52 protein-coding genes (1 of these 52 running past the window's edge) are annotated in these 57,671 nt (G+C 44.1%); 25 read left to right on the forward strand and 27 right to left on the reverse strand.

What is annotated here, in order from left to right; all coding sequences use genetic code 11:
* Nucleotides 1-12: 12 nt before the first annotated feature.
* Nucleotides 13-195: a MerR family transcriptional regulator gene (locus J8L84_RS18090; RefSeq protein WP_013786295.1), complete on the reverse strand. Its 183-nt coding sequence runs from the start codon at nt 193-195 to the stop codon at nt 13-15.
* A 321-nt stretch (nt 196-516) separates the two neighbouring features.
* On the opposite strand from J8L84_RS18090, the gene J8L84_RS18095 reads away from it, so the two are divergent.
* Nucleotides 517-1,119, forward strand: a complete 603-nt coding sequence (locus J8L84_RS18095; RefSeq protein ID WP_211071920.1) for a YhgN family NAAT transporter — start codon at nt 517-519, stop codon at nt 1,117-1,119.
* Nucleotides 1,119-1,700 (forward strand): YjaG family protein, encoded by a 582-nt coding sequence (locus tag J8L84_RS18100; protein ID WP_211071921.1) that lies wholly within the window; start codon nt 1,119-1,121, stop codon nt 1,698-1,700. Before J8L84_RS18095 ends, J8L84_RS18100 begins: the two co-directional genes overlap by 1 nt.
* Before the next feature lie 49 nt (nt 1,701-1,749).
* Here J8L84_RS18100 and rsmD read toward each other — a convergent pair whose 3' ends face one another.
* Complete coding sequence (gene rsmD, locus J8L84_RS18105; RefSeq protein ID WP_211071922.1) at nt 1,750-2,406, reverse strand: 16S rRNA (guanine(966)-N(2))-methyltransferase RsmD; 657 nt, start codon at nt 2,404-2,406, stop codon at nt 1,750-1,752.
* 66 nt (nt 2,407-2,472) lie between these two features.
* Between rsmD and ftsY the strand changes: the two genes are divergently transcribed.
* The 3 genes from ftsY to ftsX are packed head-to-tail and all read left to right on the forward strand — an operon-like array spanning nt 2,473 to nt 5,814.
* Nucleotides 2,473-4,101, forward strand: a complete 1,629-nt coding sequence (ftsY, locus tag J8L84_RS18110) for a signal recognition particle-docking protein FtsY (protein WP_211071923.1) — start codon at nt 2,473-2,475, stop codon at nt 4,099-4,101.
* 46 nt (nt 4,102-4,147) lie between these two features.
* Nucleotides 4,148-4,837, forward strand: coding sequence for a cell division ATP-binding protein FtsE (gene ftsE, locus J8L84_RS18115; protein ID WP_013786290.1), 690 nt, complete (start codon nt 4,148-4,150; stop codon nt 4,835-4,837).
* Nucleotides 4,834-5,814 carry a permease-like cell division protein FtsX gene (gene ftsX, locus J8L84_RS18120; RefSeq protein ID WP_211071924.1) on the forward strand — a complete coding sequence of 327 codons (981 nt, stop codon included), beginning with the start codon at nt 4,834-4,836 and terminating at the stop codon, nt 5,812-5,814. The genes ftsE and ftsX overlap by 4 nt, the downstream gene beginning before the upstream one ends.
* Before the next feature lie 30 nt (nt 5,815-5,844).
* On the opposite strand, the gene J8L84_RS18125 is transcribed toward ftsX, so the two are convergent.
* Entirely contained in the window at nt 5,845-7,086 is a 1,242-nt protein-coding gene (locus J8L84_RS18125; protein ID WP_211071925.1) for an EAL domain-containing protein, read from the reverse strand.
* Between the two features lie 139 nt (nt 7,087-7,225).
* Complete coding sequence (locus tag J8L84_RS18130; protein ID WP_211071926.1) at nt 7,226-8,455, reverse strand: EAL domain-containing protein; 1,230 nt, start codon at nt 8,453-8,455, stop codon at nt 7,226-7,228.
* A 599-nt stretch (nt 8,456-9,054) separates the two neighbouring features.
* On the opposite strand from J8L84_RS18130, the gene rpoH reads away from it, so the two are divergent.
* Nucleotides 9,055-9,909 (forward strand): RNA polymerase sigma factor RpoH, encoded by an 855-nt coding sequence (rpoH, locus tag J8L84_RS18135; RefSeq protein WP_013786286.1) that lies wholly within the window; start codon nt 9,055-9,057, stop codon nt 9,907-9,909.
* Between the two features lie 115 nt (nt 9,910-10,024).
* Here rpoH and J8L84_RS18140 read toward each other — a convergent pair whose 3' ends face one another.
* The 3 genes from J8L84_RS18140 to pip all read right to left on the reverse strand — a co-directional run bounded on the left by J8L84_RS18140 (nt 10,025) and on the right by pip (nt 12,428).
* Nucleotides 10,025-10,933, reverse strand: a complete 909-nt coding sequence (locus tag J8L84_RS18140) for a bifunctional GNAT family N-acetyltransferase/hotdog fold thioesterase (RefSeq protein WP_057795737.1) — start codon at nt 10,931-10,933, stop codon at nt 10,025-10,027.
* Nucleotides 10,934-11,016: 83 nt separating this feature from the next.
* Nucleotides 11,017-11,454 (reverse strand): D-aminoacyl-tRNA deacylase, encoded by a 438-nt coding sequence (gene dtd, locus J8L84_RS18145; protein ID WP_211071927.1) that lies wholly within the window; start codon nt 11,452-11,454, stop codon nt 11,017-11,019.
* Entirely contained in the window at nt 11,454-12,428 is a 975-nt protein-coding gene (gene pip / locus J8L84_RS18150) for a prolyl aminopeptidase (protein ID WP_211071928.1), read from the reverse strand. Before pip ends, dtd begins: the two co-directional genes overlap by 1 nt.
* Before the next feature lie 98 nt (nt 12,429-12,526).
* On the opposite strand from pip, the gene J8L84_RS18155 reads away from it, so the two are divergent.
* Together J8L84_RS18155 and J8L84_RS18160 are read left to right on the forward strand one after the other, a co-directional pair.
* Nucleotides 12,527-12,769, forward strand: coding sequence for a hypothetical protein (locus tag J8L84_RS18155; protein ID WP_013786282.1), 243 nt, complete (start codon nt 12,527-12,529; stop codon nt 12,767-12,769).
* Entirely contained in the window at nt 12,766-13,404 is a 639-nt protein-coding gene (locus J8L84_RS18160; RefSeq protein ID WP_211071929.1) for a DUF2959 domain-containing protein, read from the forward strand. Before J8L84_RS18155 ends, J8L84_RS18160 begins: the two co-directional genes overlap by 4 nt.
* A gap of 81 nt (nt 13,405-13,485) precedes the next feature.
* On the opposite strand, the gene J8L84_RS18165 is transcribed toward J8L84_RS18160, so the two are convergent.
* The gene (locus tag J8L84_RS18165; RefSeq protein ID WP_211071930.1) at nt 13,486-14,370 is read right to left on the reverse strand and encodes a virulence factor BrkB family protein; all 885 of its coding nucleotides are present in this window, start codon (nt 14,368-14,370) and stop codon (nt 13,486-13,488) included.
* A 159-nt stretch (nt 14,371-14,529) separates the two neighbouring features.
* Nucleotides 14,530-15,414, reverse strand: a complete 885-nt coding sequence (metF, locus tag J8L84_RS18170; protein ID WP_013786279.1) for a methylenetetrahydrofolate reductase — start codon at nt 15,412-15,414, stop codon at nt 14,530-14,532.
* 151 nt (nt 15,415-15,565) lie between these two features.
* Between metF and metJ the strand changes: the two genes are divergently transcribed.
* A complete protein-coding gene (gene metJ, locus J8L84_RS18175; protein WP_013786278.1) occupies nt 15,566-15,892 on the forward strand; it encodes a met regulon transcriptional regulator MetJ in 327 nt (108 codons plus the stop codon).
* Between the two features lie 79 nt (nt 15,893-15,971).
* On the opposite strand, the gene J8L84_RS18180 is transcribed toward metJ, so the two are convergent.
* The gene (locus J8L84_RS18180; RefSeq protein WP_057795745.1) at nt 15,972-17,213 is read right to left on the reverse strand and encodes a malic enzyme-like NAD(P)-binding protein; all 1,242 of its coding nucleotides are present in this window, start codon (nt 17,211-17,213) and stop codon (nt 15,972-15,974) included.
* Nucleotides 17,214-17,595: 382 nt separating this feature from the next.
* On the opposite strand from J8L84_RS18180, the gene J8L84_RS18185 reads away from it, so the two are divergent.
* Entirely contained in the window at nt 17,596-17,910 is a 315-nt protein-coding gene (locus tag J8L84_RS18185) for a hypothetical protein (protein ID WP_211071931.1), read from the forward strand.
* 210 nt (nt 17,911-18,120) lie between these two features.
* On the opposite strand, the gene rpmE is transcribed toward J8L84_RS18185, so the two are convergent.
* Nucleotides 18,121-18,333: a 50S ribosomal protein L31 gene (rpmE, locus tag J8L84_RS18190; protein WP_013786275.1), complete on the reverse strand. Its 213-nt coding sequence runs from the start codon at nt 18,331-18,333 to the stop codon at nt 18,121-18,123.
* Between the two features lie 311 nt (nt 18,334-18,644).
* Here rpmE and priA point away from each other — a divergent pair, with 311 nt between their 5' ends.
* The 4 genes from priA to hslU all read left to right on the forward strand — a co-directional run bounded on the left by priA (nt 18,645) and on the right by hslU (nt 23,735).
* Complete coding sequence (priA, locus tag J8L84_RS18195) at nt 18,645-20,849, forward strand: primosomal protein N' (RefSeq protein WP_211071972.1); 2,205 nt, start codon at nt 18,645-18,647, stop codon at nt 20,847-20,849.
* Nucleotides 20,850-20,978: 129 nt separating this feature from the next.
* Entirely contained in the window at nt 20,979-21,548 is a 570-nt protein-coding gene (locus J8L84_RS18200; protein WP_211071932.1) for an SPOR domain-containing protein, read from the forward strand.
* Nucleotides 21,549-21,802: 254 nt separating this feature from the next.
* Nucleotides 21,803-22,327 carry an ATP-dependent protease subunit HslV gene (gene hslV, locus J8L84_RS18205; RefSeq protein WP_013786271.1) on the forward strand — a complete coding sequence of 175 codons (525 nt, stop codon included), beginning with the start codon at nt 21,803-21,805 and terminating at the stop codon, nt 22,325-22,327.
* Between the two features lie 79 nt (nt 22,328-22,406).
* On the forward strand, nt 22,407-23,735 hold the full coding sequence (hslU, locus tag J8L84_RS18210; RefSeq protein WP_211071933.1) for an HslU--HslV peptidase ATPase subunit: 1,329 nt from the start codon (nt 22,407-22,409) through the stop codon (nt 23,733-23,735).
* Nucleotides 23,736-23,790: 55 nt separating this feature from the next.
* On the opposite strand, the gene J8L84_RS18215 is transcribed toward hslU, so the two are convergent.
* The 5 genes from J8L84_RS18215 to J8L84_RS18235 are packed head-to-tail and all read right to left on the reverse strand — an operon-like array spanning nt 23,791 to nt 28,823.
* Nucleotides 23,791-24,708, reverse strand: coding sequence for a hypothetical protein (locus tag J8L84_RS18215; protein WP_211071934.1), 918 nt, complete (start codon nt 24,706-24,708; stop codon nt 23,791-23,793).
* Between the two features lie 52 nt (nt 24,709-24,760).
* On the reverse strand, nt 24,761-24,985 hold the full coding sequence (locus J8L84_RS18220) for a hypothetical protein (protein WP_211071935.1): 225 nt from the start codon (nt 24,983-24,985) through the stop codon (nt 24,761-24,763).
* 48 nt (nt 24,986-25,033) lie between these two features.
* Entirely contained in the window at nt 25,034-25,345 is a 312-nt protein-coding gene (locus J8L84_RS18225; protein ID WP_057795759.1) for a helix-turn-helix transcriptional regulator, read from the reverse strand.
* Nucleotides 25,345-27,570, reverse strand: a complete 2,226-nt coding sequence (locus J8L84_RS18230) for a peptidase domain-containing ABC transporter (protein WP_211071936.1) — start codon at nt 27,568-27,570, stop codon at nt 25,345-25,347. The genes J8L84_RS18225 and J8L84_RS18230 overlap by 1 nt, the downstream gene beginning before the upstream one ends.
* 2 nt (nt 27,571-27,572) lie before the next feature.
* Nucleotides 27,573-28,823 carry an HlyD family efflux transporter periplasmic adaptor subunit gene (locus tag J8L84_RS18235; protein WP_247670872.1) on the reverse strand — a complete coding sequence of 417 codons (1,251 nt, stop codon included), beginning with the start codon at nt 28,821-28,823 and terminating at the stop codon, nt 27,573-27,575.
* A 382-nt stretch (nt 28,824-29,205) separates the two neighbouring features.
* Here J8L84_RS18235 and J8L84_RS18240 point away from each other — a divergent pair, with 382 nt between their 5' ends.
* Entirely contained in the window at nt 29,206-30,750 is a 1,545-nt protein-coding gene (locus J8L84_RS18240; protein WP_211071937.1) for a hydroxymethylglutaryl-CoA reductase, read from the forward strand.
* A gap of 695 nt (nt 30,751-31,445) precedes the next feature.
* Here the strand turns inward: J8L84_RS18240 and J8L84_RS18245 are convergent.
* Entirely contained in the window at nt 31,446-34,781 is a 3,336-nt protein-coding gene (locus tag J8L84_RS18245) for an amidohydrolase family protein (protein ID WP_211071938.1), read from the reverse strand.
* 272 nt (nt 34,782-35,053) lie between these two features.
* On the opposite strand from J8L84_RS18245, the gene J8L84_RS18250 reads away from it, so the two are divergent.
* A complete protein-coding gene (locus tag J8L84_RS18250) occupies nt 35,054-37,270 on the forward strand; it encodes a molybdopterin oxidoreductase family protein (protein ID WP_211071939.1) in 2,217 nt (738 codons plus the stop codon).
* Nucleotides 37,271-37,377: 107 nt separating this feature from the next.
* Here J8L84_RS18250 and gorA read toward each other — a convergent pair whose 3' ends face one another.
* From gorA to J8L84_RS18275, 5 genes are all read right to left on the reverse strand, one after another.
* Nucleotides 37,378-38,727 (reverse strand): glutathione-disulfide reductase, encoded by a 1,350-nt coding sequence (gene gorA, locus J8L84_RS18255; protein WP_211071940.1) that lies wholly within the window; start codon nt 38,725-38,727, stop codon nt 37,378-37,380.
* 214 nt (nt 38,728-38,941) lie between these two features.
* Nucleotides 38,942-40,270 (reverse strand): response regulator, encoded by a 1,329-nt coding sequence (locus tag J8L84_RS18260; RefSeq protein ID WP_211071941.1) that lies wholly within the window; start codon nt 40,268-40,270, stop codon nt 38,942-38,944.
* Nucleotides 40,267-41,967, reverse strand: a complete 1,701-nt coding sequence (locus J8L84_RS18265; protein ID WP_211071942.1) for an ATP-binding protein — start codon at nt 41,965-41,967, stop codon at nt 40,267-40,269. The genes J8L84_RS18260 and J8L84_RS18265 overlap by 4 nt, the downstream gene beginning before the upstream one ends.
* On the reverse strand, nt 41,964-42,803 hold the full coding sequence (locus tag J8L84_RS18270; RefSeq protein ID WP_247670873.1) for a phosphate/phosphite/phosphonate ABC transporter substrate-binding protein: 840 nt from the start codon (nt 42,801-42,803) through the stop codon (nt 41,964-41,966). Before J8L84_RS18270 ends, J8L84_RS18265 begins: the two co-directional genes overlap by 4 nt.
* A gap of 96 nt (nt 42,804-42,899) precedes the next feature.
* Nucleotides 42,900-43,460, reverse strand: a complete 561-nt coding sequence (locus tag J8L84_RS18275; protein WP_211071943.1) for a response regulator — start codon at nt 43,458-43,460, stop codon at nt 42,900-42,902.
* Between the two features lie 319 nt (nt 43,461-43,779).
* Here J8L84_RS18275 and prlC point away from each other — a divergent pair, with 319 nt between their 5' ends.
* The 7 genes from prlC (at nt 43,780) to J8L84_RS18310 (ending at nt 51,068) form a co-directional block, all read left to right on the forward strand.
* The gene (gene prlC, locus J8L84_RS18280) at nt 43,780-45,816 is read left to right on the forward strand and encodes an oligopeptidase A (RefSeq protein WP_211071944.1); all 2,037 of its coding nucleotides are present in this window, start codon (nt 43,780-43,782) and stop codon (nt 45,814-45,816) included.
* Between the two features lie 31 nt (nt 45,817-45,847).
* Nucleotides 45,848-46,540 (forward strand): DNA-3-methyladenine glycosylase I, encoded by a 693-nt coding sequence (locus tag J8L84_RS18285; RefSeq protein WP_211071945.1) that lies wholly within the window; start codon nt 45,848-45,850, stop codon nt 46,538-46,540.
* 74 nt (nt 46,541-46,614) lie between these two features.
* Nucleotides 46,615-47,400: a bifunctional demethylmenaquinone methyltransferase/2-methoxy-6-polyprenyl-1,4-benzoquinol methylase UbiE gene (gene ubiE / locus J8L84_RS18290; protein WP_013786255.1), complete on the forward strand. Its 786-nt coding sequence runs from the start codon at nt 46,615-46,617 to the stop codon at nt 47,398-47,400.
* Nucleotides 47,400-48,035, forward strand: a complete 636-nt coding sequence (locus J8L84_RS18295) for an SCP2 sterol-binding domain-containing protein (RefSeq protein WP_211071946.1) — start codon at nt 47,400-47,402, stop codon at nt 48,033-48,035. Before ubiE ends, J8L84_RS18295 begins: the two co-directional genes overlap by 1 nt.
* Before the next feature lie 9 nt (nt 48,036-48,044).
* Nucleotides 48,045-49,673 carry a ubiquinone biosynthesis regulatory protein kinase UbiB gene (gene ubiB / locus J8L84_RS18300; protein ID WP_211071947.1) on the forward strand — a complete coding sequence of 543 codons (1,629 nt, stop codon included), beginning with the start codon at nt 48,045-48,047 and terminating at the stop codon, nt 49,671-49,673.
* A 281-nt stretch (nt 49,674-49,954) separates the two neighbouring features.
* Complete coding sequence (locus J8L84_RS18305) at nt 49,955-50,164, forward strand: cold-shock protein (RefSeq protein WP_013786252.1); 210 nt, start codon at nt 49,955-49,957, stop codon at nt 50,162-50,164.
* A gap of 136 nt (nt 50,165-50,300) precedes the next feature.
* The gene (locus J8L84_RS18310) at nt 50,301-51,068 is read left to right on the forward strand and encodes a hypothetical protein (protein ID WP_211071948.1); all 768 of its coding nucleotides are present in this window, start codon (nt 50,301-50,303) and stop codon (nt 51,066-51,068) included.
* A 92-nt stretch (nt 51,069-51,160) separates the two neighbouring features.
* Here the strand turns inward: J8L84_RS18310 and cysK are convergent, their stop codons facing one another.
* On the reverse strand, nt 51,161-52,117 hold the full coding sequence (cysK, locus tag J8L84_RS18315; RefSeq protein ID WP_211071949.1) for a cysteine synthase A: 957 nt from the start codon (nt 52,115-52,117) through the stop codon (nt 51,161-51,163).
* A 108-nt stretch (nt 52,118-52,225) separates the two neighbouring features.
* On the opposite strand from cysK, the gene J8L84_RS18320 reads away from it, so the two are divergent.
* Together J8L84_RS18320 and J8L84_RS18325 are read left to right on the forward strand one after the other, a co-directional pair.
* Entirely contained in the window at nt 52,226-52,711 is a 486-nt protein-coding gene (locus J8L84_RS18320; RefSeq protein WP_211071950.1) for an Lrp/AsnC family transcriptional regulator, read from the forward strand.
* A gap of 175 nt (nt 52,712-52,886) precedes the next feature.
* Nucleotides 52,887-54,482, forward strand: coding sequence for a methyl-accepting chemotaxis protein (locus J8L84_RS18325; RefSeq protein WP_211071951.1), 1,596 nt, complete (start codon nt 52,887-52,889; stop codon nt 54,480-54,482).
* A gap of 33 nt (nt 54,483-54,515) precedes the next feature.
* Here the strand turns inward: J8L84_RS18325 and J8L84_RS18330 are convergent, their stop codons facing one another.
* The 4 genes from J8L84_RS18330 to J8L84_RS18345 form a co-directional block, all read right to left on the reverse strand.
* Complete coding sequence (locus tag J8L84_RS18330; protein WP_167347530.1) at nt 54,516-54,680, reverse strand: hypothetical protein; 165 nt, start codon at nt 54,678-54,680, stop codon at nt 54,516-54,518.
* A 294-nt stretch (nt 54,681-54,974) separates the two neighbouring features.
* Nucleotides 54,975-55,985 carry a cytochrome d ubiquinol oxidase subunit II gene (locus tag J8L84_RS18335; RefSeq protein WP_057795788.1) on the reverse strand — a complete coding sequence of 337 codons (1,011 nt, stop codon included), beginning with the start codon at nt 55,983-55,985 and terminating at the stop codon, nt 54,975-54,977.
* 9 nt (nt 55,986-55,994) lie between these two features.
* Entirely contained in the window at nt 55,995-57,356 is a 1,362-nt protein-coding gene (locus J8L84_RS18340) for a cytochrome ubiquinol oxidase subunit I (protein WP_211071952.1), read from the reverse strand.
* A gap of 11 nt (nt 57,357-57,367) precedes the next feature.
* A protein-coding gene (locus J8L84_RS18345) for a GbsR/MarR family transcriptional regulator (RefSeq protein ID WP_013786244.1) crosses the window boundary here: on the reverse strand, nt 57,368-57,671 show its 3' portion. The gene runs 254 nt beyond the window's last position; 304 of the gene's 558 nt are visible here — the last part of the coding sequence; its start codon lies off the right edge, out of view — the gene reads right to left on this strand; its stop codon occupies nt 57,368-57,370.

Below are 57,671 nucleotides of genomic sequence, written 5' to 3' on the forward strand. Positions count from 1 at the left end.
GTTTGCGGGTAATTAAATACCGCCTAAGCGCTCAGCAAGCACTTTGTAACGCTCTACATCTGCGCTATCAAACAAGGCATTACCGTCAGTGTCTTTTTCTTTTGCCACCAATAAACTTTCTCTTTCCAAGCGTTCTACTCTCACTTCCTGAACACCTAAATAGGCCGCTACTTCTTTTACAGTCATCAAACTCATTCTGCTGGTTCCCAACGTTATTTTGTTTTTAAATTTACTCTCGTTGTAAGCGCAGCTACCGCTGTAATAGCTCGGTGCGCTCAATTATTGAGGTACATATTATTAATAAAATGACTCAATACAGAAATATGAGAATAGCTTAATTTTACAGCTTTGCACTAGATGTATTTTTGTCCGTAACAGTTTCAAAGCGTTATAGTTAATATTTAAGCCTAAAATTGACAAATTACGAATGCTTTTTTGTACAATGCAGAAAATGATATTATAAAAATTATTCTTGCTGTCGGTTATCACCAGCAAGCTATTGGAGAATAAGAAAAAATGGATACTTGGTCAGCAGCCGTCATGTTATTCTTGATCATGGATCCTCTTGGCAATTTGCCTGTGTTCATGTCGGTTTTAAAGTCGATAGAACCCCGAAGACGGCAAATGATTCTTATCAGAGAGTTGCTGTTTGCATTAGGAATTTTGTTTTTATTCCTATTTAGTGGTCAGTCGGTGTTAAATTTCCTCAATGTTGAACAAGAAACGGTCAGCATTGCTGGGGGTATTATCTTATTTTTGATTGCGCTTAAAATGATTTTTCCGTCAGCAGGTAACCCTAGTGGGCTCGCCGTTGGCGAAGAGCCATTTTTGGTGCCGCTGGCTATACCAATGATTGCAGGGCCCTCAACATTAGCGGCGCTCATTCTTCTGGCAAACCAAAACCCAGATCGTATGTCTGACTGGGCACTCGCGCTTGGCGCCTCATGGTTGATAAGTGCAGTAATTTTGATGTTTTCAAATGTGTTTCATAAGCTATTAGGTGAACGTGGCCTTATTGCTATGGAACGACTTATGGGGATGATCCTCGTCATGATAGCCATTCAAATGCTTCTTGATGGTGCTACTCAATACTTTATGCATGCCACCGGAGCTAATTAATGGCAAAGCAAAAACTTAATACATTTGGGCGTGTGCGCGCGCTTGAAGGATTCAAAGCGGTTGCCTTTAGTGCAGCTTTGCTTGAGCGAATGATCCCTAACTACGAGCTGTTCTGTGAAGTTACCGAATTTGGTGACAAAGAAGGTATTCGTAACTGTCTCAATCTTGTATGGGAGTCGGTAAAAGCACCTAAAAGTAAGTTCAATCTTGCAGTACAGCTTGAAAAAGTGGAAGTGGCGACGCCCGATACTAGCGACTTTGATACCTACGGTGTGTATCCTGCTATTGATGCCGCAATTGGGTTGGCCGCTGTGCTTAATCTTATTGCAGGCGACGACCCACAAGGCGCGGTGGTTGTTAGCAAGCTTTCTCAAGGTAGCGTAGAAGCTTACTTGTTAGAAAGTGGCGAAGCCGATGATGAAACCGTAAAAGAGCACCCACTAATGGTATTTGAAGTAGCAGTGCAAGAAGCGTTGCTTGACTGTGTTGAAGCTGGAAAGTCTCCTGCTAGCACGGCTGATGCGCTAAAAGCGATTGCGCTAGAAGAAGGTATTTCGAATATCGGTCTCGATTTGGCTTAGTGTTCTCGTAGTGAGGGCTTAACGCATTTTTCGAGTGACACGGGGTTTACTACACAGCCTTTATCAAATAATAGCAAAGCGCCGATGTGCGCTTTTCTTTTATAATTTGCCAGTGCTCCGGCAGGGAAATAGGCGCTAGGTTCGCTTCGTGCTCTACGTATAACACACCGTCATTTGACAATAAGTTATTAGTGGCAATAGCCGATAACGTTGGTGCTACTAACCCTTTGTTAAAAGGCGGATCGACAAACATAATATCGAAGCTTTTACCTGAAAAGGTAGGGAGTATTGCTAAGGCATCGCCCTGATGGACGCTAGCAGTTTGTGCATTATTAGCCGTCAACAACGCCAAATTCTTTTTCAACTGTGCACTTGCCGATTTATCTAATTCAATAAAATCACAAGAAAGGGCATAGCGTGACAGCGCTTCTAGTCCCAAGCCCCCAGAGCCTGCAAATACATCTAAGCACTTTGCTTCATTCAAATAAGGCATAAGCCAATTGAATAAGGTTTCTTTATTTCGGTCGGTGGTGGGCCGTAAACCTTCTGCGTCGAGAACCGGTAACTTTCTTCCCCGCCATTGACCGCTGATAATGCGAATATGTCCGCCTTTCGCTTTTGCGTGGGTAGAATGAGATTTTTTTGCAGTTGAAGATGCCCTGAGTGGGCGAGAAACTCGCTTCATAGTCGCTGACAATGGTATCATGGGGTTATTCAATATTCGGCAAGTGTAGCCGAAATTGCCCAGTATTTATAAGGATTTGTCTTAACAATGTCGAAACTTTTTGGCTGGTTCGGTAAGAACAAAAAAGCAAATAAGCAAAAAGCACAGGAAAACCAAGATCAAAAGTCAGTTGATCAAAGCGCAGTTTTACCTGATGAATCACAAACTTCAGACGCCGAGCAGCCACATAGCACTGCCGAGCCAGTGGTCAATGACACTGCCGGTAGCGAGTTATCGGGAACTGCCCAGAGCGAGCAAGCTGAAACTGCCCAGAGCGAGCAAGCAGAAACTGCCAATAGCGTGCTACCAGAAACAGCCCAGAGCGTTTCAACAGACACATCTGAGAGCGATTCAGCAGAAAGCGCATCACCAGTGGCAGACGAGCCGGTGCCAGTATCTTTCGAGAAAGCAGACGCTACGCCAGTAAGTGTGGTACCAGATAAGTTAGATACAGTTGAAATAGCCGATGAAGCAAATTCGCCAGCGTCAGTAACTGACAATGAAAATGCCGAAGAGTCGCTTGAAGCGCCAGTTCAAGCTCTTGAATCAAAAAAAGAAAGTGAAGCGCCTACTGTTGAACTTCCTACTCAAGCGGCTAGCGTTTTAGAAGCAGAAGCAGAAGCAGAAGCAGAAGCAGAAGCAGAAGCAGAAGCAGAAGCAGAAGCAGAAGCAGAAGCAGCCGAAGTCGTCAGCGAGCCTGTAGTTGAGACAGCGCCAGCCCCGAAAGAGAAAAAATCACTATTCTCGCGCCTTAAAGAAAGCTTGTCTCGCACTAAAGCAAACTTAGGTAGCGGCCTAGTTAGCCTTTTCAAAGGCAAGGCTATTGATGATGAATTATACGAAGATTTAGAAACCCAATTATTGGTTGCTGATGTGGGAATGGATACCACGCAAAAAATCATTACCCACTTAACGGATAGTGCAAGCCGTAAAGATCTTAAAGACGCAGAGGCCTTGCTAGATATTTTGAAACAGCAAATGGCGGGCATGCTCTCAAAGGTTAATGAACCACTGAGCGATGCCATTAACGCTCACAATAGCGAAGAAGGTCCCTTCGTTATTCTCATGGTTGGCGTAAATGGGGTAGGTAAAACTACCACCATCGGTAAATTGGCTAAACAGTTTCAACAGCAAGGCAAAAAAGTGATGCTGGCAGCGGGTGATACCTTTAGGGCTGCTGCTGTAGAGCAATTGCAGGTATGGGGTGAGCGAAACAGCATTCCGGTTATTGCACAGCATACGGGTGCGGACAGTGCGTCAGTACTTTACGATGCGCTAGAAGCAGCAAAATCCCGTAAAACAGATATTCTTATCGCCGATACCGCAGGTCGTTTGCAGAATAAAGACAACTTGATGGAAGAGCTTAAGAAAGTGGTTCGCGTGATGAAAAAGCTGAACCCTAACGCCCCTCACGAAGTCATGCTTACCCTCGATGCGGGTACAGGGCAAAATGCTATTAGCCAAGCGAAGTTATTCAATCAGGCGGTTGGCTTAACCGGTATTACCCTTACTAAACTAGACGGTACCGCAAAAGGTGGTGTTATCTTCTCAATTGCCGATAAATTTGGTATACCTATCAGATATATAGGGGTTGGTGAAGGCATTGATGACTTACGCCAGTTCGACGGCCAAGAATTTATTGATGCGCTATTCAGTGAAATTGATAGCGGCGAGTAGACAGCATTAATAGCTAATGACGAGAATAGGGTAGTAGGGAACATGCATGATAAAGTTTGAGCAAGTAAGCAAAACCTACCCCGGCGGACAACGGGCGCTGAGTAAAGTCGACTTTCACATTGCCCCTGGAGAAATGGCTTTTCTTACTGGCCACTCTGGCGCTGGTAAAAGTACGCTGCTTAAACTTATCAGTATTATGGAACGCCCCACGGTAGGTCGTGTATTGATTAACGGTCATGATCTTAATGCTATTAGCCGAAGAGATATTGCCTACATCCGTCGTGATATAGGCATGATTTTTCAAAGCCATCAATTGTTGATGGACAAGTCGGTTTTCGACAACGTGGCATTACCGCTTGTGATAGAAGGGTACACTCACAAGGAAATTGGCAAACGTGTCGATGCTGCACTAGAAATGGTAGGGCTACGAGATAAAAGCCGTAATTTACCCATTATGTTATCAGGCGGCGAACAACAGCGGGTTGGTATAGCCCGCGCTGTAGTGAATAAGCCTCCCTTACTTCTTGCCGATGAGCCTACCGGAAACCTCGACCCTAAGCTTTCTATGGAAATTATTCGCTTGTTTGAAGATTTCAACCAAGCCGGTGTATCTGTGTTCATCGCTACCCATGATTTAGGGCTAATTGCTCGAATGAAATATCGCACACTGACGTTGAAAGACGGCCAGATGATTACCGACGGGCTAACCGATGACTTAAATGGGAACTGGCAATGAGTATTCTATTTAAAGGTAGAAGCCAAGGCGCGTCGTCTAGGAAAGTAGGGTTTGTGCAATCTATTGTGATGTTCTTCGTAAGCCATGTTAGGCAAGCCCTTTCAAGCTTAGGTGAATTATGGCGCCAGCCTGCTGCTTCACTGATGACCATTGGCGTGTTGGGCTTAAGTATTACCCTTCCTAGCACGCTTTATATTATGGTTAAAAATACCGAGAAAATTACCGCTGGGTGGGAACAAGCCTCAGAGATATCCTTGTTTCTGAAACCGAATATTTCAGCCGCTAATTCGCAGCAATTGGTTGCTAGGTTAAATACATGGGAAGAAATTGATTCTGTGGTGTTTATACCTGCAGATGATGCGTTAAAAGAGTTTCAGCATTTATCAGGGTTAGGCGATGCGATTGCGTATTTGCAAAGTAACCCGCTACCCGATGTTGTGTTAGTGACACCCATAGATAAGCATGCCACGCCGAATGCCGCTAAAACGCTACTTGATAAGCTAAAGCAGCAGCGTGAGGTTGATATAGGTAAGTTAGATATAGAATGGTTAGAGCGCTTGTATGCAGTTATTGATATTGCCAGCGACCTTGTCACCTTTATTGGTATTTTATTGTTCTTCGCTGTGGTGCTGATTATTGGCAACACTATTCGACTGAACATTCTTAATAAGCACGATGAAATAGTCGTAATGAAGCTAGTAGGGGCAACCGATGCCTTTATTCACCGTCCATTTCTATATACCGGTTTTTGGTACGGCTTACTAGGCGGGCTAATGGCATGGTTTGCCGTCATCATTATTCTATGGTGGATGGATAGCAGTATTGAGACCTTTGCCGCCATGTATCAAAAAGACTTTAATATCACAGGCCTGACAGGTACAGCGTTATTAACGATGCTGGGGCTATCTATTACATTAGGGTTGCTGGGCTCGCTTATTTCAGTGCAACGCCATGTAAGACAAATTGAACCAAAATAAGCGTTATCTTACTGACTAGCTTTGATAGGCCTAGCTTTGAACGGGAGCGCGTGGGAAGTGCGTAGAAATAGCGCTTCTCACACCGTTACCCCACACAATCGCTTGGTTATAAAGGATATGAAGCTGCTTTTGGTCAATATCTAATACTTTTGCCTGTTTAATCACGTTCATCCACAGCGCACCTTCAAAAGCGCGAACTAGGCTCATGTAACTGTTGAATTCAGGCGTCTTTCCTAAGATAGCGTCATTTAAGTCTTCTGATAGCGGGAGTTGTTTAAGCACATCTTCTATGGACTGATCTAATAACGCATCTAATAACGAAAACAACCCTACTAAAAAGCCGATAGGTGGGTTCGCTTTTAAGCCACGCTTGGCCGACAACAAATCGAAAAACTTGGCCCTAACCAAAGACATATGAATAATCTCTAACGGCTTATCATCACCTAAATTAGTAAGGCTAAGTAGCGCGATAAATTTCTTTACCTCTACTTCACCCATATAATTAAGGGCGTGTTTCAGTGAGGTTATTTTGTGGCGCTTATTAATCAATGGGTTATTGATAAATTTAAGCAATAGGTAGCTTAGTGCGGCATCACGCTCAACAATTTGGCTAACTCTATCAATATCAAAACTATCGTTTGAACACTCGCCAATAAGGTCGACAATATTCATTTTCGACGCAGGCAATTGACGCAGTATGCGTGCTTCTGGCTGGGCAAAGAAATAGCCTTGGAACAAATCAAACCCAAGGTCCACACTGGTCGCAAATTGATCTTGTGTATCTACTTGTTCGGCTACGAGTTTAACGTTGGCATCTAGGTATCTTGGAATATTCTTCTCTATGTTTTCGAAACGAATTTGCGAGAGATCTACTTTTACGATATCAACAAGGGGCAGAATTTCATGCTTAGCACTAAGCATCATAGGATCGTCAATAGCAATACGAAAGCCAAGGCGCTTTATGTGCTGGCAAGCTTCTAACAAGCCCGTTTGAGCAAAAGGGTTATCAGCCAATTCAACCACAACCGACTCTGGGTTCAGTGTGGTAGGGAAGCGAGAAATAATGGTTTCAGATGAAAAGTTAATAAAAGAGGTCTTTTCACCGCTAATATCATCTAGCCCTAGTGGATGAAAGTGTTCAGAAATATATTGCGCTTTTTCAGGAGAATGCTCGGGGTACGCGCCAGCCTTGCCATCTCGAAACAAAAGTTCGTAAGCAAATACATCCTTTGTTTTATCCAAAATCGGTTGGCGAGCGATAAACGCGAACATACAAGTTCCCTACTGGCACGTTGAACAATCATCAACGAATATTACTGTAATTTACACCACCATAACATGCATTTACGAAAATCGCGTTAATTTGCGCATTACATTTTGCAAGTCATATTAATGAACGTACATTCTTGAATTACTTTTTCTCTACCTGCGCTGAAACATGTACGTGGTGGGCCCATTTCATCGCTTCATTATAGTAACCATGAAGCAGAGTTTGCTGAATTTTGTATTTACCGGAAAATTTCTTAATACCTGCCCAGTTCGCCCTTTCAAAATACTTCGCCAAGGTAAGACAGTCTTTCAACACGCCAGGCTCGCCACAAAGCGCATCTTTTACATTATCGCTAATAGGTACCTTGCTAACCAATTCGTCGATATGTTGTTCCATCATGGCATCAAGCATAGACAAAAGGCCGGTTAAAAAGCCGGTAAGTGGATTTTCTCGTTCTTTAAAAGAGATAAACACAAGCTCACAAAATTTTGCCCGCACAAGAGCCATCTGCATCAATTCTTGAGGCTGGCCGTCATTCAGATTAGCCAAAGCAAGCAACGCGATAAACTTCTTAACTTCAACTTCGCCCATAAAGTTAAGCGCATGCTTGAGGGATGTAATTTTATTTCGCTTATTAATAAGCGGATTATTGATGAAGCGTAATAGCAAATAGGTGAGGGAAGGATCGCGCTCAATAATGCGATTCACTTCATCAAAATTTAGCTTGGGTTGGCTACTTAATGTGAGTAGCTCCATCATGGTAAGCGCGCTGGGGCCTAATTTACGATGACGAACAATTTCTGGTTTAGCTAGGAAGTAACCTTGAAAATAGTCGAAGCCCATTTCCTTAAACTTGTGAAACTCTTCGTAGGTTTCAATTTTTTCGGCCACAAGTTCGATGTTGTGCGATTTGAAGCGTTTAACTAATGAAGGAATAGTGTCGTGAGCAATTTCAGTAATGTCTATTTTAACGATACTGGTAAAAGGAACGAAAGCGTCCCACTTCTCTTCCATATCATAATCATCAAGTGCAATGGGGTAACCTAACCCTCGAATATGTTTGCACGCGGCAATAAGTGCATCATCTACCTCAACGGTTTCTACAATTTCAATAACCACTTTGCTAGCATCTAACGAGGTAGGGAATCGGTACATCAAGGTATCGCGGTGGAAATTAATGAATGCTTTTTTATCACCTGTTATTTCTTCAATACCTAAGCTTAAATGCGTAGACGTTAAAATTTTTGAGGTGGCCTCATCGGGCGGAATATCTGGAAAGCAATTGTCTTCCCCTATTCGAAAAAGTAATTCGTAAGCGTAAACGTTCCTATTTACGTCGAATATGGGTTGTCTTGCTACGTATGCGAACATCGAGTGCCTCTTTGCTCTCGCCGCGTAAAAACGCGATTGAAGTCGTTAAAATGAAAATTTTATTATTATTTTATCATTTAATTTTTTTATTATAGTGCCGAGCGCTTTTAAGGCATAAATTTTATATCTTATTGTAAGTAAAAAAGCGATGCTAGCAATCGAAAAATTGTAATAGTCTGCGTATTTAAGAGCGGCTAAAATAGCTGTCTTGATACATGGCAATAATACGACCGAATTTAAGTTTGATATAACCTTTTGAAAGATGAATGGCATGTTTTATATACATTTTGAATGTATAATAGGCATATATCGTGAATATCTGCTTCGATAAGCTGTTTCCTCTGGAGTAGCACTTATTTTTCTTCGAAGCTTTCGGTGATATTTATTGAGCGTTGTAGCGTAATCATAAATTCGTTTTACAATGCTTAAGTGATTTGGAAAGAGATAGACACTAATTGAACTGTTTTTTGCAATTGTGGTCTTGATCTTTAGAAGATGGGTACTACATACCAATAACTGGTTTAGTTTCTCATCGCAATTAAGTCTCGCGCGGCTGATGTTACTTTGCTAATATCAAGTTGCAAAGAATGAGGTGAATAATGAGCAATAAATTGCAATCCCTAGCACTATCAGTTCCTCACAGCGGTAGCATTGAAGGCTACGTACAAGCTGTAAGTCGTATTGATATGCTAACTGCAGAAGAAGAGCGCGCATTAGCGGTGCGTCTTCGTGAAGATGAAGATTTAGAAGCAGCACGTAAGCTGGTTATGTCTCATCTACGCTTTGTTGTGCATATTGCAAAATCTTATTCTGGATATGGTTTGCCACAAGCTGATCTTATCCAAGAAGGTAATATTGGTTTAATGAAAGCGGTTAAGCGTTTCGACCCAACAGTGGGCGTTCGTTTGGTTTCTTTTGCCGTACATTGGATCAAAGCTGAAATTCATGAGTTCGTACTTAAGAACTGGCGTATTGTTAAAGTTGCTACTACAAAAGCGCAACGTAAATTGTTCTTCAACTTACGTAAAGCGAAAAAGCGTCTTGGTTGGTTTACCCACGAAGAAGTGCAAACGGTAGCCAGCGAGCTGGGTGTGAGTACGAAAGAAGTGCTTCAAATGGAAGCGCGAATGAGCAGCCAAGATCAAGCATTCGATCTTTCTGCTGACGAAGACGAAACGGGCAACTTTGCACCGGTTCAATTTCTTGAAGATAAATCAACTGATGTTGAAATGGACGTTATTAATAACGATTGGGATACTAATGCGAGCAAGCGTTTGTACTCAGCCATTAAGACACTAGATGATAGAAGCCAAGATATTATCGAAACTCGTTGGTTGGCTGACAGCAAAATTACACTTCAAGATCTTGCTGATAAGTACGAAGTATCTGCTGAACGTGTTCGTCAAATTGAAAAGAACGCGATGAAAAAGCTTCAAGCTGCCATGGTCGCGTAAGTGAGCGCCTAAGCTAAGCAAACATAATTAAAAAAAGCGCCTATTGGCGCTTTTTTTGTATTTTTTATATTTCATTTACGAAAGTAAAAAACAGCGAATAATATACCTTTGCTCGTTAGGCCTCAGTTTGCTCTGGAAGCACCCAAAACACCCCTTCAAACTCTGCCACGGCATTATCGCCATCCAAGATATCTACGTTCAAAGCAAATCGCGCTTTCTCACCTTTTTCTAAAGGCTTAAATTTGCCCGATAAGGTTTCTATATTACAGATTGCACGAGGCTTCATAGTAATGGGCTTATGATAGTGAATATCGCCGTCGCCCAATACAATATCGCCTGTTAGTCCACGCTCTTTGAGTTGTAAGTAAATCATTCCCCAGCCAGTTAATGTGGCTAACGAAAAAATACTGCCGGCAAACATAGTGCCGTGAACATTAATATTCTTATTAAGTGACGCTCGGGTTTCTAATGTTCTGCCTGTGTATTGGTATAATTTAATACCCATATGTTCAGTAATGGGAATGGTATCAGTCCAGGTTTGCTGTAACGATTTACACCATTTGGGATGCAGTACTAAGGTGTTATTTTCAGTGAGCTTTTTCACCATTTGCTGGCGTCTTAGCATGCCTAATTCGTTAGGCGCTTCACGTTCAACAACGAAGCCGCATGAACTGAAAAAGTCGATAGAAACTTCTCGGCTGTTGGTCACCGCGCGAATAGCTCCCAATTCTTTCGCCACGTTCTCTAAAGCGTCCATTATCATCTGCCCAAGCCCTTTACGCAGATGATCAGGGTGTACGGCAATATGACGAATTTGTGCTTCTTCAGCGGTATTTAAATGCACGCGGCCACAGGCAACAATTTCGCCTTTACCGTTCACTATGGTGCGATGCTCTGCCACTTGTTCATACTCATCTTTCTCTGAACCAGGAGGAAAGTTCCATGGCTGGCGAAGGTGAGCCCAGCGAAAATGAAAATAGGCTTCGAATTCAGTATCGCTTTTAGGGGTTACAACCTTATACACAATAGAGAGGCCTCGTATGAAAGAATGAAAATCTATTTAACCTTACGCTTTTTAACTGCACAAGATTAATTCTAGTATGTTCATTATACCTGAAACTGGAAGGTGGCGGGTCCGTCATTCACTAAAGCGACTTTCATTTCAGCACCAAATTGCCCCGTTTCCACTACAATGCCCTTTTGTTTAAGGGATTCTATGAATTGCAGATAAATAGCATTGCCATGTTCAGGTGTTGCCCCTCTAGAAAAGCCTGGACGATTGCCTTTTTGCGTATCGGCCACTAGGGTGAATTGAGACACTACTAATATTTTCCCCCCAATTTGCTCAACATTTAGGTTCATTTTTCCATCGCTGTCGGAAAAAATACGGTAGCGGCATAATTTGTTAGCAAGCTTTTCGATTTGTTCTGGGCTATCGTCTTTTTCAACGCCAAGCAGCACTAGCATACCTTGCTCAATTTCACCGATGATTTCATTGTTCACTGACACGCTAGCTTCAGACACTCGTTGAACCAACCCAATCATTACTTTTGCTCCTTTAAAAATCTTGCCATATCTCTGGTTGCGCGGCACAACGCATAAGCAATGCCGGGTTCAGACGTACTGTGGCCAGCATCAGGAATGATTTGAAGTTGGCTTCCCGGCCACGACTTATGTAATGATTCTGCCGCTTCAGTTTTGCATATCATGTCATATCGACCATGAATGATAGTGCCAGGAATATCGCGTATTTTATCTATATTATCAAGTATGTAGCCTTCATCAATAAAGCATTTGTTGGTTAGGAAATGGCATTCAAGAGTGGCTAAGCTGGTGACAAGCGATAGGGGATATTGACTGGTGGAATCGCCAGTACCAGGTGGTAAAGACACGCGAGAAAGTCGCTCCTCCCATTGATACCAGCGCTTTAGCGCCGCATGTCGTTGTACTTCGTTATCGGCTTTCAATGTATTGAGATAATGCGCACAAATAGCCGAAGTACTTAGCGGGGCGTCTATCCCTTTAACGAACTGGCGATAATATTCTGGAAAAAGCTGAGCAGCACCACCTTGTGGTGACAAAAACCAATCTCTGTCTTGCTGGCGCGCTAAAAATACGCCGCGAAGAATAAGCCCACTAACATGATCAGCATACCTAAAGGCATAAAGGAGCGCTAAGGTTGAACCCCATGAGCCTCCAAACACTAACCAACTCGATACGTTGAGCTGCCGCCTGAGTATTTCAATATCTTCTACATTTAGCCATGTATCGTTGTCTTTGGTGCTGGCTAATGGGGTTGAACGTCCGCATCCTCTTTGCTCGAATCCGATGATACGGTATCGGTTACTGTCGAAGAAGCATTTATAATTCGGCGGTAAACCAGCACCTGGGCCGCCATGAATAAAGAGTACTGGAATACCCTCAGGGTTGCCGCTCTGCTCATAATAGAGAGAGTGCCCACATCCCACCTCGATAAATCCATTTTGGTAACAGGTAACATCTGGGTAAAGTCGTTTCATTTTATTTCCGCGCGTTGTGCGGGTGCCTGTTTTAGTTTAGTTTATTCTTATGAAATACTACATAATCATATTCTGATAACAATTGCGAGGAAGTTTCTATGTCAGGGCAAGGATCTGGCGGCAATGTGATTGCTGCAATCTGTAATTTTTTTATTCCAGGGTTAGGGCATTTAGTACAAGGGCGAATACTTGGCGCACTATTTTATTTTATTGTGGTTGGTGTGAGCTATGCGCTTGCCGCAACCGTAGTACTAGCAATTGTATTTTGGCCATTAGGCGTTATTTTGCACATTATCTGTATTATTAGCGCGGCCCGCTATCGAGGGAGAGAGATGTTATGAGGCTAATAGCAACTGCTATTATTGCTATGTTGGTATTAACTGGCTGCCAATCTGCGTATTACGCAGCGTGGGAGAAAGTAGGCGTTGAAAAACGCGATATCCTTGTTGACCGTGTTGAAAACGCAAAAGAGTCGCAAGAAGACGCTCAGGAAGAGTTTAGCTCTGCATTGGAAGCTTTCAGTGCCGTAGTGGCTTTTGAAGGTGGTGAGCTAGAAGATGTTTATAACAAGCTTAATAGCGAGTATGAAAACAGCCTTTCTGCCGCCAATGAGGTTTCATCTCGCATTGATAAAGTTGAAGGTGTTGCCGAAGCACTTTTTGACGAATGGGAAGATGAGTTAGAAAAGTATCAAAATGCGTCATTAAAACGTGAAAGCTCAGATAAGTTACGTGATACCGAGCGCAGATATAGTGCGCTTATCAAAACCATGCGTAAAGCAGAGAGTAGAATGGCGCCAGTACTAAGCGCTTTTCAAGACAACGTTTTGTACTTGAAGCATAACTTGAACGCTAGCGCGATTGGTGCGTTACAAGGTGAGCTTACTAATATTCAAAATGATGTTGACCAGCTCATTCAGCAAATGAATTCAGCCATCGCTGAATCTGATGCCTTTATTGCTGCTATGTCTAACTAGTGAGTGCTTAACGTATTGTCATTGGATTAATAAAACCAATAAGATACCAAAAAGGCGTTGTAGTTTCCTACAACGCCTTTTTTATTCTTCGGGTATTTGCCTTGGCTCGTCTTCCGCTTTTCGATTTTCAAACGCTTGGCCTAAGCTGCATGTGAATTCGGCGCCTAATAGCACCAATACCCATGAAATATAAACCCACAAAAATAGGATAGGCACGACTGCTAACGCACCGTATATCAACTCATAAGAAGGGAAATTAGTAATATAAAGGGCAAAGCCAGACTTCGTTAACTCAAACGCAACCGTTGCCAAAATGGCACCTGAAATAGCGTGACGGGCGAAAACACGTCGGTTAGGTACTATCATGTACAAAATAAAGAAAGCCAGCATGGCCGCGAAGCTAGGCACGAGGGTGAGTAAAAAAGTACCCAACCCTGGCGTATATTCTTCCGCAAAAGCAGCAAGCCCAGCTAAATAAGAACTAATTATCACGCTTGAGCCAATAAGCATAGGCCCTAGGGTAATTACCATCCAATAGATAGCAAACGTATAAATAATAGGACGATCGCTTTGAGTGCGCCAAATCCGGTTAAGGGTTTTATCGACATTGGAAATCAACATGAGTGCCACTACAAGCAACGATAAAATACCGATAGCGCCCATTTCAGAAGCGTTGCCCACAAAGTCAGACATATACTCGTGAACCGTATCGCTGGCGGTAGGCACAAAATTATTAAAGATAAAGTATTCTAATTTGCCTCGCACGGAAGCAAACGCAGGAAACGCCGACATGATGGTGAAAGTCACCATAATAAAAGGAACAAGAGACAGCAACGTAACGTAGGCTAGGTGGCCTGCGGAGATAGTAATATTGTCTTCACGGCAACGCTTAATGAAGATAGTGAAAAGATCGACAACTTGTGGTGCGAGCTTATGATAGATGGCTTTTACCCGATCCCAATTCACACTTTACTCCTAGTTATTACTCGCCTTGGCCATTCGCCGTTTTACCTTGGCCTTTTACAGCGAAGTAAGGTTGCAACGAGGCAAACGAGTCGTTCAAATACCTGATAATAGGCAAATGGTATACTGGTCTGCCCTATAGGAGCAAAGGTTTAATCGAAATTAACCTGCTCGCACACCTAGCATGTGGCAAATAGCGTAGCTCAACTCACTACGGTTAAGGGTGTAAAAATGAAAATGCTTCACGCCTTCTTTGGCTAGTACCTTAACCTGATCCATCGCGATGTTAGCACCAATGAGGTTCCGAGTAGCTTGATCGTCATCGTCAAGTCCATCGAACATTTTGTGTAAGAACCCAGGTACATGTACGTTGGTGAAACCGGCGAACTTTACCAAGGTCTGGTAATTGGTTACTGGCAGTATGCCAGGCACTAGGTCTAGGTCGATACCTGCAGCTGCTGCTCGGTCACGAAAACGTAAAAATACACTGGTGTCGAAGAAAAACTGAGAAATAGCTTCGCTCGCACCGGCTTCTGCTTTGCGTTTAAGGTTTAATAAATCGAATTGGGCATTAGGCGCTTCAGGGTGTTTTTCAGGGTAGGCGGCAACCGATATATCGAAATCGGCTACATCTTTTAGTAATGCCACTAAATCAGAGGCATACATTTCAGTATCTTTCACACCTGGCGGTAAATCACCACGAAGAGCAACAATACGACGAATGCCAGAATCCCAGTAGTCTTGGGCGATCTGTCTAAGTTCGTCTCGGCTGGCATCCACACACGTGAGGTGTGGCACGGCTGCAACCCCAGTTTGTTGTTGAATGCGTTTTACCACGTCATGTGTGCGATCACGCTCACCACTGTTTGCACCATAGGTCACCGACATATAACTTGGTTTTAATGGTGCTAAACGTTCAACTGACTTCCACAAGGTTTGTTCCATTTTCTCTGATTTTGGTGGAAAAAACTCGAATGACACATCAATATCACGCAGTTCCGAAAGGGACTGATTGAGTGCATCGACACCTTGTGCGTAAGAAACCATGGTAAAATTACTCTTTTATAGACGTTTAGACGTCCAAAATAAAGAATTTACGTCTAGACGTCAAGAGGTTTACACTGCTCAATTGACCTTTTCGTCAACTTGTTTAGAATTTCTCTTCATAACATAAATAAGATCAGACAGAGTTAGCATCATGGCAGAGTGGAACGGTAAGTATATTCATCCCTACGCAGAGCACGGTAAAAAGAGTGAACAGGTAAAGAAAGTCACCGTTTCTATTCCTATTAATGTGCTAAAAGCATTAACCGATGAACGTACGCGTAGACAAATAAACAATTTACGTCATGCGACGAATTCAGAATTGTTATGTGAAGCGTTTCTTCACGCATTTACAGGTCAGCCATTACCGGATGACGAAGATTTGAGAAAAGATAACCCTAATCGTGTACCTGCTGAGGCAAGACGCATAATGGAAGATATGGGTATAGACGTTTCTATTGAAAACGAACAAGAAGATTAAAAAAACGGCAATGAAAATTGCCGTTTTTTATAATAATTGAATACAAGGCTGCGCGCCCAGTTATTCGATTATACTGCCTTTACTCTGCGCGGTTCGGTACTTCTGGAAGCCTTGCAACACCAGATTCAATCGCCGCTTTCGACACTGCAGAGGCTATGCGTTCACAAAGGCGAGGATCCATTGGTTTAGGAATAATATATTCTTTGCCAAAGGTTAAGCTTTTGCTATTGCTAGCCGCTAACACAGATTCTGGTACGGGCTCTTTGGTAATCGCGCGGAGTGCTTCTACCGCTGCCACTTTCATTTCGTCGTTAATGGCCGTTGCGCGAACATCCAATGCGCCACGGAAAATGAACGGAAAGCACAGTACGTTGTTAACCTGGTTAGGGTAATCAGAACGCCCCGTTGCCATAATTAAATCATTTCGAACTTCGTGAGCCAATTCAGGCTTAATTTCAGGGTCGGGGTTAGAGCATGCAAAAACAATCGGGTTAGGCCCCATTAATGCCAAGGTTTCTGGCGGCAATACATCTGGGCCAGATACGCCTACAAAAATATCAGCGCCTTCCATCACATCTTCTAGCGTACGTTTATCGGTATTATTGGCAAACAAACGTTTGTGTTCCGTAAGGTCTTCACGGCGGGTATGAATAACCCCTTTTCTGTCTAACATGTAAATGCGCTCTCGTTGCGCGCCACATTTAATAAGCAATTCCATACAGGCTACCGCTGCTGCACCCGCACCCATACAAACTATTTTGGCGCTTTCGATATTTTTGCCCTGAATTTCAATGGCGTTCAACATGCCGGCTGCCGTTACAATGGCAGTACCATGTTGATCATCATGGAATACCGGAATATTACAGCGCTTAATGAGTTCTTGTTCTATTTCAAAGCACTCTGGGGCTTTAATATCTTCTAGGTTAATTCCGCCAAACGTATCTGCAATATTGGCAACGGTATTAATGAATTCTTCTGTGGTGCGATGCTTTACTTCAATATCGATAGCATCAAGCCCAGCAAAGCGTTTAAACAGCAGTGCTTTGCCTTCCATCACCGGTTTAGAAGCTAACGGCCCCAAATTACCTAAACCTAAAATAGCAGTACCATTACTGATGACCGCTACCATGTTGCCTTTCGCAGTATATTTGTAAGCATTATCAGGATCTTCAGCAATTTCTCGTACTGGTTCAGCTACCCCTGGACTGTAAGCCAGAGCAAGATCATCCACACTATCGGCTGGTTTTGATAGCTCCACGCTAATTTTACCTGGCGTGGGTTTGGCATGATAATCTAGCGCACGTTGTCTGAAATCTGACATTAGTAAACATATCCTTCGATGTAGGGGTTAGGCAATCTTCGTTACCGTAAGGGCAATCTGCGTTGCCGCAGTAGAATGTCTTCGACTCTATCACAGGGATATTTAAGTACATATCTGATCTGCCCTTTATACCTTTAATCTAGGACAGACTTGCTTGTATGACCAGTGACATCGTCGAATATCTGCCATTCACCATATTAATGACACTTTGAAAATTAATACATTATTTCTATTTTATAGGAGTAGGTATAGATGTTGGTATAGACGTAGGCATAAGTGAGCATCGAATAGCGTTGTAAAAAAGGCATTAAATCGGCCAGTTAAGGCGCGGGCTATCGGAATAGGTATAATGAAAACATGATAAAGGAAAGCGTAACTTAAGATGTCGGAAAAGAAGTTGATTGAAGCGTTAACGGCGGTGTGTGAGTGGGCAAAATCTGAGTCGGTTGGCTTTGAATGGCTTACTCATATGGGGCACTGGCGCAGGCCGGAAATTATTGCGGTGTTTGAAACCGAGAAACAGAAAAGCGAAGCGCTAGCAGCAAATTGGAACCAAGCATTTGAAGATGAGCTCGATAATGTGTGTCACACGTTGAAGGCACAGATTAAAGGTGTTCGCTACGACAGCGAGCAAGCGTGCACTTCGCAAAGTAACGGCAATTGGGAACGCCATTTAAAACGCAGAGCTTTTCACTGAGAGCATTGCATTAGGCGCTCCCTTCACTCGCTGTGCCCTTCATTCGCCGAGCTCTCCACTCGCGGTGCCCTTCATTCGCCGAGCTCTCCACTCGCCGTGCCCTCCACTCGCCGAGCACTGTATTGGAAGCGCTTTCTATGGAGCGCAGACACAAAAAAAGCGCCGATAGGCGCTTTTTTTAAAGAAACATAGTGTTTCTGAGTACTGAGCTTATTTAGCGCCCAAAGCACCGAAACGTTTCTTGAAGCGGTCAACACGACCACCGGTGTCAACGTTACGTTGCTTACCAGTGTAGAATGGGTGACATGCAGAACATACGTCTAGGTTAATATCTTTACCTAGAGTAGAACGGATTTTCATTACGTTGCCGCAAGAACATGTTGCTGTCATTTCAGCGTATTCTGGGTGGATACCATCTTTCATTTTGGATTACCTTCAATATGAGGCCGTATCGCTATCTGGCCCGAAGCCAAACACCATACGCAACTTTAAATTCAATGACCGACCGCAGAAATTGCAGTCAGCCGCAAAAGAGCGGCGCATAATAAAGGAAGCGTCGTAAGTGATCAAGCACTTTTTGTATGCGAAGTAAACAGGGGCGGTGTTGATTCCGCACAAGGGCAAAAATAAATTCCCTTCCCTTATTTGACATTATGTTTAAATGCCAGATCATTAGCGGTTCTGAATTTACGTCTACTCACTTTACGTTTATCAATATTGGGGCATCAATTTTAATGGTATTCATTCAGGTGGCTGTACCTGTGCCGCTTCGCCAACTATTTACCTATTCTCATACCGATACCTTACAACCTGGTGTGCGGGTAAAAGTGCCTTTCGGCCCACGTCAATTGGTAGGCATTGTAGTTGAATCCGGTGTAGACATAGATGATACCAGTAAAATAAAAGCCATCATTGAGGTAGTAGACAGCACGCCTGTTATCGACGAGTCGCTAAGAAAAATGGCGCATTGGTTATGGCAGTATTACCACCATGCGCCCGGGGAAGTGATACATGCCATGCTTCCCGTGCCCCTTCGAAAAGGTGAGCCTGCCACGCCATCACCCGCGCAATATATTCAAGTCACACCAGAAGGTGCTGATACAGATGTTAATAGTTTAAGCCGAGCACCCAAGCAGATGGCTTGTTTAGAAGCCGTTCAAACCACATCACTTATTGCTAGCGAAGCGCGCAAAACCTTTTCACCGGCAGTAGTGAAAGCGCTATTAGATAAAGCACTTATTGAGTTAGTGGAAATTACACCTGAACTCACTGCGCAAGCTTGGTTAGATACCTTCGACATTGGCGAAAAGCCCGTACCTGATAAAGAACAAGGGGTAGCGATAGCGGCGTTAAACCAGCAGCATGGTACTTTTGCAATCAGCTTGCTTGAGGGGGTTACAGGTAGCGGTAAAACCGAAGTGTATCTGCAATCTATAGAACCTTTGCTTAAAGCCGGCAAACAAGTGCTTATTTTAGTGCCTGAAATTGGTTTAACGCCGCAAACCGTTTCGCGGTTCGAAAAACGTTTTAATATTCCTGTTGGGGTATTGCACTCTCAATTGACAGACGCGGCGCGGTTGTCAGTTTGGCAGCGAGCGAGGGCAGGCGAACTAGGTATTATTATTGGTACGCGTTCAGCTATTTTTACGCCCCTTAAAAACCCCGGCATGATCATTGTGGATGAAGAGCATGATGAATCATTCAAACAACAAGATGGGCTTAGGTATCACGCGCGAGATTTAGCAGCCATGCGAGCTAAAGAGCATAGCATTCCTTTGTTACTTGGTAGTGCCACGCCAGCGCTGGAAACGCTCAATAATGCTTTAAACGGTCGCTTCGCGCATTTACAACTAACCCGCCGCGCCGCAGGAGCGCAAAGCACTAAGCAGTATTTATTAGATGCCCGAGACCAGCCTATTCATTACGGTATTTCAGAAGGCTTGCTGACAATTATGCGCCAGCATGTGAATGCTGGGAATCAGATTCTGGTTTTTGTAAATAGACGGGGTTATGCCCCAGCACTTTTATGTCATCACTGCGGCACTACGGCAATGTGTAAACGTTGCGATAGGCCTTATACCGTGCATAAAGGGCAAAACAGACTGCAATGCCACCATTGCGGTGCTACCCGTTCAATGCCCAAAGAGTGTGAAGCTTGCCACAGTCATGAAATGGTAACAGCGGGGACAGGTACCGAGCAGGTAGAGGAAGGCTTAATGAAGCTCTTCCCCGATGCCAAGCACGTGCGAATAGACAGTGATTCGGTTCGGGGAAAAGATAAGCTGCATCAAACCTTAGACGCCATTAATCGCCAGGAACATCAAATACTGGTGGGCACGCAAATTTTATCAAAGGGGCATCATTTCCCACACGTAACACTGGTGGTTGTTTTAGATTGTGATGGGGCGTTATTTAGTGCTGATTTTCGGGCGCCAGAAAAGCTAGCGCAGCTTGTAACACAGCTAGCAGGTAGAGCCGGGCGGGCAAGTAAACCTGGAGAAATGTGGTTGCAAACCCACAACCCTCACCATCCTTTATTACAAGATTTAGTGAACAACGGTTATGCCCACTTTGCGCGCCATGCATTGATGGAGCGAAAAGCGTCTGCCTTGCCTCCGTATATTAGCCAATTTGTGATTAGAGCCGAGGCAACCGAGAGCTCATCGGCCTATGCTTTCCTGCAACAGGCTAGAGGTGTACTTTTAAACTCAAATACTGCAAACGCAAATTCTACGGGGTTAGTACCGCAAATGAGTGGGCCATTTCCTTGCTTAATTGAAAAGCGCCAAGGGCGTTTTCGCTTTATGTTGGTGTGCAGTCATGAAAAACGTGCGCCGTTACATAACGCGTTGCGCTTAGCATTGCCTTATTTACAAGGGCTGCCACAGGCTGCAAAGGTACGTTGGTCGGTAGATATCGACCCCACCGATTTCAGTTAGCACACTGATGGGGAATACGGTAAAATCTTAACACTGATGTATACAAGTGTTTCAGGGTTGTGCACTATGTCCTCGTCTAATGGCACCACCCGTCTAAAATAACGATAAGTAGTAGGAAAACTGCCGAATATGGCTCAACGCGATTATGTATCTCGTGGTAAAGCACCACAAAAAAAGAAGCCGGATAATAAAAAACGCGGTAAATCACAGGTGAAGGGTACACCCACGGCCGCATTCCCTATTGTTCGTTTGGCCATCGTGGTGATATTACTTATCGGCTTTGCGGTTTTCTTATGGTCTATTAAAGACAACGCCAGCTCTGAGGTAGATACCGAAGTTGTACGCCCTGTTGCGCCTACCCAAGAAGCCTTGCCTGAATTACCGAAAGAAGAGTGGGAATATATTCGTACTCTGCCTGGGTATGAAGTAGAAGTAGACGTGGCTGAACAGGAAAAGTCGGACAAACGATACCTTATGCAGTGTGCGTCGTTCAGAACCCGTGCCCAAGCAGAAGAGATGAAAGCCAAAATCGCCTTCCAAGGTTTAGAAGCCCTTATTCGCCAGAGCTCTGGCAGTAACGGCGAGTGGTTCAGGGTTATTCTAGGACCATTTGAATCGAAACGTGATGCCGAGAAAGCCAAGCACAGCCTTCGTAAAGTGAATATCGCGACCTGCCAAATTTGGTACTGGAACTTATAAATCGTATAAGATCATTGAGGTAGAAAGCCAGCGACAAGTAAAGATAGCCTTTAAATCTTTAATGTCGTTTAGCTGATAATACTTCCACCATTATTTGTGGTGGAAGTTAACCTCCGGCAATTAACACGCTAATCGATATACCCTTTAATCTTTCCCCCCTTGAAAACGAAAACCCTTCCCCCATTTCATAACAAAGTCTTTTTTCAGTTATCGCCCGAGTCTGCGATAACGCCCACCTTAAACGGGGATTAAACGTGACAACGATTGTATCTGTAAGACGTGGAAATCAAGTTGTGATGGCTGGCGATGGTCAGGTGTCACTCGGTAATACCGTAATGAAAGGTAATGCACGTAAAGTGCGCCGCTTGTACCACGATAAAGTATTAGCTGGCTTTGCAGGCGGCACCGCCGATGCCTTCACTCTATTTGAACGCTTTGAAGCAAAACTTGAAGCCCACCAAGGTCATTTGACCAAGGCGGCAGTTGAACTTGCCAAAGATTGGCGAACCGATCGCATGCTGCGCAAGCTAGAAGCCCTATTAGCCGTAGCCGATGAAACTGCGTCTTTCATCATTACCGGCAACGGCGATGTAGTTCAGCCGGAAAATGACCTGATTGCTATTGGTTCAGGTGGCAACTATGCCCAAGCTTCTGCTATAGCCTTGCTGGAAAACACCGAACTTACTGCAAAAGAAATTGCGGAGAAAAGTTTGACCATAGCCGGTGATATCTGCGTATTCACTAACCATAGTCAAACGGTAGACGTACTCGATTACTAAGTCGCTGTTCAATTAAAAACAAACAGCGACTTGTGCCCGCCATTAATGCAGAGGCACCAAAACTAATAAGGGTTTATGCATGTCTGAAATGACACCTAGAGAAATTGTTCATGAGCTAGACCGACATATTATTGGTCAGCAAGATGCTAAACGTGCGGTATCGATTGCACTTCGAAACCGCTGGCGCCGTATGCAGCTAGAGCCTGATTTGCGCCAAGAAGTAACACCTAAAAATATTCTTATGATTGGCCCAACCGGTGTGGGTAAAACTGAAATTGCCCGTCGTTTGGCAAAATTAGCAAATGCGCCTTTCATTAAAGTTGAAGCCACTAAGTTCACTGAAGTGGGCTATGTAGGTAAAGAAGTAGAAACCATTATTCGCGACCTTGCTGATATTGCCGTCAAGATGACTAAAGAAACGGAAATGAAAAAGGTGAAGTTCCGCGCTGAAGAAGCGGCGGAAGAGCGTATTCTTGACGTACTTATTCCACCTCCTGAAGATGCATGGGGTAAGAAAGAAGATGTTGAAGATAGAGGCACACGCCAAGCGTTCCGTAAAAAGCTTCGTCAAGGCGACTTAGACGACAAAGAAATTGAAATTGATGTGGCACTTCCACAAGTCGGCGTAGAAATTATGGCGCCTCCTGGAATGGAAGAAATGACTAATCAGCTTCAAGGCATGTTTCAAAACTTGTCGGGTTCGCAAAAGAAAAAGAAGAAGTTAAAAATTAAAGATGCACTGAAAATGCTGGTGGAAGAAGAAGCCGCCCGTTTAGTGAATCAAGAAGATTTAAAAGAAAAAGCGATTGAGTCGGTAGAGCAACACGGCATTGTGTTCGTGGATGAAATTGACAAAATCTGTAAGCGTGAAGGCAATACGTCAGGCGATGTATCGCGTGAAGGTGTGCAGCGTGACTTGCTACCCTTGGTAGAAGGTTCAACGGTATCGACTAAACACGGTATGGTAAAAACAGACCATATTTTGTTTATCGCCTCTGGTGCTTTCCAAATGAGTAAGCCGTCAGACCTTATTCCTGAGCTTCAAGGCCGTTTGCCAATTCGTGTTGAGTTGTCAGCATTAGAAGTGGGTGATTTCAAGCGTATTCTTACCGAGCCTAACGCATCGCTTACCGCACAGTACAAAGCGCTAATGCTTACTGAGGGTGTGAACATCGATTTCGTGGAATCGGGCATTCAGCGTATTGCTGAAGCGGCATGGCGTGTGAACGAACGTACTGAGAACATTGGTGCACGCCGTTTACACACTGTGCTTGAGCGTTTAATGGAAGATATTTCATTTGATGCGTCTGAAAAAAGCGGTGAGTCTTTTGTGATTGACGAAGACTACGTAAACAGCCACTTAGAGTCGCTAGTAGAAAACGAAGATCTGTCGCGCTTCATTCTATAAAGCCTTAAAGCTAGTAACACATAAAAGAGCGCATTTATTTAAATGCGCTCTTTTTTTATGTGGTTAATAATTTCACTAAACGCCCAGTAATATCAACACCAGTCTCGTTTTCAACAAACAAGAAGAAAGGGCAAGGGTTGGCTTCCAAGAAGTAATACTCACCCTTGGTATTTTTACGCCAATCGATAGCGCACCAATGCATTCCTAAGCCGGAACATATCTTTCGTGATAAATCCTGCATTGGTTTCGGAAGGGGCGTCAGCAAAGGGCGTGCGTTAGCATCGTCTCTGAAATCGAGGTCGTGAGAGTCTATTTGTACACTGACGACTTCATCACCCAGTACGTAACTGCGAATGTTTGTCCCTTCAATATATGCCTGAAACGTAACAGGGCGCTCTTTTAACAAAGCCTGTACTAAACCGCGAGTATCATAGCCCTGTTGTACGAATTTTGCTGTTTCGCCGCCTTTCACGGGCTTATAAACCACCTCGTCTATATTCGCACAAAACTGTAAAGCAACATTACTAGCGTTGCCTATATAGGTGTATGGGACCTTAGCCCCTAGCTTTTTTGCCATTCGCAGCTGAATCGGTTTGCAGTGATGAGCGCGAATAGCGTCAATACCATTAACCCACTTAGTTTCACTGAATAAAAACCAACACAACAAGGTGCTGGCATATTCCTGATCTAACCACTGCGAAGACGCATTGTCAGAAGCGTTCACCGAGGGAGGAATATACTGGTGCCAATAGGCAGATGTGATGTCTGATAACGGAATTCGAAACAGACCGTTACGCGTAGGCTGGTCAAAATGCAAAAGACCATCATTAAAATCCGGGTCGTAACTGAGCTGCCAGTGTTTACCAAAGTAGTTGGTATTGATAATACAGGGCTCATTTTTATCGGCTATTAAGGCCTCAGCTACATGAAGAATTTGTGGGTCATTCTCGCTCCCTATTAATGCAATCTGCATTGAAATATCCTTTTAAATGGTAAAAGGAGGACTGCTTAACCTCCTTAATCTGCTATGACAATAAATCGGGCAATTGTCCGCCGTCTTCACCAATCGCGAGGGTGATATAGACAGGTGGTTTAATAAGGCGAATTGGCGTTTTATCTTCAACTGTTGATACGCCAGACTTGCCGCCACTTACTTGCAGTAACTCTTGGGTTTCAAGATGAAGGGCAGTAGCGGTTTGTACCTTTGTTTGTGTATTTTTGTGTGTATGGTTTTGCGTGTTATGTTGCATTTTTCGCTCCTTATAAAAGCGTTTTAGTGTGATTTAAAAGGCTAGCGGTTAAGCCAACCTTAAGGGGTGGTAAATCGATCGGAAGCAACTTGCGATAAGCGCGGTGCGGCTGCTTATTTTTAATTTTTTGTAGATGTTGGCGCAGTGGAACTTAACCGTTCGCTCGCTAATAAATAGCTCTGTTGCTATCGCTTTATTCGACAGCCCTTCCATGATCTTTCGCGCTACCTGAAGCTCGCGTTTAGACAAGGTGTCGATAGGAAGGGCAGTACTATTTAAGTTCTCTACATGCTCAACGATTTGTTGACGCTCAATATCGGTGAGTAAGGGTGTAGATTCTCTAACTTCGGGCGTTATCATTATGAATCTCCTAGTGGGGTATTATCATTTTCTTCTACTATTTCAGAAGCTGGGTATCGCTGCAGAGTACCGTCTACTAACTGATAGACAGTATCCGCAAGGGCAATTGTTTGAGGCCGATGGGCAACCATAATGCGGGTAATATTGAGCGCTTTTAAATGTGTATTGATAGCGTGCTCATTTTGAATATCTAAATGACTACTTGCCTCATCTAAAAACAGAATATCGGGAGAGCGGTAAAGTGCTCTAGCTAATAAAAGCCGTTGCTTCTGACCGCCACTTAAACTGCTTCCCATATCACCGACTAACGAGTGGTATTGCATCGGCATGGCACAAATTTCGTCATGGATACAGGCTAACTGAGCGGCCCGTACGATCTTTTCTTGATTAGGTATTTCATCAAAACAACTGATGTTTTCAGCCATAGAGCCGGATAAGCACATGTCTTCTTGCAGCACAGAAGCAATGGTTGGCGCCTGATTTGATGATGAAATAATATTGTGGCTAACCGTTCCTTCAGAGGGAGAATATAGCCCCATCAGACATTTAAGTAAGGTGCTTTTTCCACTTCCGCTTGCTCCAACGATGGCAATGATTTCTCCTGCTTTAACCGATAAATTAAGGTTTTCAAAAATAGGGTTACACCCCTCCCCATAGCGATAACTAAGATTGTGGGCTTTTAGATGAATAGCAGGAGTACTAGAGGCAATAGCATGAGAAGAGGCCGCTGCAGGTACTGAGGTTGCGTTTGAATTTGCATGTGAATAAGTGCTAGGTTGCTGTGACAACAAGGTGGTTTCAGCAGGCTCTGTTAGTACAATATCGCTCAAGCGAGAAAAGTGTACGGCCAGCATTCGCAATTCGATAAATTTGGACACTAGCCCATCTACCGCAGCAGTAAATTTGGTTTTGTAAGCAATGAAGGCAAGCATCATTCCTACGGTCAGCATATTGTCCATCACCAAAGAGGCCGCTATAAAGATCACAACGATGTTCTCAAGACCAAATAACACTTGGTTTACCGCGTCGCTGCCAATATTGAGTTTTCCCAAACTAATATCTTTATTCAAAGTGGCGACTAACTTGTTTTGCCACTGGCTATGGCGCTGGGATTCTTGGCGGTATACACGAATAGGCAGCATACCCCGAACGCTTTCCATAAAGTGGCTTTGCTCGGTGGCGCCTAACGCAATTTTTTCTGTTGTGAGCCGCTTAGTGATAGGTATTAATGCAATGCGGAAAAGTAGATATATCGCCACTACTAGCACCACACATAGCGTGAGCTTTACAGAGTAAAGTGCCATCACGACGAGAGTGATAATAGCCATGACACCGTCAAGCAAGGCTGTGACAAGGCCAGTGGTGAGAAACTCACGAATATGCGCAAGGGAGCCAAAGCGAGACACTACATCGCCCACGTGCCTTTTCGCAAAAAAATCCAGCGGGAGGGAAAGCAAATGTTGAAAGACCGAGGCAGACATTTGCAGTTGAAGCCGGCTTGATACAGCAAGGATCAAAAAGCGTCTCAACACTCTGGTGAAGATACTTATCAGTAGTAAAAAAGTAAACCCAATGGCAAGTGCGGTTAGCAGCGCTTGGTTACCTTGCAACAACACATCATCAACCACGGTTTGTACGTAATAGGGAGATGCCAATGCAAAAAGTTGCAGCAAGGCAGAGAGAGCAAGTAAGGTCGCTAAGTTACGTTTGAACCCTATCGTGCGGGTAAAAAAGTTTCTTAATTTGAGTAACGGCTTTACCGGTGGCGGCGAAAAATTGTCTTTAGGCGTAATTTCTAACGCTATTCCTGTTAGGTGTTTACTTGCCTCGTCGAAGGTGAATGTACGCTTGCCAATACTGGGGTCGTGTATGGTAAATCGCTCACGCCCTACGTGAGTCAAAACAACGAAATGACGCATGTCCCAATGGAGTATTGCTGGCAGGGTGAGTTGAGATAAATCCTGTGGCTCAATTTTTAGTGCACGACATTGAAATGCCATTTGCTGCGCGATATCCATAATATCTTTAAGTGTAATACCACGAAGTGAAACACTAATGTGCTGACGAAGGTGGGTCATATCCCGTTTGTCACCATAATATTGTGCCACCATGCTGACACAGGCTAATCCACATTCAGCGGCTTCAGTTTGAAGCACAACCGGTACTTTATTTTTAGGTGATAAAGCGCTGAGTACAGGTGAAGCAAAACCGTGAGTCATATTCATAATTACAACCTTTTAGTGACGCTTAAAAGCGGCTCTAAGATCCATTCCAGTAAGCTTCGCTGGCTAAGCGCAACGTCTGCTGAAAATGTCATTCCCGCCTTAAGCATTACCGGATTTCCATAGGCAATAATGGCGTCGCTACTTAATTTAGCGGTAACCAAATAAGCGGGTTCGCTTACGGTTAAGGGCGTGTTAGCCCATTCTCCTGGCAGTAAAATAGTTTCAGATATGCTAGTTATCTGTCCCTCTTGTAACCCAAATTTCTGATAGGGAAAGGCATCGTAACGAATCGCGAGCTGTTGCCCATTAGCGATAAACCCGGCGGCGCGCACGGGCACTAACAATCGTGCTTCTATTGGGGAGTTTTCTGGAAGTAAGCTAAGTAGCGGTCTGTTTTGGTCGACCATTAATCCAGCACTCGCTTGCAGACTCGAAACCACACCATTTTGTGTTGCATATAGAATGCGCTGCCGATCGCGATTTAACGTCAGTAATTGTTGGTTGATATCACTTAGTTGGTTTTCGTGTGCGGTGCGCTCATTGGCTTGTATCTCGGGTAAGCCGTCAATTTCATGTGTCAGTCGGCTTACTTCAGCTTCGCTTTTTAAGTTATTCCGCTCAGATTGTTTCCATTGTTGCTGGCTACTTAAAAGCTCCAGCTTATAACTATCGAAATCTGCGTTACTTACATGACCTGCATTACGTAGCACTTCAAGTGAGGTAAATTGATTGTGTGCTAACTGCCACTGTTGATAAGAGATCGCTAAAATATGGCGTATTGAATCGGCGTCTGTTTGTGCGTGCTCAAGTTGCTTTACTAGCTGCGCGTGGTTGTTTTTATGAATAGTAATAGTACGGGCCAATGAGTCGGTTATGCGCTGCTTTTTAGCGAGAAGCTCCTGTTGCAGTTTTAGCTCTACGGTTTCTCCTTGTGGCTGCTGAACCCCGTATTCAATCGACAATAATGGTTCGCCTTTCAAAACTTTTTGCCCCTCGCTCACATACACTTGAGAAATGCGGCCTTTACGGGAGTCGGCGTACAACCTTAGTACGCCATGAGAGGGCTCTAACCATCCATCAACGGTGGCTTTTCGGGCATAGCTACCCGTAGTGAGGTATATCCCCACACCCACTATCCATAAAAGTAGTATTGCGGTTATTCCCATATGGGACGGTCGAGGCGTCATCAATAATTCACCTTGAAATGGTGAAGTAGGCTGCATTGCCTGACGACGGAATAGTCCTTTTCTCATAACAGTTCATCCCATGAAATTAAAAAATGGTATTCAGTTGCCATTTCCCTGTGGACATAGCGCTTAATCAGTAATCGATACTTTTTAAGCAGCGAAAACCTGAATACCGACAAGTGGTCTTGGGTAAAGCCTTGACGCTGTTAACGTTAGATGAAGGGAGCTGGGAATATCGAATAAAAAGAAGTCAGGGCATTCGCCGCCCCTTATTCATAGGGTGTTGGCGCAAAACTTGATGAATTTTTAATGAAATGGCTCAAATTTAAATGTGGTTAAAAATTGATGGAAATGCAAAAGGTTAGTGATACTGTACAAAGGTTGTACTATAAAAAAGTAGTGTACTTAATTCACGCAGTGGCTTAACCAAAACGGAATAGGAACTCACATGTTTGTACCAAGTATTTTACTCAAGCAGCTATACACTCACGGAAGCCTAACCAAAACTGATAACGGCGTTTCCTTCGCACTTAAAAACCGTTTAAAAGATGCCACACTAAAAGAGCTTAAATGGATTTCATTTGATGGCGAGAAAGTTCCAAGCCACAAAATCTCTATTCAAAGCAGCAACGACAGTGACATTAGTTTCGATGCCCTTAATGACACCGGTGGTATGCCGTTTTCGTTACGGCAAGTTATTACGGTACACCTAGAACTTAACGAGGAGGTAAGCCCTGAAAAGCGCAAAATAGGTATTTGTTTTTCAGCGTCGCCTTTTGGAAAGCTTAAGTTCGAAGTAGAAGATAATGTGACTTCACCCACCAATCGCAAGTTACATATACCCCGAGACGATCATGATGATTATGGCGATGACATTATCAAAAAGCGTCAGTCGTATTTTGAAAGTTTCACCGGCGCCAAACTCGACCATGTAGGTAAGTACTCAGTAGACCCAGATAAATTGAAAGGCAATATTGAGCATTTTATTGGGGTAGCTCAAGTGCCCATTGGTATTGCAGGGCCATTAACTATCAATGGCGAACATGCAAAGGGCGAGTTTGTTGTGCCTATGGCCACAACAGAGGGCACCTTAGTGGCGTCGTATAATCGGGGTATGAAGCTGCTTAATATGAGCGGTGGGGTGAAAGCAACCGTTGTTGATGATGCTATGCAGCGTGCGCCTGTTTTTATATTTAGCGATGCTCGTGGCGCAAGAGACTTTGTGACGTGGGTAAACCAAAACATCAGCAAAATTCGCGAAGAAGCTGAAGCAACGTCGAGCATTGCCAAACTCACTTATATCGACCACTTCTTATCAAACAAATTTGCCTTTCTACGCTTTAATTATTTAACCGGCGATGCGGCTGGACAGAACATGGTGGGGCGGGCTACTTTCGCTGCCTGCGGGTGGATTTTAGATAACTATGAAGGGGTAGAGAACTTCTACTTAGAATCTAACTTTGCAACCGATAAGAAAGCCTCACAAATAAACATTATGCGTACGCGTGGTAAGCGAGTAACCGCAGAGGCCACGATTAAGCGTGAGCATTTACTGCAAATCATGCGTGTAGAGCCTAAGCAAATTGATTATCACGGCAGGGTTGCGGGTGTCGGGTCATTCCTATCTGGGGTGAACAATACGGGTTTACATTCCCCGAATGGTATTACTGCCATGTTCATTGCCACAGGGCAAGATGTGGCAAACGTAGCGGAATCATCGGCTGCGATTATGTATTCAGAGCTTACCGATGATGGCGACTTGTATGTGTCTATTACTATTCCTTCGTTAATCGTAGCGACCTATGGTGGTGGCACAGGAATGGGTACTCAACGCGAGTGTTTAGAGCTCATCGATTGCTATGGCAAAAACAAAGTGTACAAATTCGCCGAAATTGTTGCAGCGGTGGCCTTAGCGGGAGAAATCTCGTTAGCCTCAGCCATTAGCTCATCTGATTGGGTGTCGTCTCACGAACAATATGGACGCAACCGCTGATCTGTTCATAGACAAGTATGGCTGGTGGGGCGGTAGACACGCTGTGAACCCATCCATGGGCGCTCTGCCACCGCATCCGTGCGGTGGAAGGTCTATCGCCCCACCAGCCATACTCATCCCCAGCCATCGTAGACTTTTTTAGAAGGGGGAGGGGCTGGTTATTGTGTGCCCCATACTTCTAATACAACCCTATCTCCCAATAAACCCATCCATGGGCGCTCTGTCACCGCATCCGCGCGGTGGAAGGTCTATTATGGTGCTTCCTACCCTCTGTGCTAAATCCGTGGTTGGCTTTGGGGGAGGGCCTGCTTATTGTGTGCCCCACACTTCTGATAACCCTAGCTCCCAATAAACCCATCCATGGGGCTTTGCCACCGCATCCATGCGGTGGAAGGTCTATCATGGTGCTTCCTACCCTCTGTGCTAAATCCGTGGTTGGCTTGGGGGGGAGGGCCTGCTTATTGTGTGCCCCACACTTCTAATACAGTCCTAATTCCTAATAAACCCATCCATGGGGCTTTGCCACCGCATCCGCGCGGTGGAAGGTCTATTATGGTGCTTTCTACCTTCTGAGCTAAATCTGCGGATGGCTTGAGGGGAAGCTGGGGAATATTTGAAATAAGGGGGGGATCAGTCGGTATAAAAAAGCCGGCGATTTTCGCCGGCTTGATAACTACTAATAGCTTATTAGGTAATTAGTGTTTCCAGTGGAAGTGGTGGGCTTTAGCGTCAATGGCTTCAGCGGTAGTTCTTGGCATAAAGGTGGCGTTGTTTTCTTCGAAGAAGAAAGGGGAACGCTTAGTTTTACTGCCCACTTCGTTCATGGTGGCGGCTTCGTATACGCGGCCGTTAAGTACGGTGAATTCCACATATTCGCTGCGGCGTAGGTCTGCTAATACGTCGCCGTCAATAACGACTAAGTCGGCCAGTTTACCTTTTTCAATACTGCCGATGTCTTTACCCATACCTAGGTGTTTTGCGCCATCGATAGTCCCGCCGCGTAATGCTTCCCACGCGGTGAAACCGCCTTGTTGCATTATCCACAGCTCCCAGTGCGCGGCTAAGCCTTCACGTTGGCCATGAGCACCAATATGTACACTGACCCCATTATCTCGAAGCTCTTTGGCGTAGCTGGCAACGTTTTGGTGGTTGTACTGGTTGTCGGGCGCGGTGGGGCGTCTAATAGAACGGCCATGTAACATGGTAGCTGGGGTGTAGCGAAGTAAGCGTGGGTTTTTCCATACCTCAGTACGGTCGTACCAATACTCTTCGCCCATCATACCGCCGTAAGAAACCACAAATGTGGGTGTGTAACCGAACTCGGTGGCTTTCCACAGCTGGGTGACATCGCTATAACCGCGCTCGATAGGTAAGCTGTGTTCTAACCCTGTATGGCCATCTACTAACATGGTCAGGTTTTGTTGAAGCTTACCGCCGCCTTCTGGTACTACCATCATGTCTTGATTTTTCGACGCCCATAACACTTGTTGGCGTTGATCGCGACGTGGCTGGTTGTAGCTTTTCACCGAAATAGCGCCACTTTCTTTCAAACGTTCTACGTGAAAGTACGCATCTTCGTAGTTATTGATAATGGCTTTATAGCCTAGGCCTTCTGCGCCATACAAAATAGTACCGGTAGAGTAAATACGCGGTGCAACTATGTCGCCTTTACGCTGAAGTTCAGAGGCGGCAAATATTTCAGTAGTATCATTTGATGGGTCATGAATGGTGGTAACCCCAAAGGCGACATTCGAGTATTGGCTCCAGTTTTTATCTGGAATAATCTCGTTTCTGCCTTGTGCGCCATGAGCATGGGTATCAACTAATCCTGGAATAATGGTTTTGCCACTGGCGTCTATTTGCATAGCGCCTTCAGGAATAGCAATATCACCGCGCTTACCTACTGCTTCAATGCGGTTATCTTTAATGATAATAACGCCGTCTTCAATCACCTCTTGGGTGTTATCGGCATCACGCATGGTCACGACTTTCCCGCCAATTAACGCTTTGTAACCACTTGGTTTATCGGCTTCGGTAGTGAACGATAAATTAATACCGTCGGCCACAGGGTCGGGCAGGGTTTCTGGCGAACCGTCTACAAACGCAAAGGCTTCTTTAAGCGAGCGGCTGTAGAAAATTGGACCATTAAACCAGCTTACCGTTGTGTTATCCGGCGACCATGTTAGGTACTCACCGGCTTTAGATGAAAGCTGAGTAACCGGCAATGAAGTCATGTTGGGGCCAATGGTTACTTTCTTGCCATTTTCAACAAAAGGGGTAACAAAGGTTTTGAATTGGTAAACAAATGCTACCCATTTTTTATCATGTGAAAGTTTGTACTCACTTACATCATCAGCGCCATATAGGTGGTTTCGCTTATCGTTCCCTTGCAGGTTTACGCTTGAAAGTTGTGTCTCTCTATACGGTGTGCCGCCTACCGACTCAGTGAAAAATACCCGTGAATTGTCACCAGCAAAGTGTGGGTTAATGCCCCCATCAGATACTTTCTTTTCGGTTTTTCTATCAAGGTCCGCTACATAAATACCAGGGTCTACTGAGTATTTAGGGTCGAGTAAATAGCCGCCGGTAAACTTGCGATACACTACCTTTTCCCGATCACTTGAGAACGATGGTTCAATGTAATGGCCAGGTTGCTTAGTAATAACTTTGCCTTTACCGCCACGGGCAGAAACAATGCGTACTGACCCTAATTCATCGTCATTCCATGTGGTGTAAACAATGGCTTTACCGTCGTTAGAAAAACGTGGGTAATATTCACCATGTTCATTTTGCTTTGTCAGGCGTTTCATCTTGCCAGACTTTACGTCTTTGACGTAAAGCTTGCCTAATGCTTGAAACAAGAGTGTTTTGCCGTCAGGCGACATTTGCGACCAGCGAATCATATTTACATCAAATTCATCCGGTGCCACATCTACATCAAAACGCAGCGCATCAGCATAGTGAAGAGTAGCTTCTACGCTAATGTTAATATCTGAAATGGTTTTATCGTCAATATTGATGCTATGGAAAGTACCACCTGTCCAATACACAATGGCAGAGGAGTCGGGCATCCAATCAAAATAAGCAAAGTAACCTTCAGAGCCAAAACCTTCTTGCATGTCACGTTCAAGTTCTGTGGTGAGCGGTGTTTCAACACCGGTTTTAATATCTTTTAAAAACAGCGCTGTTTTTTCTTTTACGCGACGAACAAACGCAACGTATTTACCATCGGGTGAAGGGGTGGGTACAACCGCACCGCCAGTGCCACTGATATAACGGCTTTCATCACCGTTTTCACGGTCGAATCGGGTAATGGCGAATATGCCACCTAATGGATCGCGGTTATAGTCGAAACGACTCCCAGGCACTGTGTTCTCTGTGAAGTAAATATATTTACCGTCGTGAGAAAAAACGGGGTCGGCTATATTTTGTTGATCTTTCTTACCATGATTACGGGCTTTAATTTGCAAGCCGTCACCGCCGGTATTGTGGTACATCCAAATTTCGCCCGCTGGAATACTGCGGCTAGACATAATACCTTTCGATACCAACAAGTATTCACCATCTGGGCTCCACTTAGGAGAGTGAATAAGGTTGCTCTTTTCTTTTGTTACTTGGCGCAGGTTTTCGCCATTGCTATCCATTATCCAAAGATTATTAATGCCATCTCGGTCAGAGATAAACGCAATCTGTGAACCATCAGGTGAAATACTAGGGTGTATATTCCACGCGAAATCTTGCGTGATAGGTGTGGCATCGCCGCCATCAATATTCACTTTATAAATATCGCCTAACATATCGAATACCATGTACTTGCCATTTGGGGCGATATCTAAGCTAGACCAAGTGGTTTCGGTGGTGTTGATAGTGACTTCATTAAGTGCAAAGGGTGGGTTAGTCACATCCCATTTTTCTTCATTGATGCTTGTTTCTTTTTTTATGTTGTCAGCTGCATACGCAGAGTACGCCGTACTTAAGCCTAGCGCGCTCACAAGTGTAACGGCTAATAAGCTTTTTGTTGTTTTTATCATATGTGTTTCCAATTGCTTGAAATGCGTTTTCTGTCTATTGATGAGTATGCCCGTGAGCGTCTCATCTAATTGTAAATTTATCGTTAATTTTAACCTAAAACGGCGGGGCGCCACCTTACTTATGAGATTTCACGTATAAATCTAACGACCAAACTACAGTTTTACCACCCACTCGCCTATTTATCCATCACTCACGATGATGCTTGTCTATTAGATGGATAAACGCTAATTTTGCAACAAGCTGTTAACAAAATTTGATGTAGGTGCTGTACATGGTTAATTCAGAGCAAAACGTGGTGAAATCAGAGCAAAGCGGGGTTAGCCCAGAACAAAAACTCCATTACTCAACCTGTACGCTGTGCGAAGCCATGTGCGGTATTGAAGTGGCAACACAGGGTAATCGCATACTCTCCATCAAGGGAGACAAAAATAACCCGTTTAGTGAAGGCCACGTATGCCCCAAAGCCAGTGCATTGAAAGATTTGTATGACGACCCTGATAGATTAAAACGGCCAGTAAAAAAGGTGGGTGATGAGTGGCAAGAAATACCGTGGAGTGAGGCTTTCGACTATGTTGCTGAAAAACTCCATCATATCCAGTCTACACATGGTAAAGATGCTGTTGGCGTGTATTTAGGTAATCCGAATGCCCACAACATGGGGGCTATCTTGTTCGGCCCTTATTTTTATCGCGCCCTTGAGTCACACAATAGATATTCTGCCACTTCGGTAGATCAACTCCCTCATCATATCGTGAGTCGCAGGCTGTTCGGTCATATGTCGCAAATTCCTATTCCAGATATCGACCATACCCAACACTTTGTGATTATTGGTGGAAACCCGCTGGCTTCCAATGGCAGCATCATGACAGTACCCAACGTTAAAAAGCGCTTAAAAGGCGTGCAAAAACGCGGTGGTAAAGTCGTGGTTATCGACCCTAAACGGACAGACACTGCTGATTTAAGCTGCGAGCATCACTTTATTCGACCTGGCAGCGACGTATTGCTATTACTTGCTATGTTACATGTGGTATTTGAAAAGCAATTGCATAATGCAGAAGCGCTTTTACCTTACGCCGAAGATTTATATGATGTTAAAGGCTATGTAAAAGACTTTTCGCCCGAAAATGTTAGCGAACTAATCGGTATTGAAGCTTCGCAAATAACCCAACTGGTTACCGATTTTTGCAGTGCTGAATCTGCAGTCTGTTACGGGCGTATGGGCGCGAGTGTGCAAGCATTTGGCACACTCACTCAATATCTGATCATGCTGTTTAACATGTTGACTGGAAACTTAGACAGGCAGGGGGGAATGATGTTTACCCAACCTGCCGCCGATTTTCTTCCCGTATCCAGCAGGGGAAGCATGGGAGGTTATAGTTCACGGGTGAGAGGTTTACCGGCTTTTGCAGGTGAATACCCAGTAGCATGTTTAGCAGAGGAAATATTAACACCGGGTGAAGGCCAAATTAAGGCCATGGTGATAGGTGCTGGTAATCCGGTGGTAACAACGCCTAATACCGAGCAGTTGGAACGTGCGTTTTCACAACTTGATTTTGTCGTGTCTGTGGACTTCTACATTTCTGAAACCTCTCGGCATGCAGATATTATATTACCGCCCGTGACCCCGTTAGAGCGTGACCACTATGATGTGGTTTTTCACAACTTTGCAGTAAGAAATTACGCCACCTATTCTGAGGCAGTGGTAAACATAGATGACAATCAATTAAACGATTGGCAGATATACTTATCATTGGCAGAGCGCCTAGATAAATTAAATGGAAAAAGCACCGCACACTATCAAGCACTATGGCAAAAGCAGCCAAAAGGTGTGATAGATGATTTATTAAAGAATGGCCAATACGGGGCTAGTGCAAGCGCTAATAGCCATGACAACCCTAGCAGCAATGACTGGGAAGGCTATAACTTGTCGTTAGACAAGCTTAAAGCGCACCCGCATGGCATCGATCTTGGGCCGTTGCAGAGTGCTTTACCTAACGCTATTTTTCACGAGAACAAAAAAATCGATTTAGATTTCGATTACTTTATGCCAGATATTGCCCGAGTAAAGGCGCACTTTTTCGAGCCGATGCGTAACCAAAATCAGATGGTATTAATTGGTAGGCGTCATATTAAAACGAACAACTCGTGGTTACATAATAGCCCCAGAATGGTAAAGGGAAATAATCGCTGTACGTTGCAATTACACCCTGCAGATGCCGACAACTATGCTGTGAATGAAGGCGATATGGTTAAAGTCACTTCAAGAGTGGGTCATGTTCTAGTGGAAGCTGAAATTATCGATTCTATTATGCCAGGCGTAGTCTCTATTCCGCATGGCTGGGGTCATAATAAAAAGGGGATAAAACTGGGTGTCGCTAGCCAATACCCGGGCGTTAATACCAATATTCTGACAGACGAAATGCAGGTGGATACTTTGTCGGGGAATGGCGTATTGAACGGTGTGCCCGTTTCTTTAGAGAGGATGTAAAAGAAAGGCGATAATCAACAAATTGATTATCGCCTTACATTTTATAAGTACACTAGTGTTTTACTAAGCTTAGCTAAGACTTCCTAATTTCAGCTATGTAAAACCAACTAGGTCATCGTAACGTATTCTTCAGCACTAGTAGGGTGAATGGCCACACAGGCATCAAAATCGGCTTTGGTTGCGCCCATCTTAATGGCTACAGCAAAGCCTTGTAGAATTTCATCCATACCGTGGCCTATGCCGTGAAGGCCAACTACTTTTTCATCTTCACCTGCACACACCAATTTCATTTTGGTCATTTGGCGGTGACGGGTTACCGCAGTGTACATAGACGCAAAGCTCGACGAGTACACTTTGATATTGTCTTCACCGTACTGTTCAACCGCTTCTGGTTCGGTTAACCCAATTGTGCCAATAGGCGGGTGGCTAAACACCACAGTAGGGATCATGGTGTAATCCATGTGCGCGTCTTCTTGGCCGTTGAATAAACGTTCGCTTAGTAAGCGACCTGCTTTTACTGCTACAGGCGTTAATTCGGCTTCACCCGTAATATCACCCACAGCGTAGATGTTCTTAGCTGTAGTATTTTGATATTTGTCCACTTTCACCGTGCCGTTTTCAGAAAGCTCAACATCGGTATTTTCAATCGCTATCACATCGGTAGACGGTTCGCGGCCTATAGCCCAAATGAGGCAGTCTGCTTCAAGTACTTCACCGTTGGTAAGGTGAATTGAAAGGTTTTTACCTTCACCACGCTCTACTTTTTCAACGCTGGTGTGGTTGTGCAATGTGCAGCCTTCAGCGTGGATCATATCAACCAAGGTTTCATGAATAATTGGGTCGAAGTGGCGAAGCGGTGCTTGTTTACGCACGACTAAGTGAGTTTCTGTTCCTAAGCTATGCAGTACGCCCGCAAGCTCAACGCCAATGTAACCTGCACCTATTACAACCGCTTTTTTAGGTTGCTCTTTAAGTGCAAAGAAGCCATCCGAATTTATACCGTGCTGGGCACCTGGAATATCGGGTATAACAGGACGTCCACCGGTTGCAATTGTTATGTGGTCGGCTGTATAGGTTTCGCCATCGACTTCAACAGTATTGTTATCAACAAACTTCGCGAAGCCACGAATAAGAGTAACGTCGTTAGCGGTTAACGAGCGGTCGTATGAAGCATGAATACGTTCAATATAGGCTTGGCGGCTGGCTACTAAGCTATCCCAACTGAAATGGTTCAGCGACACATCAAAACCGTACTCTGGTGCATAGCGATGGATAGCTTCGGCAACTTGTGCGCCGTACCACATGGCTTTTTTAGGCACACAGCCTACGTTAACGCATGTGCCGCCAATATCTTTAGCTTCAATAATGGCTGCTTTTTTACCATGCTTGGCGGCACGGTTTGCAGACGCAATGCCGCCACTACCGCCGCCTATGCAGATATAATCAAAATGTTTCATGTTAACCGCCTTATTATCCGTTAGGCCTAGAGTTGTCATTTATTGTGACACGAAATTGAAGGAATACACACTGTATACGCGTTTAAGAGACCGAGGCGTAAGGTAGAAGATTTCATTATCGTAGGCATCAGTGACAAAAAAAACAAAGAAGCACTAATTGCCTTAGTGCTTCTTTATTCCAGTTTTATGGGTACTACCATAGATGCACTAAAGATCATGCATCTTGAGGTGTAGCAGCTTCCTCGCCTTCATCTAACGGTGTCTCGGGCTCAATCAAGATACTGAATTCGCGGCGACGCTCTTGTTCAAATTGCGTTAGCTTTTGGATAGTGGCATCAGTGAAAACATGCCCTTCGGGCAGTATAAGAATATGGCTGTCATTGTATAAATTTTTGGCTAACACCATGCCCGCTTTTAGCTGCGAGGCTTTCATGGTGTTGTAAATGTATTTTGACGTGTTCACATCATCATCTGCCAACAAAAATGACAGAATTTCGCCGTCGTACCGTGTGTTGGTATGCTTTTTCATTTCGGCTTTTGCATCCCGCGGTGTCATTTCTTCACCACTCATTCGACCGGTGACTAAACGCCAGTAATCTCTTGCGATTGATACGATGCGAGCGCCAATGGGTATCTCTTTTGCCACTACATTACGGGGGCCTGCACCATTGTAATGCTCGAATTGGAATTCAATCATGTCTGATACTGGCTGTAACTCTGTTGCAGGTGCCAGCATAAGCGCTGCTTGTTTGGTTTGATCTAAGTAGTTCTGTTGTTGCTGGTACTTTAGTTTCGAAAACGGGGCTAGAAAATCGTCTGTATTTAGCCCTAGTAAACCAAGTTCACAAATGAGCCCAGCATAGCGCACCCGTTTAACGTCTTCAGGGCTCAGTTGAAGGTATTTTGCTAACTTAGTGGCAAGCTCGCTCACTTCAATGGCAAACTTACCGTCTATATTGGGGTTAATACTAATAACGTTAAACAGCACTTGTTCCATTGCAAGATTATGCTTTTCAATCTTATTCAACGCGGCTTTAATTTGGCGAGTACGCTTATGCACCATTTGTTCAAGTGACGTATTCACTTCTTTTAACTTGCGATTTTGTAGTCGGGTCAATTTCTGCAGGCGGGCATTTTCGTTTTTTAACTTTACTCGTTCTAACCCATCTTCAATGGCAGATATAAGCTCTTTGTTGTCCCACGGCTTTTGTAAATAACGATGAATCTTTCCTTCGTTAACCGCTTTAATAGTCGATTCTATATCGGCATAGCCGGTTAGCACTAACCGATAACTTTCAGGGTACAACTCTGCAACTTGTTGAAGTAATTCAGCACCAGACATCTGTGGCATTTTCATATCGGAAATGATCACGTGAACATCATTTTCTTTCATGATTTCTAACGCTTTTGCGCCACTGTCAGCCAGCAATAAATTGACTTTTAAAGAAAATAGCGCCCGCTTAATGGCGCGAAGAATATTGGGTTCATCGTCAACAAATAAAACAGTGTACACATCAGTGTTTTGGTCAGTGGTATCATTCATAGTGAATCGTCCTGAAAAGAATCTTCGGCGTTGTCGTCTAACGGGTTATATATTGGTAGGCTAAGCGTGAAACAGCTTCCTTCTCCATCTTTACTTGAAGCATGAAGAGTGCCGCCGTGCTCTTGAGCAATGCCGAAAGAAATAGAAAGCCCAAGTCCGGTGCCTTGCCCTTCTGGTTTGGTAGTGAAGAAGGGATTAAATAATTTATCTAGATGGCTCGACTCAATACCGCAGCCAGTGTCTTGTACGCTTAGTTCAACGTTACCATCTACTTCTCGCGTAGTAATGGTAATGGCGCCCTGTATGCCAGTGCTTTCGATGGCTTGCCCAGCATTAATAAGAAGGTTGGTCACCACTTGTGAAATTTTACCCATGTTCATCATAATATGGGGAATCGACCCTAAATGTGTTTCTACACTGCATATATATTTTAGCTGGTTGTTCACCATCGCTAGGGTGGTGCGAACACAATCGTTTAGGTTGTAAGATTGCATTTCATCACTGTCTACACGTGAGAAAAGCTTTAGCCCTTTAACTATTTCGGCAACCCGAACTAAACCGTCTTTCGAATCGGTGATGAGTTCAGAGATATCGCTATTGATAAATTCCATATCTTGCTGCTGTATAATGTTACGCAACTGTTTTATCGCTTCATCTTGTTGGGTGGCGGTATCTTTTGAAAGCACATCGTTAAGCTGTTGGAATATCATTTGGTAGGTTGATACATATTCGCTGAGGGTATGCATATTGCTATTCACAAACCCTATCGGGTTATTGATTTCGTGTGCTACCCCTGCGGCCAATTGGCCAACTGATGCCATCTTCTCTGCTTGTAACAATTGAACCTGTGCTTCTTTTAAGTCTTTATTTGCTTCTTCAAGCTGGAAATTTTTCTGATTTAACAACGAGGTACGTTGCTTTACTTTCACTTCCAATAAGCTATTAAGTTCTTTAAGTTCATCTTCAACGCGCTCGCGATGAATGTTCTCGTCTTTTAAAAGCTCAACCAATTGGTTAAATGCTTCTGCCAGCTCACTGAGTTCATCTTTGCCGCGCACTTTGACAGAGATATTCTGGTAATTTTTATCTTTAACCGCTGCCCCTAAATGCCTAGCGCCTGCGCGCAATTGTTTTAACTGCGACATTAAGTACGACCCAAGTAAGAATGAGCATAATGCAATAAGGGCGAGTTCTATGGCGGCGAGGGTTAGTGTCCAGGTACGTACCCGTTTTACTGACCGATTAATAGAATCAACATCAAGGCCTATTTCTACTCTGCCAAATAAGGTCTCGCCAACTGTAATATCAGCAGCGGTATCGTATATACCGTCTTCGGCACTCATTACATCTCTATCTTGCTTAAAGGGGTGATTAAGAGCCTCTGGCTCACCTTTTTCTACATACACGTTGTTGTTGTTATCGAGAACCCGAACATAGCTAATATTGGGGTTTGAAAGCATTTCTGTTGCATCTGCCTCTAGCGAAGCGAGGTCATAACTCAAAAAGGCATTTTTCGCGGTAGAGACAAACAAGGTTGTGGTGGTTTGGGCAGACGTCTCAACACTGGTGTCGACTAAGTCATTTAATAGTTTAAATACGGTTGTGATAAGAATTAAAAACAAAATGGCAGCAATAAGCGCCACCCCAACAATAGTTTTGGTTCGTAGCGATAGCGTGAGCAACGCATCTCTTTTCACAATTGCGGCCTTGCTAAGGAAGTGATGCCAAGGGATCGTACGTCGTCCCAGTCTTCATCTACTGACGACATAAAACCTTTAAAGCCGATGTTCTTCAATAGTTGTTTATTGTCTTCGTCCTTCGACAGGGTAAGCAACGCTTTCAATAGGGCTTCTCTTTGCGCATCGGTAATTCGAGGGTGGGTGGCTATTGCATGGGGGGTATACCCATCACTTTCCCATAAAATACGAAGAGCACTTCGTGTATTGTCATCAATACCACTAAAGGTTCTTATTATGCCGCCACCGGCGTTAAAAAAACCTCGTTGTACATTCAGGTACACTGAATCATGAGAATGCACATAGCGCGGCGTAAAAAGAATGTCCTGCTGTTTCAAATATGCACTGGGGATGATAGTGGCAGCGAATGCGGCAGGAGAAGGAAAGGCAATGTCTTCACCATCAAGATCGCCAAGTGACATAATATCGCTGTTTGCATTCACAACAATTATGCCTTTAATGCGCTTGTCTAATTGGCGAGCCAGTGCGCGGTAGCCAACTGAGTCATGAAATACCACAAAGTGGTAAGGGTTCATGTAGGCAATGTCGTATTCTCCCTCGGCCAGTCTTTGTTCGAAGGTAGGAATATCTTTCGCCGTTTTAAACACCACATTAATGTCGGCATGTTCAGAGATATAGTTGATAAGCGGTTGCCAGGTTTCAGCAAGCTTTTTCGCTGACTGTTGTGGCACTATTCCAAGGGTTAACGTATTGCATGCACCATAAGAGGCGAACAACGTGAGTGCTAAAAAAGCAAAAATACGACGTGCAGCTTGAAACATTGATTTTTTCACCATGATTCACCCCAAACTCACTCATTTAAAAAACGCATTTAAAACGATTCAATTAAAAAGGCCAAAGCCAAAAACTGGTCAAGTTTACTTACTATGAACTTACTCAAGCATGAACTTCTCAATGGTTTCGATAAGTTCGCCATTGGCAAATGGTTTTGAAAGTGCAGCATTTGCGCCTAATTCGATAGCTCGATCAAGACTGATATCGTCAAGTGCTGAAATGACTAAAATTTTTAAATTTTTATACTTAGGTTGTTCTCTAACAAACTGGATAACGCTATAACCATCCATGCCAGGCATACTTAAATCGAGGGTCATTAACTTGGAGTTATACTGGCTCAACATAATGCCGGCTTGAAACCCACCCGTAGCAATATAACTTTCATAACCACCTCGCCGTGCCACCCGTTGAATTGATTTTGCCACCGACATCTCATCATCAACGATAAGAATGGAAGGTGATATCTCACTTTGGAGGTCGTCGGGAATAGGGATGTTGTGATGCTCAAGAAAGGATACAAAGTCCGAGACTAACACGCGATTATTGCCACGACCTGGCAGCTTAAACCCTTTGAGTTTGCCGCTTTCTATCCACCGGATCACGGTGCGAAGGTTTACATCGCAGTAAGTTGCGATTTCACCTGATGTTAATGTCTTCATTGCTCAATTCCTAATGCCAACTTGTAACGTTATAGCACTGAATAGGATTGTTCACAATTTAGACAAAAGTAGTGAATGTGACATTTGTGACACTCTTTTTTAGGGTTTTTAGCTGCTGAATGAGTAAGTTACTTAACTTTTAATGAAGCGCTTAAAAAGAAAGAATTATTCAAAATTTGATCTGCACGCTTACCGTTTACAGTAATCCTAGTATAGAACCCAAAAATATCACTGTTGCCTTGCGCAATTACAGCGCTTGTTTTTATTGCAAACAACCCCAACATAACTTGCTATACGAATTGAAAAGAGTAGACAGATTATGACGACCCCAGCAATTGAATTGGTAGATGGTTTGCCTTTATTTTCATCTATTAAGCCCGCGCAGATAAAGCCAGCCATCGAGAAAGCGATAGCAAAATGTAAGCTTGAAATTGATGAGGTGGTTGCATCTAAAGATTACTCTTATGCGAACTTAGTATTGCGCTTAGAAGAAGTAGACGACAACTTAAGTAAGATGTGGTCACCGGTTTCTCACATGAATTCAGTGGTGAGTAGCGACGAGTTGCGAGAAGCCCATGATGCCTGTCTACCTTTGCTATCAGAATATGGCACCTGGGTAGGGCAGCACGAAGGCTTGTACAATGCTTACGTGGCGATAAAAGACTCAAACGAATACGCCGACCTTGATGAACAGCGTCAAAAAGTGATTGATAATGCTATTCGCGATTTCACCTTAAGTGGGGTGGCACTGCCTAGCGAGGAAAAGAAACGCTATGCAAATATTCAAGCGAAGTTAAGCGAACTGTCATCCACATTTTCAAATAATGTCATGGACGCCACCATGGGGTGGAGCAAGCATGTCACTGACGAAGCTACCTTATCTGGCATGCCTGAATCAGCCCGCGATGCAGCAGCACAAGCCGCGCATCAAAAAGACTTACAAGGCTGGTTGTTTACATTAGATATTCCTTCTTACCTACCCGTTATGCTTTATGCAGACAATGCGGAGTTACGTGAAGAAATGTATCGCGCTTATGCGACTAAGGCGTCAGACCAAGGCCCTAATGCGGGTAAGTGGGATAACACTGAAATCATCCAACAAACACTGGCCCTTCGCAGTGAAATTGCGCAATTGCTCGGTTTTGGTAGCTATTCTGAACGCTCTCTTGCTACCAAGATGGCAGAATCGACCGATCAAGTTACCGGTTTTTTACGTGACTTAGCTGCTAAATCGAAGCCACAGGCTGAAAAAGAGCTAGAAGAAGTGCGCGCGTATGCGAAAGACACCCACGGGGTAACAGAGCTTAACGCGTGGGACCTACCTTATTACAGCGAGAAGCTGAAACAAGAAAAGTACACCATTTCAGATGAAATGCTGCGTCCGTACTTCCCAGAAGACAAAGTGTTGTCGGGCTTGTTTGAAGTAGTACATAGGTTATACGGCCTTAAAATTATCGAGCAGCCAGGCATTGATACGTGGCATAAAGATGTGCGCTATTTCACTATTACTGATAGTGCAGATGCCCTTCGTGGCAGCTTTTACTTAGACTTGTACGCCCGCGCTAAAAAACGAGGTGGTGCGTGGATGGATGAGTGCCGTGTTCGCCGTGAGAAATTAGACGGTGAATTGCAGCTGCCTGTCGCGTATCTAACTTGTAATTTTAATGCCCCAGTAGGAGATAAGCCTGCCTTATTCACGCACGATGAAGTGGTTACCCTTTTCCATGAATTCGGACACGGTATACACCACATGCTAACCAAAATGTCGGTGGCGGGTGTATCTGGAATTAATGGTGTGCCATGGGATGCCGTAGAACTGCCAAGTCAGTTTTTAGAAAACTGGTGCTGGGAAGAAGACGCGCTTAACTTTATTTCGGGTCACTTTGAGACGGGTGAGCCCTTACCGGCCGATTTACTCGATAGAATGTTAGCTGCCAGAGATTACCAAGCTGCTATGCAAATGGTGCGTCAGTTGGAATTCAGCTTGTTTGATTTCTTACTGCATAGTGAGTCTGGCGACAGTGTTGATGTGCAAGCTATTCTTAACAGCGTGCGCGCTGAAGTAGCGGTTAATACACCTCCAGCATTCAACCGTTTTCAGCATAGCTTTGGGCATATATTTGCAGGTGGTTATGCAGCAGGGTATTACAGCTACAAATGGGCAGAAGTGTTATCTGCTGATGCTTACAGTAAATTTGAAGAAGACGGTATTTTTAACCAAGAGACGGGTAAAGCGTTTTTGGAAAATATACTTGAGATGGGTGGAAGCCGTGCGCCTATGGATTTATTCGTTGCCTTTAGAGGCAGGGAGCCAAATGTAGATGCCTTACTACGCCATAGCGGCATTCGTGGCTAATTAGTATTAGGTAGTATTAGGATAGATAACCATGGGAATAGAATCTTTCTCCACCATTTATCAGCGGGCATGTAAGCGAAAAGGTGGTGAAAAGGCGCTTGAAAGCATGCTTTCGGCGCCACTTTCCTCCGAACACGTTGCCAAAATACCTGATGATCGGTTTTTGGCAGCCATGACGAAACAAGTATTTCAGTCTGGCTTTGTGTGGCGGGTTATTGAAAAAAAATGGCCCGAATTCGAAACCGTGTTTTTTGAATTTAAAATCGAAAAAGTGCTGCTCATGCCTGATGAAATGCTAGAGCAAAAAGCCTCGGATAAACGTATCGTGCGTAATTACAAAAAAGTAATGACCGTTCGCGACAATGCCATGTTCATTAAAGATATTGCCCGTGAACACGGCAGCTTCGGTCAGTTTGTGGCTAAATTCGATGCCAGTAATATTACCGATTTGTGGACTACCATGAAAAAACGCGGCGCTCGCCTTGGGGGTAACACGGGCCCTTACATGCTGCGGGCGTTAGGCGTAGATACCTTCTTGTTTTCACGAGATGTTGAGGACTACCTGAGAAAGAACGATATTATCGATGGTGGCCTGACTAGCAAGAAAAGCTTAACCGCTGCGAATGCGGCGTTTGCCCAGTGGCATCAAGAAAGTGGCCGCTCGTTACAAGAAATAAGCGTTATTATTGCGTTCAGTTGGGGCACAAACCAGTATTTTGCGTAAGGTAAATACTGTTGCTGGGCGCGACAATCCGATACACTTCAGCCTTTACTATGAATCACTAATGCAGGAATGCCATGAGCGACAACCATAACAACACATCGCCCACTGAGGCATCGGATGCACCTACTACTCATTTTGGCTTTAAGCAGGTAGAAAAAAACCAAAAAGCGTCGTTAGTAGCCAATGTATTCGATTCTGTTGCCGCTAAATATGATGTCATGAACGATTTAATGTCGATGGGTGTGCACCGTTTATGGAAGCGCTTTGCCATTGACTGTTCAGGGGTACGTGCAGGGCAAAAAGTGCTTGATATCGCTGGTGGTACTGGCGATTTAACCGCAAAATTTTCTCGTCTTGTTGGCCCCACGGGCAACGTAACCTTGGCCGACATTAACTTGTCGATGCTAAAAGTTGGCCGCGATAAACTAAGAGATCGCGGATTAGTCAGCAACATCGATTACGTTCAAGCAGATGCCGAGGCGTTACCTTTCCCTGATAACCACTTCGACGTAGTGACCATGGCTTTTGGCCTTAGAAACGTAACCGAAAAGCAAAATGCACTTAATTCAATTTACCGTGTATTAAAACCAGGCGGTCGACTGTTGGTGTTGGAATTCTCGAAGCCCACGTCAGAGCAATTAAGCAAGCTTTACGATACTTATTCGTTCCATATATTGCCAAAAATGGGGCAGCTAGTGGCCAACGATGCTGAGAGCTATCAATACTTGGCGGAAAGTATTCGTATGCATCCTGATCAAGAGACCTTGAAAGGTATGTTCGAAACCGCGGGGTTTGACCAGTGTGACTACCAAAATTTAACCGGTGGGATCGTGGCACTGCATCGAGGCTATAAGTTTTAATGCCAACGTCAGCATTGGTAAGTGCCGTTATTGAAACGGCAGCGAATAAAATTTTAGCGTTAGATCCAGACAGCGGTGCCAGAATGGCTTCGCTGAAAGGCGCGCGGCTTATTGCCTATGTAGACCCGTTGGCCTTTGCCATCGTGCTTGTATTTTCTGATCAGGTAGATGTGCTAACCCTTCATGAGTCGTTCCAAGACACAGTAGCAACGCTTAACACTAAAGACTGCTGTATTAAAACATCCCTAGATACTCTGCCTGAATTAAAGCATACCAATCAGTTAACCCGCCTTATTCAACAAAATAAATTACAGGTTGAGGGCGAACTTGCTGTGGCTCAACAAGTTAGCGGTCTATTTCAGCAGCTAGATATTGATGTAGAAGAGCTTTTGGCAGCGAAGACCAACGATGTGGTTGCCCATCAAACGATGAGTTGGCTTAGTGCTCTTAAGCGCAAGGCCACGGGTGCCCTGTCGGAGTTTAATAAAGTCGCTAGCAATGCTTTGATCGAAGAAAAGCAAATAGCAGCGCCCAAATTAGCGGTATTACATTTTAGTGATGAAGTGAACGCACTACGTGATGATGTAGCGCGACTAGATGCCCGCTTACTTCAGCTAGAACAAAAATCAATTTAAGAGACAAGCATGCGCATTGTTAGGTTGTACAAGATAAATAAGGTGTTGTTAGAGCATGGGTTAGACGATCTTATCCCTGCTAAATGGCTACCATGGTACGCACGCCTTATGCGTCACAGCATCTTTTGGATTCGAAACAAACATAAAGACAAACTTGCCGGTGAGCGTATTACGCTTGCGCTGCAAAGCCTTGGCCCTGTTTTTATCAAGTTCGGCCAAATGCTCTCGACACGCCGAGACTTGCTTCACCCTACTATTGCTAATGAACTTGCTCGCTTGCAAGACAAAGTGCCTCCGTTTTCGTCAGAAGCGGCACAAGAGATTATTAAAACCTCCCTTGGTTTAACGCATTTATCAGAGTTGTTTAGTGAGTTCGATGAAGTGCCATTGGCATCCGCCTCTATTGCGCAAGTGCATGCTGCAAAACTAAAAGCGAATAATGAAGATGTGGTGGTTAAAGTACTGCGCCCAGATATTCGTGAAACTATTGTGGCTGACATGGAGCTGCTATTTAGTTTGGCCTCGGTACTGCAAAAATGGCTGCCAGATGGCAAGCGTCTTCGCCCTGTTGAAGTGGTGGTGGAATACCGCAAAACCATTGTAGATGAACTCGATCTTCTGCGTGAATCGGCAAGTGGTATTCAATTGGGCAGAAATTTTGAAGGTTCAGATTCACTATACATACCTAAAATATACAGCGATTATTGTCACAGCAATGTGATGGTGATGGAGCGCATATACGGGCTACCTATTTCAAATATTGATGCTTTGCTTGCACAAAACACCAATATGAAAAAGCTGGCCGAGCGAGGCGTTGAGGTTTTCTTTACCCAAGTGTTCCGCGACAGCTTCTTTCATGCTGATATGCACCCAGGTAATATCTTTGTTTCTACCGAGCACCCAGAAAACCCTAAATACATCGCTATTGATTTTGGCATTGTGGGCACCTTGAACCGAGAAGATAAACGTTATTTGGCTGAAAACTTCATTGCGTTTTTTAACCGCGATTATCGCAAGGTAGCACAGCTTCATGCTGATTCTGGTTGGGTGCCAAACGACACCAATATTGATGAGTTTGAAATGGCGATACGCACGGTTTGTGAGCCTATTTTTCAAAAGCCTCTTGCTGAAATCTCGTTCGGTAATGTGCTACTACAGTTATTTAATACAGCCCGCCGGTTTAATATGGTGGTGCAGCCACAATTAGTTCTGCTTCAAAAAACGCTGCTTTATGTTGAAGGGTTGGGTCGTCAACTTTATCCACAATTAGATTTGTGGAAAACCGCAAAGCCCTTTTTAGAAAATTGGATGCGCGAGCAAATTGGCGTAAAAGCTATGCTAGGAAAGGTAAAAGCAAACCTGCCGTTTTGGTCTGAAAAGCTACCAGAAATGCCAGATTTACTTTACGACAGCTTACAGCAAGTTAAGCGGCTTCCTTTGCAACAACAACGCGCACAAGTTGCTTTATTAGAGCAGCAGAAAAAAAGCGCACAATCCATTCAATGGGGTGTAACGGGCGCTACCTTTATTTTATTGTCTGCTATTTTACCCATGTACGAAATGAATTGGTGCTTTCCAGCGCTTTCAGCTGGTGCAGGATTGCTCTGTTGGGTATTGGCATGGCGTAAGAACCGTTAGGTACTGTTACGCTGGGGTGAAATTTTTATGAAATGCATTATTTAGTGAATAAATTGTATATTAATCAGTTCGAAGAGTGTTATAGTTGCTTTGGCTTTAAGCCAAATGTCTTTGAATAGACGAGATATGAAATTATTTGCTATATGTAAAACCGCTCAAGTTACCTTGTGATTTGTAGTAAGTTGTTGCCCATTCGTAAGTAAGACCAACTCCGCCTATTAAAGACACTCGCTATACGCGCTTATTGCGCAATTTAATATGATATTTGAGGTCTATACGACATGTCTAAAGTTACAGGCACCGTTAAGTGGTTTAACGCTGATAAAGGTTATGGTTTTCTAACTCAAGATAACGGCGGTAAGGACGTATTCGTTCATTTCCGTGCTATCGTTTCTGACGGTTACAAAACTCTTCCAGAAGGTCAGCGCGTGGAATTTGAAGTAGAAGAAGGTCAAAAAGGTCTTCAAGCTGCTAACGTGCACGCCATCTAAGAAATTCAAAAACGGCGGTCTGAAAAGACCGCCGTTTTTCTTTCTTTTATAAACACTACATTCGTTAATATAGTTGGTTTTCCCGCTATTAAGTGCTTTACTGTTTTAGTATTAAACTTAATGAAAGGATTTGCTAATGTTAAGGATGAATAGTGTTTTTTTCGCTTTTGTTCTACTTTCCACTTTTATATCTTCTTCATCGTTCGCGCAATCATCCAGTAAAATACAAAATACTTCCCAAGACACCCAAAGTGCCAGCAGCGCCGTTAGCAAACAAGCCATTAGTAACCAAAGCAATGCTATTGCCATGCTTTTCGGTGAACCAATTACCCTAGCTGACATTACTCCCGACCAAGACACAATGTCGAAAATTCGAAAGCAAGCGCCCGATAACGTCACGCAGCTTATTACTCAGATGCGAGCTATCAATCTGGCGAACCAAATTATAGAAGCAGTGCTTAGCGACTATGCGAGTACACACGATATCGAGGTGGACTTGGCCCTAGTGGAAGCTTTTAAGCAAAAATTTGGATCAGAATATGAAAAGAACAACCAGAAAGTAGCCGCTAAGAACGATGCTCTGCAAAACGATAATGAGTTGGAGGAAAGTGCTAGTAATGAAGATATTACGAGTATTGACGAGATTGCATCAACGCAAGTAGAGCGTTGGCAAATAGAAAAACACCTGTATAAAACCTATGGTGGGGCAGTGATTTTCGAGCAGTCGAACCCTTCAATGCCGGTAGAAGCCTACTTAGCTCTGATGAAAGAATACGCGAACGAAGGTAAGTTCAAGGTGTTAGATGAAGCCTTAGCTGAACGCTTTTGGGAGGCTTTCGAACCACCATACGAATTCGTAATCGCGCCTGAAGACGTGAACTTTAACCAACCTTGGTGGCGTTAATGCATAAGTGGCAACCTTTGTAGGTTGCCAATAGCCACATCGTTATTCGACTCTCTTTAACGTTAGACGACACTATTTGACGTTAGGCGGCATTAATTGGCAAATAGCGGGGTAGAAAAGTAACGCTCGGCGCCATCGGCAAGAATGATAACGATGTTCTTGCCCTTATTAGAAGATTGTTGGGCTAATTGAGCGGCAGCAAAGAGTGCGGCTCCCGAAGAAATCCCTACCGCTAAGCCTTCTACTCTCGCAACCTGCTGGGCGTAAGCTATGGCTTCGTTGTCTTCTACCGTAATTATCTGATTTATTTGGCTAACATCAAGCACGTCAGGAACATGGCCTGAACTCAGTCCCTGAATATTGTGCACGCCACCATGCCCTTTGCTTAACACCGGACAACTTGCTGGTTCAACCGCCACTATTTCTAAATGAGGAATGTGGGCTCGCATGCTTGTGGCTAAGCCCGTAAGCGTGCCGCCAGTGCCTACACCGGCAACCACGATATCGACATTACCACTAGTATCGCGCAGTATTTCTTGGGCGGTAGATTTAGCATGCGCATCAGGGTTAGCTTGGTTTGAAAATTGAGACAGGCCTACAGCATTTGGATTCTGCTCGATAAGTGCCGCCGCTTGCTCGATTGCCCCTTTTGTTCCAAGCTCTTTTGGCGTAGTGACTACCTGCGCGCCATAGTGGCGTATCAGCTTTTGGCGCTCTACTGACATATGTTCTGGTATGCACACTGTCAGTTTAATACCGTAAATAGCGCAGAGCCAAGCACAGGCCACACCGTTGTTTCCTGACGACGCTTCAATTATTTCAGTTTTCTCATTAAAAGCAGAGCTCGCCATTAGCGCGTTAAGCATAGCCATTGCCGGCCTGTCTTTTATTGAACCTGCAGGATTGAAAAATTCCACCTTGGCTAACAGTGTCGCCTCCACATGTTGGCTTGCCGCAAATTTACTCAAGCGTATTAGTGGTGTGTTTCCTATGGTTTGCGTTATATCGTCAACGACCCCAGGCATGGTATTTATCGCGTAATCAAGCATTTCAAAAATCTCTACAAGTCAGTCTTATTCAATAGTGACAGCTAGAAAAAGAGAAATTTACTCATTACTCCCTATTTGATAGGTTAGGTGTAGTTAATAATTCTATTTATGTGGTTTAAAGTGAAAAATATTGCTCTTGATGGTGTCGATAAGGCTATATTGTTGCTTCTTCAGCAAGACGCCAATGTGCCGGTTGCAGATATTGCGGAGAAAGTGGGCCTAACGGCTACGCCGTGTTGGCGACGTATACAGCGCCTAGAAGCGCAAGGCGTCATTTCCCGTCGCGTAGCATTATTGCAGGCGCATAAATTAGGCTTGGCAATGACGGTGTTTGTGCAAATCAAAGCCGCTCGTCACGATGGGAAGTGGTTAACAGACTTTGCTAAGCACGCATCATCGTTTGAAGAAGTGGTTGAATTTTATCGTATGTCTGGAGAATACGATTACTTGCTTAAAGTTGTGGTAACCGATATGGCTGCTTTCGACCATTTCTATAAAAGACTCGTAAATGGCATTGATCTAAACGATGTCACCTCTAGTTTTGCCATGGAACAACTGAAATACACAACGGCGCTTCCACTTACTCATCTTTAACAAAAACCAAATAGATCGCTAATTATTTAAGGCGTGCGAAAGTAAAAAGGACGAGCTCGGGTCTAGGTTACTTATGGGTTACTAAAAACACTAATATAAGTATTTTATTGGATTATGCTTCAAAGTGTCTACAGTAATACTTTACGTTAACTTTTTCTCCCGAAGGCAGTAAGCAATGTTAAACACTATAAAAGTAAGAATTTTAACGGGTTATGCAGGAATATTACTCGCAACCTTGATTGCTGCCGTGGTACTAACATTGAACAACAAACAGGTGACGCACCAGGTCGACACCTTCGTGAGTGAAACCTTACCCGCCTTAAGTACCCTTGATAGTGTGCAAAGTAATAGTAAGCAACTTGTTTTAATTGGCTACTCACTTTATGGCACCACGTTATCGGGTAATGCTTTTGAAGAACAAAAACAAGTATTGGTGCAAAACGTAGATGCTGGATTTAACGCACTAGGCTACATGGCTGGTGATACCCTTAAATCCCAGTTCAATTCGCTGGTCTCAAGTATGGATTCACTTCAAGCTACTATGTCTGCATCGCGGGTAGACTGGGATCGTGCCCGTGATGATTTGCAGTTATTGAATGAACTAGCCTCCGTTTTTGATAACGCGTTAATTGAAGTAAGAAATCAGGTGGCAAGCAAAGCGGGTGAGCGTTCGCAGGCAATAGGAAGTCAGTTACAAACCAGCCAATTCACTATTTATCTGCTAGTGGTCATTCTAGCTGCTGTTGCCATGGCAGGTTTCTATAGTGCTAAAAAACAAATTGCGCAGCCTATAGAAGGCATGGCTGAGAAGCTAGATAGTTTAGCGAAAAGTAGAAATTTAGTGGCGCGTCTTCCAGAACAACGCACCCATGAGCTTTGCAGAATGACCAACAGTATTCATGGTTTGGTATCTGTGTTCCAGGCTGGCATGAAAGAAGTGAAAGGAGCGGTATCTGGGATAGAGGGGGCAGTAAACTCTTTATCTTCGTCGACAGAGCAATCAAGCGCGTCGGTTGCCACTTTGCTTACCGATATTACTGACCTAGTGAATATCATGGACTCGTTAGAATCAGATATGGTTGAAAGCCTTCAGCGCTCACAAACAGCGGCAAACGCTGCGCAAGATAGCGCAAAACAGGTAGACGCAGGGCGTGTGCAAGTGAAGGAGACCGCAGTAGCCATTTCCGACTTAGCCAATGATATTGAACAAACGGCAAGTATGTTAGAAACCCTTCAGGTCGAAGGAAATAATGTTTCAAGTGCAGTTAAAACTATTGCAGAAATTGCCGATCAGACAAACTTATTGGCATTGAACGCAGCGATTGAAGCGGCGAGGGCTGGCGATTCTGGGAGAGGTTTCGCGGTAGTCGCTGACGAGGTAAGAACCCTAGCAGTAAGAACACAACAGTCCACGGTTGAAATTAATACTATGCTAGAAAATATTGTAGCGTCAATTACGTCTGCAGTATCCACCATGAGCTCAAATCAAAATAAAGCACATGACTCTGTTGGTTTAGCTAATGATTTGGTATCAACGCTTGAAGCAGGAACGCAAAGTATTTTGGCGTTAGTGAGCGTTAGTGAAGAAGCAGCCGTATTGGCGAAACATTCACAGTCGCAGGCGATTGAGGCTAAAAATGGCGTTAATCAATTTAAAGGCTTGGGAGATAGATTGTCTCAGAACAATAGGCAAGTTAACGATGCCGCTGAAGATTTGTCTGCACTTGCGAATGGATTAAGTGCTAATGTAAACCAATTTAAAATCAGCTAATGCAAGAAGGGCCCTGTTAGGGGCCCTTCGTTACTAATGCTGTTGTTCTTCAGTTTGCTTGCTAGCAAAAATCTTGGATTTCTTTTGGATCTTACATCCTAAAATATTTTGAGCATTTTTCCGACCTATATAGTAAGCCACTGTATAGGGGTGAGCACGCCTGAAGAACCTTGAAAATGATTTAACTACATTGTTCATAATGGTACTCCTTTTAATTCTGCCCAAAGTAAGCATACGTATATTTAATAATTATGTCAACACTGTCACAAAAGAAACTTATAAGAAATTATCTTCATTTTTAGTGTAATTATTTGTTTACGATTGCGTGTGATCTAATTTAAAAGTAAAGGATCTAATGAATGAGTAATGAAATTGCTATGAAGTGAATTTGAGCGGGGCGAAAAAAAGGCTCCGTAACCAAGTGGTTAGGAGCCCATCATCTTTCTCAATGGTGAACTGGTGCTAGAAAGTGCTAAAAGATGCTATAAGAAGCTAATAGTAGCTAAGCTTTTCCGACTTACCTGAAAATATTTTGTATACCATCGCGGTGTAAGCAAGAATACAGGGCACTACAATAACCACACCCACTAATAAGAAGCGCAGTGAGTTGGCGTCGCTTAGTGCATCTTGCACCGTGAGGTGCCCTGGGATGACAAACGGATAGTAACTTACCCCGAAAGCCGTAAAGCAAAGTACAAATACGGTTAATGCTATAGCAAAAGGCATCCATTCACCTTTACCGCCCGCATCAGGTAGTTTTTTCAATAACACACCACACAAGCTGAGCAATAAAAAGCAGGCAACGGGAATAGCCATCAATACATAGCCAATCGTGGATGATAACCACAAATCACGCACATCATCATGCAAGGTCAAGTTTGCGAGGCTTACCGCCACTATACCTATTGAAAGGGCAAACAACCCTCTGCGCGCCCAGTAATAGGCTTTGGCTTGTAAATCGTTTTCAGCCTTTAATATTAGCCAGCACGAGCCAATAAAAGCATAAGCAGCCGTTACCCCAATCGCCGACAGTAAGGCAAACCCTTGTGCCCATAAGTCGGTACGTAGGCCGGTAACATAGATACCTAGCATGTAACCTTGTGCTAGCGTGGTAAGTAATGAACCGTACTTAAAGGTAAGATCCCACTTACGTTTATGTACTTGAACCACCTTTGCCCTAAAATCAAAAGAGACGCCACGCAAAATGAGCCCCAATAGCATGATGGTGGCTGGAATATATAGGCTTTGAAGTACCTCACTGTGTGCCTCGGGAAAGGCAATCAGCAAAAGTCCCACGGCCAATACTAACCAGGTTTCATTGGCATCCCAATAAGGCCCAATAGACGCAATCATATCATCACGAAACTTCTCTTCTCGGGGCGGTATTAAAACACCCACCCCTAAGTCGTAACCATCTAAAATAGCGTAGAGCAATACTGCCAGCCCAAGCAAGCCAACGTAGATATTCCCTAAGGTTTCTGCTGATACATTTTCAAATAACATAACTGCTCCTTACGTGTTGGCCGGCGACATTTTGCTGGCTTTGGCCATTTCACGCTCTTCTGTAGAAATCTCTTCAATTTCAACAGCGCGGCGACACATCAGCATTAGCGTTCCCATATAAGCGAACAGCAAAATAGTATAAATCGTGGCGTACATAGTGAACGAGAAAGCGATATTCGCAGGAGGTAGTGTTGTTACCGCTTCTTGTGTACGTAAAACACCACTAACAAGATAAGGCTGCCTGCCAATTTCAGTTACATACCAACCGGCTAAGGTTGCAATCCAGCCGCTGAATGCCATGCCAGCGAATACACGCTTAAGCCAAAGTGGGAAAGACTTTCCTCGTAATAGATAACTACTACCAAGCCACGATACCGCCAACATTAAAAAGCCCATGCCTACCATTACCCGAAACCCGAAGAACACAGGTGCTACTGGGGGATGTTCGCCTTCAAAGTCGTTCAGGCCTTGAATTTTGCCATCCATTTTATGAGTTAAAATGAGACTGGCGCCGTTGGGTACCGGTATTTCAAAGTGATTTTCTCTGCTTTCTTCATCCGGAATGGCAAAAAGCAGTAAGGGCGCGCCCTCGGTGGTATCCCACAAGCCTTCCATTGCGGCAACTTTCTGCGGTTGATGCTCAAGGGTATTTAATCCATGCATATCGCCTGCAAAAATCTGCAAAGGAATAAGTACTGCCGCGGTATAGGTGGCAGTTTTAAGAGCAAGCTTTGGCGCAAGTTTGTCATCGCCTTTCAGCATACGGTAGGCCGATAAGCCGGCTATTAAAAAGCTGGCCGTCAGGCCCGAGGCTAACATCATGTGCACAAAGCGGTAAGGAAACGAAGGATTAAAAATAATTTCGCTCCAATCTACGGCATATACAACGCCGTCGATAATTTCATGCCCTTGAGGCGTCTGCATCCAACTGTTAAGCGCCAAAATCCAAAAGGCTGACATGGTAGTGCCCACCGCCACAATCAATGTTGAAAGGGTGTGCAACCAGTTAGGTACCCGACGAATACCAAACAACATAATACCTAGGAACGTGGCTTCTAAGAAAAACGCAGTAAGGACTTCGTAACCTAGTAGTGGGCCCGCTACATTACCCACTCGCTCCATAAAGCCGGGCCAGTTAGTACCAAATTGGAAAGACATGGTTACGCCACTTACTACACCAAGTGCAAAGCTAAGTGCGAATACGCGCACCCAAAAGCGGTACATACGCATCCATACTGGGTGACCGGTTACATTTGAGCGAAACTTGAAGTAAAAAAGGAACCATCCCATTGCCATGGTGATAGTTGGAAACAGGATATGAAAGCTAATATTTAATGCAAATTGTAAACGAGACAGCAAAAACGCATCCACAGATAGTCTCCTTAGTTAACGGAATTTTTTCCCGGTAGAATTTTGTCTTTCAGTTCTAACATACGGCCAACACCCGAGCCGAGTTTCATCAAGGTGTTAAGTTTATCTGGCCCCAAATTCTGAAGCTCCTGTGACCACGCAGTAACCGACTCTAATAAGTCGTGAATTTCATTCAGCTTATCTTGAGCGTTTGCTTCAGTTTTGTTGGCGGGAGTGTCTAGTAATAAATCCCGCAATAAACTCATGGTAGGATCTATTTCGCGCTTGCGGCGCTCTTCAAATACGCGGTTGGCAAGCGTCCAAATATCTCCGCCA

The organism is Alteromonas sp. MMG017, from assembly GCF_018100795.1.
Lineage (GTDB): Bacteria > Pseudomonadota > Gammaproteobacteria > Enterobacterales > Alteromonadaceae > Alteromonas.

Excerpts from the sequence above, each read along its gene's own strand:
- J8L84_RS18090 (WP_013786295.1), bottom strand. The coding sequence starts at position 195 with ATGAGTTTGATGACTGTAAAAGAAGTAGCGGCCTATTTAGGTGTTCAG.
- J8L84_RS18095 (WP_211071920.1), top strand. The coding sequence starts at position 517 with ATGGATACTTGGTCAGCAGCCGTCATGTTATTCTTGATCATGGATCCT.
- J8L84_RS18100 (WP_211071921.1), top strand. The coding sequence starts at position 1,119 with ATGGCAAAGCAAAAACTTAATACATTTGGGCGTGTGCGCGCGCTTGAA.
- rsmD (WP_211071922.1), bottom strand. The coding sequence starts at position 2,406 with ATGATACCATTGTCAGCGACTATGAAGCGAGTTTCTCGCCCACTCAGG.
- ftsY (WP_211071923.1), top strand. The coding sequence starts at position 2,473 with ATGTCGAAACTTTTTGGCTGGTTCGGTAAGAACAAAAAAGCAAATAAG.
- ftsE (WP_013786290.1), top strand. The coding sequence starts at position 4,148 with ATGATAAAGTTTGAGCAAGTAAGCAAAACCTACCCCGGCGGACAACGG.
- ftsX (WP_211071924.1), top strand. The coding sequence starts at position 4,834 with ATGAGTATTCTATTTAAAGGTAGAAGCCAAGGCGCGTCGTCTAGGAAA.
- J8L84_RS18125 (WP_211071925.1), bottom strand. The coding sequence starts at position 7,086 with ATGTTCGCGTTTATCGCTCGCCAACCGATTTTGGATAAAACAAAGGAT.
- J8L84_RS18130 (WP_211071926.1), bottom strand. The coding sequence starts at position 8,455 with ATGTTCGCATACGTAGCAAGACAACCCATATTCGACGTAAATAGGAAC.
- rpoH (WP_013786286.1), top strand. The coding sequence starts at position 9,055 with ATGAGCAATAAATTGCAATCCCTAGCACTATCAGTTCCTCACAGCGGT.
- dtd (WP_211071927.1), bottom strand. The coding sequence starts at position 11,454 with ATGATTGGGTTGGTTCAACGAGTGTCTGAAGCTAGCGTGTCAGTGAAC.
- pip (WP_211071928.1), bottom strand. The coding sequence starts at position 12,428 with ATGAAACGACTTTACCCAGATGTTACCTGTTACCAAAATGGATTTATC.
- J8L84_RS18155 (WP_013786282.1), top strand. The coding sequence starts at position 12,527 with ATGTCAGGGCAAGGATCTGGCGGCAATGTGATTGCTGCAATCTGTAAT.
- J8L84_RS18160 (WP_211071929.1), top strand. The coding sequence starts at position 12,766 with ATGAGGCTAATAGCAACTGCTATTATTGCTATGTTGGTATTAACTGGC.
- metF (WP_013786279.1), bottom strand. The coding sequence starts at position 15,414 with ATGGTTTCTTACGCACAAGGTGTCGATGCACTCAATCAGTCCCTTTCG.
- metJ (WP_013786278.1), top strand. The coding sequence starts at position 15,566 with ATGGCAGAGTGGAACGGTAAGTATATTCATCCCTACGCAGAGCACGGT.
- J8L84_RS18180 (WP_057795745.1), bottom strand. The coding sequence starts at position 17,213 with ATGTCAGATTTCAGACAACGTGCGCTAGATTATCATGCCAAACCCACG.
- J8L84_RS18185 (WP_211071931.1), top strand. The coding sequence starts at position 17,596 with ATGTCGGAAAAGAAGTTGATTGAAGCGTTAACGGCGGTGTGTGAGTGG.
- rpmE (WP_013786275.1), bottom strand. The coding sequence starts at position 18,333 with ATGAAAGATGGTATCCACCCAGAATACGCTGAAATGACAGCAACATGT.
- priA (WP_211071972.1), top strand. The coding sequence starts at position 18,645 with ATGGTATTCATTCAGGTGGCTGTACCTGTGCCGCTTCGCCAACTATTT.
- J8L84_RS18200 (WP_211071932.1), top strand. The coding sequence starts at position 20,979 with ATGGCTCAACGCGATTATGTATCTCGTGGTAAAGCACCACAAAAAAAG.
- hslU (WP_211071933.1), top strand. The coding sequence starts at position 22,407 with ATGTCTGAAATGACACCTAGAGAAATTGTTCATGAGCTAGACCGACAT.
- J8L84_RS18215 (WP_211071934.1), bottom strand. The coding sequence starts at position 24,708 with ATGCAGATTGCATTAATAGGGAGCGAGAATGACCCACAAATTCTTCAT.
- J8L84_RS18220 (WP_211071935.1), bottom strand. The coding sequence starts at position 24,985 with ATGCAACATAACACGCAAAACCATACACACAAAAATACACAAACAAAG.
- J8L84_RS18225 (WP_057795759.1), bottom strand. The coding sequence starts at position 25,345 with ATGATAACGCCCGAAGTTAGAGAATCTACACCCTTACTCACCGATATT.
- J8L84_RS18230 (WP_211071936.1), bottom strand. The coding sequence starts at position 27,570 with ATGAATATGACTCACGGTTTTGCTTCACCTGTACTCAGCGCTTTATCA.
- J8L84_RS18235 (WP_247670872.1), bottom strand. The coding sequence starts at position 28,823 with ATGAGAAAAGGACTATTCCGTCGTCAGGCAATGCAGCCTACTTCACCA.
- J8L84_RS18240 (WP_211071937.1), top strand. The coding sequence starts at position 29,206 with ATGTTTGTACCAAGTATTTTACTCAAGCAGCTATACACTCACGGAAGC.
- J8L84_RS18245 (WP_211071938.1), bottom strand. The coding sequence starts at position 34,781 with ATGATAAAAACAACAAAAAGCTTATTAGCCGTTACACTTGTGAGCGCG.
- J8L84_RS18250 (WP_211071939.1), top strand. The coding sequence starts at position 35,054 with ATGGTTAATTCAGAGCAAAACGTGGTGAAATCAGAGCAAAGCGGGGTT.
- gorA (WP_211071940.1), bottom strand. The coding sequence starts at position 38,727 with ATGAAACATTTTGATTATATCTGCATAGGCGGCGGTAGTGGCGGCATT.
- J8L84_RS18260 (WP_211071941.1), bottom strand. The coding sequence starts at position 40,270 with ATGAATGATACCACTGACCAAAACACTGATGTGTACACTGTTTTATTT.
- J8L84_RS18270 (WP_247670873.1), bottom strand. The coding sequence starts at position 42,803 with ATGGTGAAAAAATCAATGTTTCAAGCTGCACGTCGTATTTTTGCTTTT.
- J8L84_RS18275 (WP_211071943.1), bottom strand. The coding sequence starts at position 43,460 with ATGAAGACATTAACATCAGGTGAAATCGCAACTTACTGCGATGTAAAC.
- prlC (WP_211071944.1), top strand. The coding sequence starts at position 43,780 with ATGACGACCCCAGCAATTGAATTGGTAGATGGTTTGCCTTTATTTTCA.
- J8L84_RS18285 (WP_211071945.1), top strand. The coding sequence starts at position 45,848 with ATGGGAATAGAATCTTTCTCCACCATTTATCAGCGGGCATGTAAGCGA.
- ubiE (WP_013786255.1), top strand. The coding sequence starts at position 46,615 with ATGAGCGACAACCATAACAACACATCGCCCACTGAGGCATCGGATGCA.
- J8L84_RS18295 (WP_211071946.1), top strand. The coding sequence starts at position 47,400 with ATGCCAACGTCAGCATTGGTAAGTGCCGTTATTGAAACGGCAGCGAAT.
- ubiB (WP_211071947.1), top strand. The coding sequence starts at position 48,045 with ATGCGCATTGTTAGGTTGTACAAGATAAATAAGGTGTTGTTAGAGCAT.
- J8L84_RS18305 (WP_013786252.1), top strand. The coding sequence starts at position 49,955 with ATGTCTAAAGTTACAGGCACCGTTAAGTGGTTTAACGCTGATAAAGGT.
- J8L84_RS18310 (WP_211071948.1), top strand. The coding sequence starts at position 50,301 with ATGTTAAGGATGAATAGTGTTTTTTTCGCTTTTGTTCTACTTTCCACT.
- cysK (WP_211071949.1), bottom strand. The coding sequence starts at position 52,117 with ATGCTTGATTACGCGATAAATACCATGCCTGGGGTCGTTGACGATATA.
- J8L84_RS18320 (WP_211071950.1), top strand. The coding sequence starts at position 52,226 with ATGTGGTTTAAAGTGAAAAATATTGCTCTTGATGGTGTCGATAAGGCT.
- J8L84_RS18325 (WP_211071951.1), top strand. The coding sequence starts at position 52,887 with ATGTTAAACACTATAAAAGTAAGAATTTTAACGGGTTATGCAGGAATA.
- J8L84_RS18330 (WP_167347530.1), bottom strand. The coding sequence starts at position 54,680 with ATGAACAATGTAGTTAAATCATTTTCAAGGTTCTTCAGGCGTGCTCAC.
- J8L84_RS18335 (WP_057795788.1), bottom strand. The coding sequence starts at position 55,985 with ATGTTATTTGAAAATGTATCAGCAGAAACCTTAGGGAATATCTACGTT.